This is a genomic window from Palleronia caenipelagi, assembly GCF_007004065.1.
Taxonomy (GTDB): Bacteria; Pseudomonadota; Alphaproteobacteria; order Rhodobacterales; family Rhodobacteraceae; genus Palleronia; species Palleronia caenipelagi.
Map to the genome: position 1 here is coordinate 1 of NZ_VFSV01000019.1, position 55,263 is coordinate 55,263.

The 55,263-nt window shown below is 62.7% G+C and carries 54 protein-coding genes, 1 tRNA gene and 2 pseudogenes (1 of these 57 only partly in view); 25 read left to right on the plus strand and 32 right to left on the minus strand.

From position 1 onward, the window contains the following. From FEV53_RS11500 to FEV53_RS21510, 3 genes and pseudogenes are all read left to right on the plus strand, one after another. The coding region (locus tag FEV53_RS11500) for an integrase core domain-containing protein (RefSeq protein WP_142834949.1) at positions 1-230 on the plus strand (230 nt) is incomplete at its 5' end. A gap of 111 nt (positions 231-341) precedes the next feature. Continuing rightward, positions 342-1,374 (plus strand): annotated as a pseudogene (locus FEV53_RS11510) (IS5 family transposase). Between the two features lie 56 nt (positions 1,375-1,430). Beyond that, positions 1,431-1,601: pseudogene (locus tag FEV53_RS21510) on the plus strand (integrase core domain-containing protein); the annotation flags it as partial. Between the two features lie 76 nt (positions 1,602-1,677). On the opposite strand, the gene FEV53_RS11520 reads toward FEV53_RS21510, so the two are convergent. From FEV53_RS11520 to FEV53_RS11540, 5 genes are all read right to left on the minus strand, one after another. After that, positions 1,678-2,676 (minus strand): oligopeptide/dipeptide ABC transporter ATP-binding protein, encoded by a 999-nt coding sequence (locus tag FEV53_RS11520; RefSeq protein WP_142834950.1) that lies wholly within the window; start codon positions 2,674-2,676, stop codon positions 1,678-1,680. Beyond that, complete coding sequence (locus FEV53_RS11525) at positions 2,673-3,641, minus strand: oligopeptide/dipeptide ABC transporter ATP-binding protein (RefSeq protein ID WP_142834951.1); 969 nt, start codon at positions 3,639-3,641, stop codon at positions 2,673-2,675. The genes FEV53_RS11520 and FEV53_RS11525 overlap by 4 nt, the downstream gene beginning before the upstream one ends. Before the next feature lies 1 nt (position 3,642). Then, a complete protein-coding gene (locus FEV53_RS11530) occupies positions 3,643-4,554 on the minus strand; it encodes an ABC transporter permease subunit (protein ID WP_142834952.1) in 912 nt (303 codons plus the stop codon). 1 nt (position 4,555) lies between these two features. Continuing rightward, complete coding sequence (oppB, locus tag FEV53_RS11535; RefSeq protein WP_142834953.1) at positions 4,556-5,473, minus strand: oligopeptide ABC transporter permease OppB; 918 nt, start codon at positions 5,471-5,473, stop codon at positions 4,556-4,558. A gap of 102 nt (positions 5,474-5,575) precedes the next feature. Further along, positions 5,576-7,189: a peptide ABC transporter substrate-binding protein gene (locus FEV53_RS11540; protein WP_142834954.1), complete on the minus strand. Its 1,614-nt coding sequence runs from the start codon at positions 7,187-7,189 to the stop codon at positions 5,576-5,578. A gap of 251 nt (positions 7,190-7,440) precedes the next feature. On the opposite strand from FEV53_RS11540, the gene tal reads away from it, so the two are divergent. Next, positions 7,441-8,373 (plus strand): transaldolase, encoded by a 933-nt coding sequence (tal, locus tag FEV53_RS11545; protein WP_142834955.1) that lies wholly within the window; start codon positions 7,441-7,443, stop codon positions 8,371-8,373. After that, positions 8,370-9,461 carry an S-methyl-5-thioribose-1-phosphate isomerase gene (mtnA, locus tag FEV53_RS11550; protein WP_142834956.1) on the plus strand — a complete coding sequence of 364 codons (1,092 nt, stop codon included), beginning with the start codon at positions 8,370-8,372 and terminating at the stop codon, positions 9,459-9,461. Before tal ends, mtnA begins: the two co-directional genes overlap by 4 nt. Before the next feature lie 283 nt (positions 9,462-9,744). On the opposite strand, the gene FEV53_RS11555 is transcribed toward mtnA, so the two are convergent. Further along, positions 9,745-9,948, minus strand: coding sequence for a hypothetical protein (locus tag FEV53_RS11555; RefSeq protein WP_221931610.1), 204 nt, complete (start codon positions 9,946-9,948; stop codon positions 9,745-9,747). A gap of 553 nt (positions 9,949-10,501) precedes the next feature. Next, on the minus strand, positions 10,502-12,523 hold the full coding sequence (gene tkt / locus FEV53_RS11560) for a transketolase (protein WP_142834958.1): 2,022 nt from the start codon (positions 12,521-12,523) through the stop codon (positions 10,502-10,504). A 164-nt stretch (positions 12,524-12,687) separates the two neighbouring features. On the opposite strand from tkt, the gene FEV53_RS11565 reads away from it, so the two are divergent. Both FEV53_RS11565 and FEV53_RS11570 read left to right on the plus strand, forming a co-directional pair. After that, positions 12,688-13,269, plus strand: coding sequence for a hypothetical protein (locus FEV53_RS11565; RefSeq protein WP_142834959.1), 582 nt, complete (start codon positions 12,688-12,690; stop codon positions 13,267-13,269). Continuing rightward, complete coding sequence (locus FEV53_RS11570) at positions 13,259-13,660, plus strand: cell division protein ZapA (protein ID WP_142834960.1); 402 nt, start codon at positions 13,259-13,261, stop codon at positions 13,658-13,660. The genes FEV53_RS11565 and FEV53_RS11570 overlap by 11 nt, the downstream gene beginning before the upstream one ends. A gap of 34 nt (positions 13,661-13,694) precedes the next feature. Here FEV53_RS11570 and grxD read toward each other — a convergent pair whose 3' ends face one another. The 7 genes from grxD to zwf form a co-directional block, all read right to left on the minus strand. Further along, on the minus strand, positions 13,695-14,054 hold the full coding sequence (gene grxD, locus FEV53_RS11575) for a Grx4 family monothiol glutaredoxin (protein WP_142834961.1): 360 nt from the start codon (positions 14,052-14,054) through the stop codon (positions 13,695-13,697). After that, the gene (locus FEV53_RS11580) at positions 14,051-14,290 is read right to left on the minus strand and encodes a hypothetical protein (protein WP_142834962.1); all 240 of its coding nucleotides are present in this window, start codon (positions 14,288-14,290) and stop codon (positions 14,051-14,053) included. Before FEV53_RS11580 ends, grxD begins: the two co-directional genes overlap by 4 nt. Positions 14,291-14,301: 11 nt before the next feature. After that, entirely contained in the window at positions 14,302-14,544 is a 243-nt protein-coding gene (locus FEV53_RS11585) for a BolA/IbaG family iron-sulfur metabolism protein (RefSeq protein WP_142834963.1), read from the minus strand. 93 nt (positions 14,545-14,637) lie between these two features. Continuing rightward, entirely contained in the window at positions 14,638-15,066 is a 429-nt protein-coding gene (locus FEV53_RS11590; protein WP_142834964.1) for a hypothetical protein, read from the minus strand. A gap of 98 nt (positions 15,067-15,164) precedes the next feature. After that, positions 15,165-16,772 carry a glucose-6-phosphate isomerase gene (pgi, locus tag FEV53_RS11595; protein ID WP_142834965.1) on the minus strand — a complete coding sequence of 536 codons (1,608 nt, stop codon included), beginning with the start codon at positions 16,770-16,772 and terminating at the stop codon, positions 15,165-15,167. 6 nt (positions 16,773-16,778) lie between these two features. After that, positions 16,779-17,444 (minus strand): 6-phosphogluconolactonase, encoded by a 666-nt coding sequence (gene pgl / locus FEV53_RS11600; RefSeq protein WP_142834966.1) that lies wholly within the window; start codon positions 17,442-17,444, stop codon positions 16,779-16,781. A gap of 12 nt (positions 17,445-17,456) precedes the next feature. Continuing rightward, on the minus strand, positions 17,457-18,911 hold the full coding sequence (zwf, locus tag FEV53_RS11605) for a glucose-6-phosphate dehydrogenase (protein WP_142834967.1): 1,455 nt from the start codon (positions 18,909-18,911) through the stop codon (positions 17,457-17,459). A gap of 341 nt (positions 18,912-19,252) precedes the next feature. On the opposite strand from zwf, the gene FEV53_RS11610 reads away from it, so the two are divergent. Continuing rightward, positions 19,253-20,422 carry a Hint domain-containing protein gene (locus FEV53_RS11610; RefSeq protein WP_142834968.1) on the plus strand — a complete coding sequence of 390 codons (1,170 nt, stop codon included), beginning with the start codon at positions 19,253-19,255 and terminating at the stop codon, positions 20,420-20,422. Between the two features lie 5 nt (positions 20,423-20,427). Here FEV53_RS11610 and FEV53_RS11615 read toward each other — a convergent pair whose 3' ends face one another. Beyond that, positions 20,428-21,012, minus strand: a complete 585-nt coding sequence (locus FEV53_RS11615) for an HNH endonuclease (RefSeq protein WP_142834969.1) — start codon at positions 21,010-21,012, stop codon at positions 20,428-20,430. A gap of 343 nt (positions 21,013-21,355) precedes the next feature. Between FEV53_RS11615 and rpmF the strand changes: the two genes are divergently transcribed. The 7 genes from rpmF to FEV53_RS11650 all read left to right on the plus strand — a co-directional run bounded on the left by rpmF (position 21,356) and on the right by FEV53_RS11650 (position 25,819). After that, positions 21,356-21,562: a 50S ribosomal protein L32 gene (gene rpmF / locus FEV53_RS11620; protein WP_142834970.1), complete on the plus strand. Its 207-nt coding sequence runs from the start codon at positions 21,356-21,358 to the stop codon at positions 21,560-21,562. Between the two features lie 11 nt (positions 21,563-21,573). Beyond that, on the plus strand, positions 21,574-22,677 hold the full coding sequence (gene plsX, locus FEV53_RS11625; RefSeq protein ID WP_142834971.1) for a phosphate acyltransferase PlsX: 1,104 nt from the start codon (positions 21,574-21,576) through the stop codon (positions 22,675-22,677). Beyond that, positions 22,674-23,648 carry a beta-ketoacyl-ACP synthase III gene (locus FEV53_RS11630; protein ID WP_142834972.1) on the plus strand — a complete coding sequence of 325 codons (975 nt, stop codon included), beginning with the start codon at positions 22,674-22,676 and terminating at the stop codon, positions 23,646-23,648. Before plsX ends, FEV53_RS11630 begins: the two co-directional genes overlap by 4 nt. A gap of 89 nt (positions 23,649-23,737) precedes the next feature. After that, positions 23,738-24,037: an integration host factor subunit alpha gene (ihfA, locus tag FEV53_RS11635; RefSeq protein WP_185962176.1), complete on the plus strand. Its 300-nt coding sequence runs from the start codon at positions 23,738-23,740 to the stop codon at positions 24,035-24,037. Continuing rightward, a complete protein-coding gene (locus tag FEV53_RS11640) occupies positions 24,038-24,556 on the plus strand; it encodes a MerR family transcriptional regulator (RefSeq protein ID WP_142834973.1) in 519 nt (172 codons plus the stop codon). Positions 24,557-24,634: 78 nt separating this feature from the next. Beyond that, positions 24,635-24,711 (plus strand) — tRNA-Pro (locus FEV53_RS11645). A gap of 34 nt (positions 24,712-24,745) precedes the next feature. After that, complete coding sequence (locus tag FEV53_RS11650; RefSeq protein WP_142834974.1) at positions 24,746-25,819, plus strand: 2'-deoxycytidine 5'-triphosphate deaminase; 1,074 nt, start codon at positions 24,746-24,748, stop codon at positions 25,817-25,819. Between the two features lie 4 nt (positions 25,820-25,823). On the opposite strand, the gene FEV53_RS11655 is transcribed toward FEV53_RS11650, so the two are convergent. The 8 genes from FEV53_RS11655 to FEV53_RS11690 form a co-directional block, all read right to left on the minus strand. After that, positions 25,824-26,924, minus strand: a complete 1,101-nt coding sequence (locus tag FEV53_RS11655) for an MraY family glycosyltransferase (protein ID WP_185962177.1) — start codon at positions 26,922-26,924, stop codon at positions 25,824-25,826. Between the two features lie 228 nt (positions 26,925-27,152). Continuing rightward, the gene (locus tag FEV53_RS11660) at positions 27,153-27,374 is read right to left on the minus strand and encodes a hypothetical protein (protein WP_246100794.1); all 222 of its coding nucleotides are present in this window, start codon (positions 27,372-27,374) and stop codon (positions 27,153-27,155) included. Then, entirely contained in the window at positions 27,371-28,039 is a 669-nt protein-coding gene (gene scpB, locus FEV53_RS11665) for an SMC-Scp complex subunit ScpB (RefSeq protein ID WP_142834976.1), read from the minus strand. The genes FEV53_RS11660 and scpB overlap by 4 nt, the downstream gene beginning before the upstream one ends. After that, positions 28,032-28,826, minus strand: coding sequence for a segregation and condensation protein A (locus FEV53_RS11670; protein ID WP_246100795.1), 795 nt, complete (start codon positions 28,824-28,826; stop codon positions 28,032-28,034). The genes scpB and FEV53_RS11670 overlap by 8 nt, the downstream gene beginning before the upstream one ends. Further along, complete coding sequence (locus FEV53_RS11675) at positions 28,804-29,787, minus strand: glycoside hydrolase family 3 N-terminal domain-containing protein (protein WP_142834977.1); 984 nt, start codon at positions 29,785-29,787, stop codon at positions 28,804-28,806. The genes FEV53_RS11670 and FEV53_RS11675 overlap by 23 nt, the downstream gene beginning before the upstream one ends. Beyond that, positions 29,784-30,761 (minus strand): SPOR domain-containing protein, encoded by a 978-nt coding sequence (locus tag FEV53_RS11680; RefSeq protein ID WP_142834978.1) that lies wholly within the window; start codon positions 30,759-30,761, stop codon positions 29,784-29,786. Before FEV53_RS11680 ends, FEV53_RS11675 begins: the two co-directional genes overlap by 4 nt. A gap of 81 nt (positions 30,762-30,842) precedes the next feature. Beyond that, the gene (gene argS / locus FEV53_RS11685) at positions 30,843-32,561 is read right to left on the minus strand and encodes an arginine--tRNA ligase (protein ID WP_142834979.1); all 1,719 of its coding nucleotides are present in this window, start codon (positions 32,559-32,561) and stop codon (positions 30,843-30,845) included. A 47-nt stretch (positions 32,562-32,608) separates the two neighbouring features. Beyond that, complete coding sequence (locus FEV53_RS11690; protein ID WP_142834980.1) at positions 32,609-34,465, minus strand: cation:proton antiporter; 1,857 nt, start codon at positions 34,463-34,465, stop codon at positions 32,609-32,611. A 152-nt stretch (positions 34,466-34,617) separates the two neighbouring features. Between FEV53_RS11690 and FEV53_RS11695 the strand changes: the two genes are divergently transcribed. After that, positions 34,618-35,301: a M48 family metallopeptidase gene (locus FEV53_RS11695; RefSeq protein WP_142834981.1), complete on the plus strand. Its 684-nt coding sequence runs from the start codon at positions 34,618-34,620 to the stop codon at positions 35,299-35,301. Here the strand turns inward: FEV53_RS11695 and FEV53_RS11700 are convergent. Then, complete coding sequence (locus FEV53_RS11700) at positions 35,292-35,840, minus strand: RSP_2648 family PIN domain-containing protein (RefSeq protein WP_142834982.1); 549 nt, start codon at positions 35,838-35,840, stop codon at positions 35,292-35,294. The two genes, FEV53_RS11695 and FEV53_RS11700, sit on opposite strands and share 10 nt — an antisense overlap. Further along, entirely contained in the window at positions 35,837-37,030 is a 1,194-nt protein-coding gene (locus FEV53_RS11705) for an RSP_2647 family RNA methyltransferase (protein WP_142834983.1), read from the minus strand. The genes FEV53_RS11700 and FEV53_RS11705 overlap by 4 nt, the downstream gene beginning before the upstream one ends. A gap of 106 nt (positions 37,031-37,136) precedes the next feature. Here FEV53_RS11705 and edd point away from each other — a divergent pair, with 106 nt between their 5' ends. Both edd and eda read left to right on the plus strand, forming a co-directional pair. Beyond that, complete coding sequence (gene edd / locus FEV53_RS11710; RefSeq protein ID WP_142834984.1) at positions 37,137-38,942, plus strand: phosphogluconate dehydratase; 1,806 nt, start codon at positions 37,137-37,139, stop codon at positions 38,940-38,942. Between the two features lie 24 nt (positions 38,943-38,966). After that, entirely contained in the window at positions 38,967-39,608 is a 642-nt protein-coding gene (eda, locus tag FEV53_RS11715; RefSeq protein WP_142834985.1) for a bifunctional 4-hydroxy-2-oxoglutarate aldolase/2-dehydro-3-deoxy-phosphogluconate aldolase, read from the plus strand. A gap of 95 nt (positions 39,609-39,703) precedes the next feature. Here eda and FEV53_RS11720 read toward each other — a convergent pair whose 3' ends face one another. From FEV53_RS11720 to FEV53_RS11730, 3 genes are all read right to left on the minus strand, one after another. Continuing rightward, positions 39,704-39,976: a hypothetical protein gene (locus FEV53_RS11720; RefSeq protein ID WP_142834986.1), complete on the minus strand. Its 273-nt coding sequence runs from the start codon at positions 39,974-39,976 to the stop codon at positions 39,704-39,706. Further along, complete coding sequence (locus FEV53_RS11725; RefSeq protein WP_142834987.1) at positions 39,966-42,734, minus strand: bifunctional [glutamate--ammonia ligase]-adenylyl-L-tyrosine phosphorylase/[glutamate--ammonia-ligase] adenylyltransferase; 2,769 nt, start codon at positions 42,732-42,734, stop codon at positions 39,966-39,968. The genes FEV53_RS11720 and FEV53_RS11725 overlap by 11 nt, the downstream gene beginning before the upstream one ends. 63 nt (positions 42,735-42,797) lie before the next feature. Then, positions 42,798-43,433, minus strand: coding sequence for a pyridoxamine 5'-phosphate oxidase family protein (locus tag FEV53_RS11730; protein WP_142834988.1), 636 nt, complete (start codon positions 43,431-43,433; stop codon positions 42,798-42,800). Between the two features lie 78 nt (positions 43,434-43,511). Here FEV53_RS11730 and pdxR point away from each other — a divergent pair, with 78 nt between their 5' ends. The 5 genes from pdxR (at position 43,512) to FEV53_RS11755 (ending at position 47,341) form a co-directional block, all read left to right on the plus strand. Continuing rightward, positions 43,512-44,939, plus strand: a complete 1,428-nt coding sequence (gene pdxR, locus FEV53_RS11735; RefSeq protein WP_142834989.1) for a MocR-like pyridoxine biosynthesis transcription factor PdxR — start codon at positions 43,512-43,514, stop codon at positions 44,937-44,939. A gap of 125 nt (positions 44,940-45,064) precedes the next feature. Beyond that, entirely contained in the window at positions 45,065-45,466 is a 402-nt protein-coding gene (locus tag FEV53_RS11740) for a DUF2852 domain-containing protein (protein WP_142834990.1), read from the plus strand. Positions 45,467-45,537: 71 nt separating this feature from the next. Beyond that, positions 45,538-45,990 (plus strand): RDD family protein, encoded by a 453-nt coding sequence (locus FEV53_RS11745; RefSeq protein ID WP_142834991.1) that lies wholly within the window; start codon positions 45,538-45,540, stop codon positions 45,988-45,990. Positions 45,991-46,084: 94 nt separating this feature from the next. Continuing rightward, a complete protein-coding gene (locus tag FEV53_RS11750) occupies positions 46,085-46,912 on the plus strand; it encodes an arginyltransferase (RefSeq protein ID WP_142834992.1) in 828 nt (275 codons plus the stop codon). Further along, a complete protein-coding gene (locus tag FEV53_RS11755; RefSeq protein WP_142834993.1) occupies positions 46,913-47,341 on the plus strand; it encodes a VOC family protein in 429 nt (142 codons plus the stop codon). Here the strand turns inward: FEV53_RS11755 and FEV53_RS11760 are convergent. The 4 genes from FEV53_RS11760 to FEV53_RS11775 all read right to left on the minus strand — a co-directional run bounded on the left by FEV53_RS11760 (position 47,303) and on the right by FEV53_RS11775 (position 52,967). Beyond that, the gene (locus FEV53_RS11760; protein ID WP_142834994.1) at positions 47,303-49,657 is read right to left on the minus strand and encodes a TRAP transporter large permease; all 2,355 of its coding nucleotides are present in this window, start codon (positions 49,655-49,657) and stop codon (positions 47,303-47,305) included. The genes FEV53_RS11755 and FEV53_RS11760 overlap by 39 nt on opposite strands. Before the next feature lie 15 nt (positions 49,658-49,672). After that, a complete protein-coding gene (locus FEV53_RS11765) occupies positions 49,673-50,557 on the minus strand; it encodes a TRAP transporter small permease subunit (RefSeq protein WP_142834995.1) in 885 nt (294 codons plus the stop codon). An 84-nt stretch (positions 50,558-50,641) separates the two neighbouring features. Further along, positions 50,642-51,721: a TRAP transporter substrate-binding protein gene (locus FEV53_RS11770; protein WP_142834996.1), complete on the minus strand. Its 1,080-nt coding sequence runs from the start codon at positions 51,719-51,721 to the stop codon at positions 50,642-50,644. 163 nt (positions 51,722-51,884) lie between these two features. Continuing rightward, complete coding sequence (locus FEV53_RS11775; protein WP_142834997.1) at positions 51,885-52,967, minus strand: TRAP transporter substrate-binding protein; 1,083 nt, start codon at positions 52,965-52,967, stop codon at positions 51,885-51,887. 395 nt (positions 52,968-53,362) lie between these two features. On the opposite strand from FEV53_RS11775, the gene FEV53_RS11780 reads away from it, so the two are divergent. Continuing rightward, on the plus strand, positions 53,363-55,117 hold the full coding sequence (locus tag FEV53_RS11780; protein WP_142834998.1) for an acetolactate synthase 3 large subunit: 1,755 nt from the start codon (positions 53,363-53,365) through the stop codon (positions 55,115-55,117). Next, positions 55,117-55,263: the start of a hypothetical protein gene (locus FEV53_RS11785; protein ID WP_142834999.1), read on the plus strand. 414 nt of this gene lie beyond the right edge of the window; the window shows 147 of its 561 coding nt (coding positions 1-147); its start codon is at positions 55,117-55,119; the stop codon falls past the right edge of the window. The genes FEV53_RS11780 and FEV53_RS11785 overlap by 1 nt, the downstream gene beginning before the upstream one ends.

Consider the following 55,263-nt stretch of genomic DNA (forward strand, 5'->3'; position numbering starts at 1 on the left):
TGGATGGCCGGGGCCGCTGGATCGACAACCGGATGATCGAGCGGCTCTGGCGATCCCTCAAATACGAATGCGTCTACTTGAACGCCTTCGAAACAGGTTCCGAAGCCCGGGACGGGATCGGTGACTGGATCAGCTACTACAACAAAAGACGCCCGCACTCATCACATGGGATCATGACGCCGGACGAGGCCTATGACAGGCAATCTCCGGACCTGAAGGTTGCCGCCTGAAATGAAACCAATGCTATAGCTTAGCACGGCGGCAAACTGGTCGAATTTCAAGGACCACCTCTAATCGAGTGAGGGATTCACTGCGTGAATCCAGCGTGATAGCTGGAAGGTATGAGCAGTTGGGCCCCTACGAAGGACAAGACCACGAACTGGTCGGCTTACAATGAAGCACTGTGCCAGCGCGGATCGCTGACGATCTGGTTCGATCCCGACATGATGTGGAAGCTGCCGCCCAGCGGGAAGCGTGKGCGGCAGCCGAGTTTCAGCGATGAAGCTATCCAGACGTGCCTGACAATGAAGGGTGAAGGGCGCTCGGAAAACAGTCCGGTGGACTGTTTTCAGCCCTGAACGGGCGGAGCACCGGGCAAGTTTGGCATGGTCGCCATTGGGAGCGCCATTGGTCCGAGCGACAATGGCGACGAGACAAACGACCGGGTTCGTTCAGAGCCTCCTGCGGCTGGTTGGGTTGGATTGGCGAGTGCCGGACTTCAGCACCCTGTGCCGCCGCCAAAAGACGCTGAATGTGGCRATCCCGTATCGCGGCGGCACGGGCCCGCTAAACCTGCTGATCGACAGCACCGGCATCAAGGCCGAAGGCGAAGGTGAGTGGAACGCCCGCAAGCACGGCGGAGCCAAACGGCGCATCTGGCGCAAGGTGCACATCGGTATCGACGAGGAAACATTGGAMGTCCGGGCCGTCGAAGTCACCGGCAGCAACATTGGCGATGCGCCCATCCTGCCAGATCTCCTGGRCCAAATCCCGTCTGACGAAGAGATCGGTTCCGTGACGGCAGATGGCGCCTACGACACACGCAAGTGCCACGAGGCAATCGCTGCCCGTTGTGCCGCTGCGATCATCCCGCCCCGCAAGAACGCCAAGCCCTGGAAACCAACGAGCCCCGGAGCCATCGCCCGCAATGAGGCACTGCGCGCGTCCAAATATTTGGGTCGTGCCATCTGGCGACGATGGTCTGGCTACCACCGCCGGAGCCGGGTCGAGAGCAAGATGAACTGCATCAAGCTGCCCGGCCAATCCCTTATGACCCGAGACTTCGACCGCCAGGTCGCCGAGCTGCAAGTTCGTATCGCCGTGCTGAACGCCTACACCGCGCTCGGCGCACCCATTACTGTGGCCGTAGGATAGGTCCGTCCGGGGAAAGGGGAACCGCGCTCAGATCCCGATTTGTGCAACAGCGCCCTCGCGAGGCAAAAGTCCTGACCGAGCAATGGCGTGTTCACTGCAACACGGTCAGGCCGCGCAGCGCTCTGGGGTATAGGCCACCTGCGCCGGGAAGCACCGTACCAATGGACCAGAGCCCCACGATGCACCAACAATCAACTTGGACCACTCGACGGGGGCTGGGCCAGTAGAAACTGTGCCTCCCTCCAAATCCAGCGTTAGGTGGGGGCGTTGGGGCAACGCATCGGCGAGTTGTAAGACCTCCCGCTACGCCAATTCCTCCGCCCGGATTGCGCCCGGATACAGGCAAGCCGTCCGGTGGTCTCCGTATCCTGCCTCCGGCACCGTCTGCCCGCACTGGGCCTGCGCCCGGGGGCAACGGGTGCGGAAGACGCAGCCGGAAGGCGGCGCCATGGGGGACGGGAGATCGCCGGTCAGCGGAATGATCTTCTTGGTCCGCTCCACCTCAGGATCAGCGATGGGCACGGCGGAGAGCAGCGCCTGCGTGTAAGGGTGCTGGGGTGCGGCGTAGAGCTCACGCTTTGGCGCGCGCTCCATCATCCGGCCCAGATAAAGCACCATCACGTTGTCCGAGATGTGTTTGACCACACTCAGATCGTGGGCGATGAAGATCATCGCCAGCCCCATCTCGCTTTGAAGTTCCATCAGAAGGTCCACCACCTGCGCCTGAATCGATACGTCGAGGGCGGAGACGGGCTCGTCGCAAATCAGCAGCTTCGGCTCCACAACCAGCGCGCGGGCGATGCCGATCCGTTGGCACTGACCGCCGGAAAACTCGTGCGGATACCGGTTAATCATCTGCGGCAGAAGACCCACCCGCTCCATCATCGCCGCAACGCGGGCCGCGCGATCTTTCGCAGAAAGATCGGGGCGGTGGGTTTTCAGCGGCTCAGCAATGATCTGTCCCAGCGTCATGCGCGGGTTCAGGGACGCAAGCGGATCCTGAAACACCATCTGGATCTCGGAGCGGTAGCGTTTCATCTCCGCCGCCGAAATCGCCAGCAAGTCTTTCTCACCCCGCCACATGACCTGCCCGGTGGCCGGCACCATACGGATCAAACCGCGCGCGAGGGTCGATTTGCCACAGCCCGATTCGCCCACGATTCCGAGGGTCTCCCCGGGCTCCAGATCGAAGCTCACGCCATTCACAGCATGGAGCAGTCGCGGTTTGGTCCAGGGCATATCCCCCGCTCGGGTGATGCCGAAGGTCACATGAAGGTCACGGACAGACAGAAGCGGGCTCATGCGGCGACCCTCCCCGGTTCCACATGGCAGGCGCGCGCCCGTCCGGGGGCAAAGGGCTCGAGAGGCGGCATGGTCGCGCAGGCCTCGCTGGCGTAGGCGCAGCGTGGCCGGAACGGACAGCCCTTGGGCGGGTTCGCCATGTTGGGCGGCGCGCCGGGGATGGCCTTCATGGTCACCTCCTCCTCGTCAAGTCGGGGCACGGCTGCCAGCAGACCGCGCGTGTAGGGATGGGCGGGCTCGGCAAAGAGTGGCACCGTGGGCCCCTCCTCCATCACCTGCCCGCCATACATGACCAGCACGCGCTCGCAGAATCCCGCGACCACGCCGAGGTCATGGGTGATCAGGATCGTAGCCATGCCGAACTCCTGTTGCAGATCCCGCAGCAGGTCCATGATTTGCGCCTGAACGGTCACATCGAGCGCCGTGGTGGGCTCGTCCGCGATCAGCAGATCGGGCTGGCACAGGAGCGACATGGCAATCATCACCCGCTGCCGCATCCCGCCCGAAAACTCGTGGGGATAGAGGCGGACACGTTCCTTTGCCGACGGAATCCGCACCGCGTCGAGCATCCGCACCGACTCGGCCACCGCCTCGCGCTTCGACAGGCCCTTATGCAGGGTCAGCACCTCGGCCATTTGGTCGGAGATCCGCATATACGGGTTGAGCGACGTCATCGGATCCTGAAAGATCATCGCGATCTTCTCGGCCCGGAGGCGGTTCAGGGCGTCCGTCGGAGCACCGAGGATCTCCTGTCCGTCGAATGTCACCGAGCCGCTGGTCCGCCCGTTTCGCGCGAGCAGGCCCAGAATCGCAAAGGCGGTCTGGCTCTTGCCGGAACCGCTCTCGCCCACGATGCCCAGCGTCTCGCCCCGCTTGACCGACAGGGACAGCCCGCTCACGGCGTGCACGGGACCATCGTCGGTGTCGAAGGTGACGGAAAGATTGTTGATATCGAGCAGTGCCATATCAGCGGTCCTTCGGATCAAGGGCATCGCGCAGGCCATCGCCCACGAAGAAAAAGCCGAACAGGGTCAGGATGAAGAACAGGAGCGGAAAGGCGAGCTGCCATGTGGTCCCGTAATTCAGCGTATCCGCCCCTTCGGAAATCAGCGCGCCGAGGGAGGTCAGTGGCTCCTGCACCCCGAGCCCGAGGAAAGAGATAAAGCTCTCCGTCAGGATCATCAGCGGCACCAAGAGCGTGGCATAGACCGCGATTACCCCCAAGAGGTTCGGAATGATGTGACGGGCGATGATCACCGGCGCCGGCACACCCGTGGCGCGGGCCGCCTCGACAAATTCCCGCCCCTTCAGAGACAGCGTCTGGCCGCGCACGATCCGCGACATATCCATCCAGGAAATCATGCCCACGCCCACGAACAGCATCCCGATGGAGCGGCCATACATCACGAGCAGCAAAATCAGGATGAACATGTAGGGCACCGCCATAAAGATATCGACGAAGCGCATCATCAGCGTGTCGACACGTCCGCCCACATAGCCCGCCGTCGCACCGTAAGTGGTGCCGACGATCACGGCGATCAGCGCACCGATGATGCCGACAGCGAGACTGATCTGCGTCCCCTGCACCGTCCGCGCATAGAGGTCGCGCCCCAGATCGTCGGTGCCGAAATAGTGGCCGTTCGACAAAGTCGGCCCGCCCAGCTCAGCCACCTGCCCCATCACCATGAAGTCCAGCTCTTCGTTGGACCATTGGGCGAGAACGTTGCCGAACAGGGCAAAAGCGGTGACGAAGACGAGAATGGCCAAACCCAGCATGGCGGCCTTGTTTCGAAAGAAGCGGCGCCGGGCATCGGCCCAGGGGGAGCGCCCTTTCTGCGGCACGGCCGCGGCGGCGGTGTCGTCGGAGATCAGGCTCATGTCAGTACCGGATTTTCGGGTCGATCCACGCATAGGCCAGATCGACGATAAGGTTGAACAGGATGGTCAGCGCCCCCAGGAGGATCGTCACCCCCATCATCACCGCGTAATCGCGGTTCAGGGCCGCATCCACGAAGGCTTTGCCGATGCCACCGGTGGAGAAATACACGTCCACGACCACGGAGCCGGTGATCATCGCCACGAAAGCCGGGCCGAGATAGGAGATGACCGGCAGCATAGCGGGCTTCAACGCATGACGCAGGATAATGCGGCGCTCGGGCAGCCCTTTGGCGCGGGCGGTGCGGATATGGTTCATCGTCAGCACTTCGAGCATGGACGAGCGCGTAATTCGCGCAATGGAGGCCATGAAAGAGGTCGAGAGCGCAATAACGGGCAGGATCCAGTATTCCGGCCCTTGCCACCCGCCGCCGGGCAGCCAGCCGAGCCAAAGGGTGAAGACCAGCACGAGGATCGGCGCCATCACGAAATTCGGCAGCACCTGTGCTCCGATAGCGATGCCCACGGCGAAATAGTCGATCCAGGTGTTCTGGCGGATCGCCGCGACCACGCCGAGGGTCACACCAACGGTCACGGCCACGAGGAAGGACAGGATCCCGTAGGTCAGGGTGATCGGAAAGCCCTGCGCGATGATTTCGTTCACCGTCCGGTCTTTGTAGACGAAGGACGGGCCAAAATCGAACTCGGTGACGATGGAGGTCACATAAGTGGTGATCTGACGCCAGAGCGGCTCATCGAGCCCGTATTTCGCGTTGAGATTGGCGAGCACTTCGGGCGGGATTTCACGCTCTTGGGTGAATGGTCCGCCGGGGGCTGCATGCATCAGCACGAAGGACAGGATGATCAGCAAAAGCAATGTGGGAATTGCGACCGCCAAACGTTTGATGACAAAAGAAATCAAGCTGCGCTCTTTCGGATCAGGGCAGCGAAGTCCGGAACCCGGATCTCGCCACGATTTTTCGCAGAAAAATCGGCCCGGAGATCCACCGGGCCGATCGGATGATCACTCGGCGACGCGGTACATGTCCTTGCCGTACCAGTTTTTACCGAGGTTCTCATAGGGCCAGCCCTTGATCGCCGGGTTCAGCATGAAGGCCAGCGAGTAGTGGTAGATCGGTGCAATCGGCATCTCGTCGGCGAGGATACGCGACGCGTCCTGATAATGAGGCAGAGGATCATCTGCGGTCTTGGCCGCTTGCACCGCCGCGTCATAGGCCTCGTTCAGGAACTTGCCGTTGTTGTGGCCGGAGTAGGACGCGAACAGATCGAGATAGGTTGACGGCTCGTTGTAGTCACCGCACCAGGCATAGCGGGCCAAATCGAAATCCTGGTTTCGCAGGCGCTCCAGATGCACCTTCCATTCGTAGTTATCGAGGATCAGGTTAATCCCCAGCGGCTTCAGCATCTGGCTGGCGGCGATGGCGATCTTCTTGTGGTTCTCATCCGTGTTGTACTGGAGCTTCAGCTCGATGGGGTTGTCGGGGCCGTATCCTGCCTCGTTCAACAGCTCCATGGCTTTCTGCATCCGGGAGGCCTGATCCCACTCGGCGTATTCGATCTCCGGGCGTTCCCAACCCGCCGTGGCCCAATGGGTCCAGTTATAGGAGGCCTTCTGACCGCCCTGCAGCACCCGGTCCACGATGATGTCGCGGTCGATACCGTAGGAGATTGCCTTGCGCACATTGGGGTCCTTCAGCGCCTCAGGCCCTTTGTCGCTGAGGTTCATCATGTAAATGTAGGAGCAGTTGCGCGGAACTGATTTCGCCTGCTCGGGAAACTCGGCCGCGAGGCGCGGATACTGGCCTGCGGGCATCTCCACATAGTCCAGCTCACCGGCCTGATAGCGCGTCAGGCCCTGATTGACGTTGTTCACCACCTGCGCGGTGATCTCGGTCAGAACGGTGTTCTCGGCATCCCAGTAGCTGTCGCTCTTGTTCATCACCAGACGCTCTCCCACGGCGCGGTCGGTCAGGACATAGGCCCCGTTGCCCACCATGTTCTCCGGCCGGGTCCACTGATCGCCATGGGCTTCGACCGCCCCCTGATGGACCGGAAAGGTCGACGCGTGGACCAGCATCTGCGGGAAATAGGGCAGCGGGGTCTCGATGGTGACTTCGAGGGTCGTGTCATCGACCGCACGCACGCCAAGGTCAGACGGCTCCATATCGCCCGCGATCACGGCCTTGGAATTCTTGACCTGCATCAGCTCCATGTACCACGCATATTCCGACGCGGTTGCAGGGTCCGCCAGACGGCGCCACGAATAGACGAAATCACCGGCCTTGACCGGATCACCGTTTGACCATTTGGCATTGTCGCGGAGCTTGAAGGTGTAGGTCAGTTTATCGTCAGAGAGGCTGTGCTCCAGCGCGACCCCGGGCACCAGATTGCCCTTGGCATCCTCGTTGTAGAGCCCCTCGAAAAGGTTCCGCAGCACGTCCGAGCCGTCGGTCGTCGTGTTAATCTGCGGATCGAGAGACGGGATCCCATCGAGCACCCAATAGGTGAAGGTCTGGTTTTCGGCCAGCTTGGTTCCCTCGGGCACATCGGCGGCCATAGACGGCATCGCGACGCTCAGCGCCAGAGCCGACGCGGCGAGGGTACGTAGAATGATCATGAAATATCTCCCTTATTGGTGGGTCGGATGCCGCGTTTCGCGGGACACACGCCTAAATTGAGAGATATTTGTTAGCGCATGGCAAGGCCTAACTGAAATGACCTCGCGGCGTTTTCCGAACTGATCCCCAACTCGGCGATTTGCGTAAGTTTTCAAACGATGTGTGCGCTATCATTTTTCGCATCCTTGTCTCTGGAAACCCGCTGCCCGACCGACTATGGTCCGCGCGAACCGAATTTCAGGAGTGACACATGGCCAGCAAACTGGACCAATTGCGTGAGATGACCGTCGTCGTGGCGGATACCGGCGACGTTGAAGCGGTGCGCAAGCTGCAACCGCAGGACTGCACCACCAACCCCTCCATCGTCCTGAAGGCCCTGACCTCCGACTATTTCAAGGATATCGTTGACGAAGCGATCGGTCAGGGCGGCGACGTGGCCGAGATTGCCCAGCGTCTGACCGTCGCCGTGGGCGCGGAACTGGCAGGCGTGGTGCCGGGCCGGGTCTCCACCGAGGTCGATGCGCGTCTGTCCTTCGACACCGAGGCCTCCGTGGCAAAGGCCCGCGCGCTGATCGCTGATTACGAGGCCCGCGGCATCTCCAAGGACCGCATCCTGATCAAGCTTGCCTCCACCTGGGAAGGCATCAAAGCCGCTGAAATCCTCCAGAAAGAGGGCATCGACTGTAATCTGACGCTGCTTTTCTGCATGGCTCAGGCCCGCGCCTGCGCCGATGCCGGCGCCTTTCTGATCTCGCCCTTCGTCGGTCGCATTACCGACTGGTACAAAGCGTCCCAAGGCGTTGCCTCCTACGAAGCGGATGAGGATCCCGGCGTCCAGTCCGTGCGCAGCATCTATGAGCACTACAAGACCAACGGCATCGACACGATCGTCATGGGCGCGTCTTTCCGCAACGTGGGCCAGATCGAGGCGCTGGCGGGCTGTGATCGCCTGACCATCGCCCCCGACCTGCTGGAGCAGCTGGCCGCCGATCAGGGCGATCTGCCGCAAAAACTCACCGCCCCCGCCGCCACCGGCAAAGCCCCGGCAATCACCGAGGCCGAGTTCCGCTGGGAGCTGAACGAAGACGCCATGGCCACCGAGAAGCTCTCCGACGGCATCCGCAAGTTCAACGCGGACGCGGAAAAGCTGGAGGCCATCATCGCCGAAAAGCTTGGCGCATGAAGATCGGGGGGAGGCATTACCGCTCGCTCTGGTGGTCCGGAGACAAGGACTGCCTGGAGATCATCGACCAGCGATGGCTCCCCCATGATTTCCGGGTGGCGGAACTGCGCAGTCTCGACGACTACGCGACCGCCATTACCGAAATGTGGGTCCGCGGCGCGCCGCTGATCGGCGCGACCGCGGCCTATGGCATCGCTGCCGTGATGCGCGGCGACGCCTCCGACGCAGCCCTGAGCGCGGCCTACGACCGGCTCCACGCCACCCGCCCCACAGCGATCAACCTGCGCTGGGCGCTTGACCGGATTCAGGCGGCGCTCGTCCCCCTGCCCGTCCCAAACCGCGCCGGGGCTGCGCTGCAACTTGCCCATGAAATCGCCGATGAGGATGTGGAGATCAATCGCCGCATCGGCGAACACGGCCTCACCCTCATCCGCGAAATCGCCGCCCGCAAGCCCGCAGGGGAGCCGGTCCGGTTGCTGACCCATTGCAACGCAGGCTGGATTGCCACCGTCGATTGGGGCACCGCCACGTCACCCATGTACCACGCCCATGATGCCGGCATCCCGCTCCATGTCTGGGTGGACGAGACCCGCCCCCGCAATCAGGGCGCCCTTACTGCCTGGGAGCTCGGCTCCCACGGCGTGCCTAACAGCTACATCACCGACAATGCGGGCGGTCACCTGATGCAGCACGGGCTGGTGGATATGGTTATCGTCGGAACAGACCGCACCACCCGCACGGGGGACGTGTGCAACAAGATCGGCACTTATCTCAAAGCCCTCGCCGCCCATGACAACGGGGTGCCCTTCTACGTCGCCCTGCCCTCACCGACAATCGACTGGCGCGTATCGGACGGGGTTTCGGAGATCCCCATCGAGATCCGCAATCCCCGCGAAGTGACCCATATTCAGGGCACCGGCGCCGATGGCATCGCTGAGATCCGCGTCACGCCTGAGGCCAGCGAGGCCCGCAACGACGCCTTCGACGTCACCCCGGCCCGCCTCGTCACCGGCCTCATCACCGAGCGCGGCATCTGCCCCGCCTCCGAAGCTGGGCTTTCCGGGCTTTTCCCCGATATGGCCGGCTGACACATAGCCTTGGGCCACCGGGGAGAGGCAATAGAGCGCGCACTTTGCCTCAAAGCGCACGGCTTCACGAAATGCAGGCAGTGGGGCGTACTACGCCGCACAGGCAAACATCAAAGCGCAAGATATTAGTAGCCGATCCGTCCAGCTCACCGCTGAAAACGCTAACGCAAGCTGGTTCTGGTTTGCAAACCCGCCAATCATCCAAGATCGCAACGGGGTCAGCTACTGCGCTATCGCCATGCCAGAATATCAGGCTGAGGAGGAACCGACGGCGGTAGAGTGATCAGCCTAGTGGTTTCTTGTCCAAGCGCATTTCAGCATCGACATCCCCGTTGAGCGCCTTCTGGACCGCTTGCTCCCACTCATCCCAATAGGCAGGGTCCATCGGATTTCCATCGCTCATAAGGCACAATCCACTGAGCATAGAACCGATCTCATCGGACTGCGTGCGCGAATAATAGTCCTCTAAGAAGGAGAACATCGCCAAATACGCCTCTCGCGATGACAGAGGTTTATTTTGCATCAACGTAGTCCCTCTCCGTCAACCCACACACCTGACGGATTATTCACGCCGCCGTTCTGAATAACACCATTTCTTGTCTCCACCCAAATCTGCGAACCGTTCGAGCGCGTGGAAACGCAAACGTCATTCCCAAATCTGTTGGTTCCCAGGCTATTGACTTAATCATTGCTCGTATCGACTAGCAACTGCCTGTTTTGAGGCGTATCAGGCAGGTGGCCCGGCCGATCTCCAAAAATTATCGCCAAGTTGTGAGTCCCCGCTTGGAAGTCCATTCTTGGCTTGCGGCGCTGCAATACTGTTATCGATATCGGTTCTGTTCGTCGCAAACGTGCCGACCGGCTTTTGAATACGCGCATTTCCGTCTGCATCGGAAACCCATCTGTTGCCATCGGGCAAAATTGGCCTTGCCGCACCCACGGAGTCGTCAAGAATAGGGTATCCGTCACACGGTGTCCTATTTGGTGCGAAAGAAAAGGCGCCCGGTTGGGGGCGCCCATCTGTCGGTTCCAGGAACTGCTCAGAGCAGTTCTTTGACCTTTGTCACGACGGCGTCGGCGGTGATGCCAAACTTTTCGTAGAGGGTGCCCGCAGGAGCGGAGGCGCCGAAGCCGTCCATGCCAATAAACGCAGACTTGGCTTCCTTGCCGCGTTCGCCCAGGAGCCAGCGGTCCCAACCCATGCGCGTGGCAGCTTCGATGCCGATGCGGACGGAATTTCCCGGCAGGACCCGGCGACGATAAGCTTCGTCCTGCTCGGCAAAGCGCTCGAAGCTCGGGACCGAGACCACGCGGGTGCCGATGCCCTCGGCCTCCAGCGTCGCGCGGGCTTCCATCGCAATGGAGACTTCGGAGCCGGTGGCCATCAGCACCACGTCGGTCTTTTTCTCCTCGCCAGCATCGGCCAGCACGTAGGCGCCCTTGTCGCTAAGGTTGCGCTGGGTGTGCTCGGTGCGCAGCACGGGCAGGTTCTGACGCGACAGGACCAACACGGTCGGGCGGTCGGTGGTTTTCAGCGCCAGCTGCCAGGCTTCGGCGGTTTCGACCGTGTCACAGGGGCGGAGCACCTGCAGGTTCGGCGTCGCCCGCAGCATGGCGAGGTGCTCGACCGGCTGGTGGGTCGGGCCGTCTTCGCCCAGACCGATGGAGTCGTGGGTCATCACATAGATCACCGGCGCGCCCATCAGCGCCGACAGACGGATCGCCGGGCGGGCATAGTCGGTGAAGACCATGAAGGTTCCGCCATAGGGACGAATGCCGCCATGGAGCGCCATGCCGTTCATCGCGGCGGCCATGCCGTGCTCACGAATGCCGTAGTAGACGTAACGGCCGCTGCGATCCTCGGCGGTAAAGGCCCCCATCCCCTCGGTAAGGGTATTGTTGGAGCCGGTCAGGTCAGCCGAGCCGCCCATGGTCTCCTCAACGATGGGGTTGATGACACCCAGTGCCAGCTCGGAGGATTTGCGGGTCGCGACAGCCTTGGCCTCGGCGCTGGCTTCTTCCTTGAACTGGCGAATCGCGCCGTCGAGCTTGTTCGGCAGTTCACCAGCCATGGCGGCCTCGAACTTGGCGCGCTTGCCTTTGCCGGTTTCTTCGAGGCGGGCCAGCCACGCTTCGCGCTCCTTTGCGCCGCGAGAGCCTACGCGCTTCCACCAGGTCTTGACCTTGGCGGGAAACTTGAAGGGACCTTCTTCCCAGCCATAAGCCACCCGGGTGGCGGCGATCAGGTCGGGATCGGTCAGTGCACCGTGGCCTTTGCTGGTGTCCTGCGCGGAGGAGCCGATGGCGATGTGGGTCTTGCAAGCGATCATCGAGGGCTTGCCGGACTCTTTGGCAGCGATGATGGCCGCGTCGATGGCTTCGGGGTCGTGGCCGTCGATTTCCTGCGTGTGCCAGCCTGCGGCGGCAAAGCGCTTGATCTGGTCGGTCGAATCGCTCTTGGAGATCGGGCCGTCGATGGAGATGCCATTATCGTCGAAGAAAACGACGAGCTTCGAGAGCTTCAGGTGGCCGGCAAGCGTGATCGCTTCCTGGCTCACACCTTCCATCAGACAGCCGTCGCCTGCGAAGACATAGGTGTGGTGGTCGACGAGCTTCTTGCCAAAGCGGTCGCGCAGGTGCTCCTCGGCGATGGCCATGCCGACGGCGGTGGCAATGCCCTGACCGAGCGGACCGGTGGTGGTCTCGATGCCCGCAGCGTGGCCATATTCCGGGTGACCGGCGGTCTTGGCGCCCCACTGGCGGAAGTTTTTCACTTCTTCCAGCGACATATCGGCAAAGCCCGTCAGGTGCAGCAGCCCGTAGAGCAGCATGGAGCCGTGGCCATTGGACAGCACAAAGCGGTCACGGTCAGGCCAGTCGGGGTTCGCCGCGTCGAATTTCATATGCTTCGACCACAGAACCGTGGCGATGTCCGCCATCCCCATGGGCATCCCCGAATGGCCGGAATTGGCGGCGGCGACGGCGTCGAGGGCCAGAACGCGCAGGGCGGTCGAGCGCTCCCAGTGCTCGGGGTGGCTTTCTCTCAGGGTCGCAATATCCATACTTCGTCTCTCCTCAGGTGGGTCCTGCACCGAATTTTACTCGCCTGCGTGATAGCAGCGGATCGGTCGAGTGCAAGCGCACTCGCAGGATAGGGGTGGAAACGCGACCGCTTTAGGTCTTAACAATGGCGTAAAGACCGCAGAAACCCATCAGGAGGCCCGGAATGGAGCAAATCGAGGAGCTGGACCGCCGTTTATCGGCGGCGCTCGACAGGATTGCCGCGGGGCTGAACCGCGCTTCTGCGCCAGAGGCGGACACGTCGGATCATCAGGCCGCGCTTGCGGCAGCCACCGCAGAGACCGCGCGTCTGACGGACGAGCTGCGCCGCAGCGAGGAGAGGGTGCGCTACGCTGAGTCCGAGGCCGAGATGGCGCGCGGACGCACCGCCGAGCTGACCGAGCTGCTTGACCGGGAAAGAGAGCGGTCCCACGCTCTTGAGGAGGACCTGCGCGCGGTGTCGGGGGAAGGCGACACCGCTGACGCCGAGACGACTGCAGAGATCGATCGCTTGCGCGGCGCGCTGAGTGCCCTCGAAGAGGACCGGACCCGGCTGAAGGCGCTGACAGACGCCCTGCGGCAGACCTGCGAAGAGATCGCCGCGCGGTCCGACGGCGACGCTGCACTGCGCGAAGAACTCAAGGCGCTCCGAGCGCTGCGTGACAGCGATCGTGCCGAACTTGACGCCATCCTTGCCCTGACCGCGACCCTGCCCGACGCCGAAGAGGAGCACACCGATGCCCAATGAAGTGGTTTCTATTGGTGGACGCAGCTACGAGGTCGCGTGCCAGCCCGGTGAGGAACAGGTCCTCCACGCCGCCGCCCAGCGACTGGATCAGGCCGCGACCAGCCTCTCGGCCCAGCCCGGCGCTGTGCCCGAGATGCGGATGCTTCTCATGTCGGGGCTGATCGTGGCCGACAGAATTGCGGACCTCGAGTCCAGTAACGCGGCTTTGTTCGACCGGATCGCCGAGCTGGAATCGCAGCTGGGCCGTTCGACACTGGCGGCTCAACAGGCCAACACGGTCGAAGTCCCCGTGATGCCTGAGGGGCTGGAGGACCGCTTGCGTGCCATGGTCGAGCGGGCCGAAGCTCTGGCCGATCAGGCAGACCCCGAAACGGAAACCGCCAGGGCCTGAGAGCACCCGGCGGCAACGCGACGACGCTGAAAAATCAGGCGTTGGCGGCGCGGATTTCCTCGGCCTTCGCCTTGTCATAGGCCACGCCCTTAGCATCGAAGAGCTGGTCAAGCTCGCCCGACAGGGTCATCTCGGTGACGATGTCACAGCCGCCAACAAACTCGCCCTTTACGTATAGCTGGGGGATCGTCGGCCAGTCGGAATACTCCTTGATCCCCTGCCGGACCTCTTCATCGGCCAGCACGTTCACGTCCTGATACTCGATCCCCATAAAATTCAGCACCCCCGCCACGCGGCTGGAGAAGCCGCATTGGGGCATGGTCTTGGTGCCCTTCATAAACAGCACAACATCGTTGCTGGTCACGGTGTCCTTGATTTGATCCTGAGCGCTCATCTGCGATCTGTCCTTTTCTCTTTCGGAACGAAGAGACGCGCATAGGCCTGCGGGTCCTTCGGGATGGTATATTCGGTTTCTTCCCCGCCCCCCATGCCGGACTGGTATTCCGCACGAAGGACGGTGACTCCATCGCCGGGGAGCTGGCCGCGCGTGGGTCCGGGGTCATGGCGCAGGGACTGGCGGGCCTTTAGCCCCAGCACCAGCGCGATCCCGGTCGCGAGAAGCGCGATCACGCCCCCGCTGCTCATTCCGGCGCGCGGGTGGTCAGGGCCAGAGCGTGCAATTCGCCCTGACTGCCATCCATCTTGCCCTTCAGCGCCGCATAGACCGCGCGCTGCTGCTGAACGCGGTTTTGCCCCCGGAAGCTCTCATCGATCACCTCCGCCGCATAATGATTCCCGTCGCCGGCAAGGTCGGTAATGGTGATCTTTGCGTCGGGAAATTCGGCGCGGATGAGCGCTTCGATATCGCGGGCTTCCATAGCCATGAGGCATCTCCGGAGTAGTGGTCACCGCAAAGGTAAGGTCCGGGAGGCGGAGGCGCAAGCGGGGATGATCCTGAGAAGCAACGCGCGGGCACGCTAGCGCACCTGTTGGTTTGAGTGACGGGTGTTTGGACGCAGAATACATACTGCCAAAAGCATGGCCAAAGGACCAATGATTGTGCGGCCAAAATCCAGAGCACTCTCCCACCACTGCCAAGCTCCGAGTGTCAGGATATCATGCCTCATATCCAGTACCTCCATCCCGGCTCCGAGAACACAGGCAAAGGCCAGGGTCAGCACATAGGGTTTGGTACGGGTCATACCCTTGGCGACAACGAAGGCAATCAGAGCCAACATCACGCCAATCACGACATGCAGAATGTCCCTGTCGATCGGGACATAGTGAGAGAAAACCTCTTTCGAGGAATAAAAGTTCAGCGCCAAGTGATCCATATTGCTCGGATAAAGATAATAGGCCCGATTTTGAAGCTGTGTCTGATCCGGCGGCAGATCGTTGCGCGTCATAGGGAGATTTGAGTGGCTCCGTGATCTGACCGAGGCCGCGTGTCACAACAAAAAAGCCCCGCCACAATTGCGGCGGGGCTTCTGACAAGATGTGTCGCTTACGCCCGAATAAACGCCACCAGACCGGCAGTCGAGGCATCCTTGCCCTCGGTGCCGGCCTCACCGGCGACGACGGGATCGAGCGCTTTAGCCAGCTCCTTGCCCAGCTCCACGCCCCACTGATCATAGGAGTTGATGCCCAGAAGCACGCCTTCGACGAATACCCGGTGCTCGTAGAGCGCGACGATCTGGCCGAGAACGGCGGGGGTGAGCTGATCATAGACCAGCGTGGTCGAGGGGCGGTTGCCGGGGAAGACGCGGTGGCTGGCCTGACGCTCCAGTTCCTCGCCCTCGAACTGACCCGCGACCTTGGCGCGCGCCTCGTCGAGATCGCGGCCGACCATGAGCGCTTCGGACTGGGCGAGGCAGTTGGCGACCAGCAGGCGGTGCTGGTGGGCGAGCTCCGGCTCATGCCCCCGGCGCCCCACCATGAATTCGCAGGGGATCACCCGCGTGCCCTGATGGATCAGCTGGTAGAACGCGTGCTGGCCGTTGGTGCCGGGCTCGCCCCAGACAACCGGGCCGCTGTCGCAGGGCAAGGGCTGGCCGTCCATGCCTACGCGCTTGCCATTGCTCTCCATCTCCAGCTGCTGGAGATAGGCGGGCAGACGGGCGAGGCGCTGTTCATAGGGCAGCACGGCGCGGGTGGCATAGCCGCAGCCCTGATTGTGCCAGACACCGACCAGCGCCAGCACCACCGCCATATTGTCGAGCGGCGCGGCCTCGCGGAAATGGGTGTCCATGGCTTCGGCGCCCTGCAAAAAGGCGCGGAAGTCGTCCGGCCCCACGGCGATCATCAGCGACAGGCCAATGGGACCCCACATGGAGTAGCGCCCACCGACCCAGTCCTCGAAGCCAAAAACGCGCGACTCGTCGATCCCGAAGGCCGCCGTTTTATCGGCCGCTGTCGAAAGGGCCGCGAATTGCGCCGCAGGATCGGAGACCTTTTCGGCCATCCAGTCGCGGGCGGTCTCGGCATTGGTCATCGTCTCGATGGTAGTGAAGGTCTTCGACGCGACGATCACCAGCGTGGTCTCGGGGTTCAGACCCGACAGGATGTCGTGGATATGGGCACCGTCCACGTTGGAGACGAAGTGGCAGCGGGGACCGTCCGCATAAGGGCTAAGCGCCTGCACCGCCATGGCCGGCCCGAGATCGGAGCCGCCAATGCCGATATTCACCACATCCGTGATCGCGCCGCCCTGCCCGGTGAAGCGCCCCTCGCGCACGTCCGCAGCGAAGGCGTCCATCCGGTCGAGCGTGGCCAGCACCTCAGGCATCACGTCCTGTCCGTCCACCATCACCGGCTTGCCCGATAGGTTGCGCAGGGCCGTGTGCAGCACCGCACGGCCTTCGGTGTCGTTGATGGCGGCACCGCCGAACATGGCGTCCCGACGCTCGGCCAGACCTGCTTCGTCCAGCATGGCGACCAGCATGTCGCGGGTCCCGGCGTCGAGGTTGGTTTTCGAGTAATCGAACAGCATCCCCAGCGCGGAGACCGAAAAGGCCCCTGCCCGCTCGGCATCCATGAGCGCGAGAATGGAACGGTCGGAAACGGAATTTGCGGCAGCCGCGAGACGCGACCAGCTATCAGCAGAAACGGGCATCGGGTTTTAGTCCTTTGACCAATGAACAGTGGCGTTTTTCAGAACAAGGGCGATCGGGGCCTCTTTGGGCGAGAGGTGACGCGCTTTCTCCAGCGCCTCCCGCTTTTCGGGGCCCTTAATCAGGATGTGAGTGGACAGTGCGCCCTTCAGGACGGGCGCAGTCAGGGTCACGCGGGGCTCAAGCCCCTCAGAGGCGTCCACCTCCATCACCGGCGGCGCATGGGGCGCCAGCGCGGCATCGAGCTGCGGCGCGCCCGGAAAGAGCGATGCGCAGTGCATATCCGCACCCATGCCGATCAACAGGATGGAGAGAGGCAGGTGCGGCGCGATACGCCGACCGAGCATCCCCATATCGACGCCGTCCTCCGGCACCAGCCGGACGAATTGCGCCGCAGCCGCCTTGTCCTGAAACAGGCGGGACCGCAGCAGGCGTTCATTGGAGCGCTCATGGGTGGCGGGAACCTTCCGCTCATCCGTCAGCATGACATGGACCCGCTCCCACGGCAGATCAGCGCCTGACAGGCTGTCAAAGGCAGGTCCTGGGGTCGAGCCCCCGGGCACCGCCATCGACACCTGATCGTGGGTCAGCAGCGCATTGGTGAGTTCGCCCGCCAACTGGTCGGCGAGGTCCATCATCATCATGTCGCTGTCGGGATATTCGATGAACTTCATCAGCCCCCCTCCCTACTCCTGAATCCCGCGCCAGCGGCGATCTTCACGGTGCATCATGATCTGCGCTTCCTCGGGACCGGTCGAGCCCGGCTCGTAGGAACAGGGGCGGTCGCCACGCTCTTTCCAGCCGTTGATGATCGGATCGGTCCAGGCCCAGGCGGCCTCAACCTCGTCACCGCGCATGAACAGGGTCTGGTTGCCCCGGATCACGTCCATTACCAGCCGCTCATAGGCGTCGGTGGCGAGGTCCTCGTGCTGACCCAGCGCGTCGGCAAAGGTCATGTCCAGCGGCACGTCGATCAGACGCATCCCGCCCGGCCCCGGCTCCTTGATCGTCGTGGTGAGGGTCATGCCCTCATTCGGCTGAAGCCGGATCGTCAGGATGTTACGGTGATGCCCAGAGCGGCTGCCAAAGATCGAATGGGGCGCGTCCTTGAACACGACTGCGATCTCGGACGACCGCGCCTTCATCCGCTTGCCCGTGCGCAGGTAGAACGGCGTCCCGGCCCAGCGCCAGTTCGACACATTCACTTTCATCGCGATGAAGCTTTCGGTGAGGCTCTCAGGATCTTCCACATCATCCAGATAAGAGGCCACATCCTCCGCGCCCGCATATTGGCCGCGCACGATATCTTCGGCGGGCACGGGGTCCAGAGCACGAATGACCTTCAGCTTCTCATCGCGCACCGCGTCAGGTTCGAACCGTGAGGGCGGTTCCATAGCAATGAGGCAGAGGAGCTGCATCAGGTGATTCTGCACCATGTCTCGCATGGCGCCGGATTTGTCGTAATAGCCACCCCGCCCGCCGACGCCGACGATCTCGGCCACGGTGATCTGGATATGGTCCACGTACTGGCTGTTCCACAGCGGTTCAAAGAGCACGTTGGCAAAGCGCAGCGCCATGAGGTTCTGGACGGTTTCCTTACCCAGATAATGGTCGATCCGGTAGATTTGCGTCTCGTCGAAATAGGCGGCCAGCGTGGCGTTCAGGGCCTGCGCCGAGGCCAGATCCCGCCCAAAGGGCTTTTCGACGACGATGCGGCTGGTCTTGTCCGCGATACCGTTGGACTGGAGCCGTTCGGCCAGCGCACCGAATAGCGACGGTGCCACGGAAAAATAGAAGGCGCTGATGTGATCGCTGCGGATCAGCTCTTTGAGCTCGGACCAGCCCTTTTCACCGGTGGCGTCGATGGCGACATAATGAATGAGGGAGACAAACTCCGCGACCACATCGGGATCGAGCGCATCGGTGCCGATAAACTCATCCAGCGCTGCCCGCACCATGTCGCGATAGCCATCGTGGTCCATCTCGGATCGGGCCGCGCCAATGATCCGGCTGCCTTCAGGGATCTGGCCGGCCCGAAAGCGACGGTACAGGCCTGGCAAAATCTTGCGGCGGGACAGATCGCCCGTGCCGCCAAAAATCGTGAGGTCGAAGGGATCGACCGGAATCACGCGTGAGACCATTGAGAGCTCCTTTCGCGGTACGCGCGTTCCCTCGCGCGAGTTCTGCCCGGGGTCAAGAGCGTAATGTGGGCGCTAACAAAAGAAAGCCGTGGCTGCGGCTTCGGTGCCTGCGGTGCAGGTGGCTTGAGGAGTGAAATCCGCTGCCCACCAAAAAGCAGCAGCGTAGCAAGGGCACGTTAAGGACAGGACGCTATCCCAAAGAGGAGCTTTTGCGGACGGATCAAACGTTTGTAGGGATGGAATACAACAATAGCGCCCGAAGTTGGGAGCGTTGCTCTGCCCAATCACCAACCGCCGCAACATGTGGATGGTAGGGCAAGCCGCGTGAGGAAATAAAAGCCATGGCAGACTTCGTCAGAACGATCCTCTATCTCGGAAATCGGGCGGACGCAGATACCAGCGATATCTCACCCAATCTCAGCGTGGAAAATCCCGGCGCATTTCTCGGGGTCTACGGCAGTTCCGAGTTGCAGGTGACAACGGTGACACTGCGTGATCTCGAAGGCCTCCTGGATGGCGATCCAGCCAATAGCGTCATCGAGGAAAACGTTACCTTTTTTAACGATGGAAGTATTTCAGACCCGGACTCAGAGGACCGGGTTATCTATGATATCGGTGCGGGTCAGGTCACCGTTCAGCTCGACAGCCTGCTGCTGGCGGATGTCACGCTGACTCTGGGTGACAATTCGACACTGAGTTTCACCAATGTCGTCATCACTCAGATGACAAACGGAGACGTCTTCCTGAACGAGTTGCCCGGCGGCGATGAAACCGCCTTTGACAATATCAATATTCAGTCCATCAACGTCACCGCCGTCAGAGACAATGCCTCCAATAACTTCGCCGGTTGGATCATCCCGCCTGATGTGGTGAATTTACAAATAGTCTGTTTTGCCCGCGGGACGATGATTCTTACCGATGCCGGAGAGGTGCCCGTAGAAAACCTCACAACCGGGGATCAGGTCCTCACGCTGGATCACGGATTCCGGCCCATCCGATGGATCTGCGACACGAGCGTCTGTCGGGTTGACCTCGCAGCCAATGATCGGCTTCGCCCCGTCATCATCCGCGCCGGTGCGCTGGGAAAGGGTCAACCGCGGACGGATTTGCGTGTGTCGCGACAGCACCGCATTCTGCTCCGCTCCGACGAAGCCCAAGATATGTTCGGATCTCAGGACGTGCTGTTGCCTGCCATCAAACTCGTCGGTCTGGACGGAATCTCAATCGACGAGGATTGCGAGGAAATTGAATACTGGCACATCCTGCTGGATAAGCACGAGATCATCTGGGCCAACGGAACACCCAGCGAAACCCTGTCCACGGGACCGGAGGCGATGAAGAGCTTCTCATTGGATGCGAGGCGCGAACTTGGTGAACTCTTTCCGGAGTTGTTCGCCGAGGGATGGACGCCGAGCCTTGCGAGACCCGTCCCGAAGGGTGGCGCGGCCATTCGCAGGGTCTTGCTGCCTCTCGAACAGGACTGCCAGTCCGTCAGCAACAGGCCGAACTGACCGGATTAATCCTCAAGTTCCGCATCCCAATAGAGGTAGTCGCGCCACGTTGCGTGGAGGTGGTTGGGTGGGAACTTCCGGCCCATGTTTTTCAACTCTTCGGCTCCGGGGCGCCGGGGCGGGCGTCGCAGGGACAGGCCCGACTGACGCAAAGACCGCGATCCCTTGGACAGATTGCAGGGAGAGCAGGCCGCCACGACGTTTTCCCAGCTTGTCCGCCCGCCCCTCGCGCGAGGTACCACGTGGTCAAAGGTCAGATCCCCTTTGGAGCCACAATACTGACACCGGAATTCGTCTCTTAAAAAAAGATTGAAGCGCGTGAAGGCCACGCGCTTCTGGGGTTTCACATAATCTTTGAGCACGACCACAGACGGTATCCGGATCTCCGTCGATGGGCTGTGCACGACCGCATCGTATTCTGCGACGATGCTGACCCTGTCGAGAAACACCGCCTTGATCGCATCCTGCCAGGGCCACAGAGAGAGAGGGTAATAAGAGAGTGGTCGATAATCCGCGTTCAAAACCAGCGCAGGATGATGCCTTACCCCACTTCGATCCCTGACAAAGGCCTTGCGAAACTCGATATCCATTATCCTAACCTGCCCGTCCATGCAGTTTGACAGGGGACCACGCCGGTCTCTGGCCCCGCGTCTCGTCTCACTATATAGCGGCGCGGCAGCCCCGCAAGACTATAAGTTGTGACACCTCTGTAAACACACTCAAGGCCTGTGCCTATCCATTTCAGAACGACTGCTCTACTGCCGTCATTTTTTTGCTACTGCCGATGCTTTTGTCAGCTAACCCACCATATTGGGGCGACACAGCTCTTGAAACCGTCCTGTGATGGGCGTAAGGCGCGTGCTCAACTGATTATTCGGGGCACCGCCCCATCCACCCAGGGGGATCTGCCCCCAGCGAGACGAAGGACCTGGCATGGCTGTCCCTCAGAATAAAGTCACCAAGTCGCGCCGCAATAAGCGCCGCGCCCACGATGCCCTCGTTCCGGGCAATCCCTCGGAATGCCCCAATTGTGGCGAGCTGAAGCGTCCGCACCACGTGTGCGGCGCTTGCGGTCACTACGCTGAGCGCGAAGTGATTGCGCAGGCTGACGAGATCGACCTCGACGACGACGCGGCCTGAGGCGCACGTCCATGGCAGAGGCCGTGACAAAAGATGATAACGGGGCCGGCCAAAGCGCCGGCCCTATTGTCTTGTCAGTGGATGCTATGGGTGGAGACCGCGGCCCCGAAGCCGTGGTGGCGGGTCTTGCCAAAGCTGCTGGAAAGAATCCGTCACTGCGGTTTGTTCTTCACGGCCAGGAGGACGTGCTCAGCAAGCTCGTCCGCAAACGCAAAATCAGCCATATCACCGAGATCCGGCATTGCCCGGATGTCGTGACAATGAATGACAAGCCCTCGCATGTGCTCCGCAATGGCCAGGGCAGCTCGATGTGGTCTTGCATCGAATCGGTCAAAGCAGGTGAGGCGAGCGCGGCCGTCAGTTGCGGCAACACCGGCGCTTTGATGCTGCTGTCGATGATCCGGCTCAAGCGGATCGAGGGGGTTCATCGTCCCGCCATCGCCTGCCTCTGGCCCTCCCTCAGCCCGTCCGGGTTCAACGTTGTGCTCGACGTGGGCGCCGACGTGAAAGCTGAACCCCGCGATTTACTCCATTACGCGCTCATGGGGTGCTCCTATGCCCGCAATGGGCAGGAAATCAGCCGCCCGCGGATCGGATTGCTGAATAACGGCACCGAAGAGCATAAGGGCCGGGCTGAAATGAAAGAGGCCCACGACCTGATCTCAGCAGCCGCGAAGCAAGCTGATTTCGAGTTTGTCGGCTTCGTCGAAGGCGTGGATATCTCAAGCGATCGGGTTGATGTCGTCGTAACCGATGGTTTCACCGGGAACGTTGCGCTGAAAACGGCCGAGGGCACGGCGAATATCATCAAGCATTTGCTGAAAGAGGCGTTCAAATTCTCTCCGCTCAGCCGGATCGCGGCACTCTTGGCCTATACCTCGATGAAGCGTCTGCAAAAGCGCATCGACCCCCGCAGGGTCAATGGCGGAGTTTTTCTGGGCCTGACCGGCACCGTCATTAAGAGCCATGGATCCGCCGATGCGACGGGGGTTGCCGCTGCCGTTCATCTGGCCGAAAAGCTTGCTCAGAAAGATTTTAACAACCGTCTTGCATCCCGGCTCGCCGATGCGACGGCTTTGTTGGAAGCTGATGCGAACGGGGATGCTGAAACATGACAATGACACGCGCGGTGGTCAGAGGTGTGGGGCACTACCTGCCCGAGCGTGTCATGGAAAACAGCGAGTTCGAGAGCTTTCTCGAGACCTCGGACGATTGGATACGGTCCCGTTCCGGCATTGAGCGGCGGCACATCGCCGCCGAAGGTGAAGCAACGTCGGATCTTGCAGCGAACGCCGCCCGGAATGCGCTCGCGATGGCTCGCCTTGACGCCTCAGACCTGGACGCGATCATCGTCGCCACATCGACCCCCGACCTTACCTTTCCATCAGCCGCGACCATGGTGCAGCATAAGATCGGTATGACCGGGGGGTTTGCATTTGATGTACAGGCGGTCTGCGCGGGATTCGTCTTTGCCATGGCCAATGCCAATGCCCTGATCATTTCGGGACAGGCAAAACGCGTGCTGGTGATTGGCGCAGAGACCTTTAGCCGAATCCTCGACTGGACGGACCGGACGACCTGCGTCCTGTTTGGCGACGGCGCCGGGGCGGTGATTCTCGAAGCTGTGGAGAGCACAGGCGACAAGACGGATCGCGGCATTCTGGCCACCGATCTGAACTCTGACGGCTCCCAGCGGGAGATCCTCTACGTGGATGGCGGCGTCACAACCGGGACCACGGGCCATCTCCGTATGGAAGGGCGTGAAGTGTTTCGACATGCGGTGGAAAAACTTGCCTCGACCGCCCACACCGCCCTCGGCAAAGCTGGCCTCGACGATTCGGATGTGGACTGGATCGTGCCCCATCAAGCCAATTTGCGCATCATCACCGCCACCGCCCGCAAAATGGGATTGCCGATGGAGAATGTGGTTCTGACGGTTCAGGACCATGGCAACACGTCCGCCGCGTCGATCCCGCTGGCACTGTCGGTGGGATATGAACGCGGACAGATCAAAGAAGGCGACCTGCTGGTGACCGAAGCGATCGGCGGTGGATTGGCTTGGGGCTCCGTCGTTCTCCGTTGGTAATTTTTCGCCTAAAAGGCGTCTTCGAGCGGCGAAATGTTTGACACGCAGATACCGTTCTCGCAGTGTTTGTTATGTTTTTGGGGGATCGAATGAGCAAGACGCTGACACGACTAGATTTAGCCGAGGCGGTCCACCGGGAAGTTGGCCTCAGCCGCAACGACTCTGCCGCTCTGGTTGAATCGGTACTGGGGTACATCTCCGATGCGCTGGTCGAAGGAGAGACGGTGAAACTCTCGTCCTTTGGAACCTTCTCCGTCCGCAGCAAATCGGCACGGGTTGGTCGAAATCCGAAAACCGGTGAAGAGGTTCCGATCGAACCGCGCCGGGTGCTGAGTTTTCGCCCATCCCATCTGATGCGCGACAGCGTTGCGCAAGGCAATCGGCGCTAGATGACAAAGTCCGCCGAGGCTTTCCGGACGATCAGTGAGGTCGCCGAGTGGCTCGGCACACCCACACATGTGCTGCGGTTCTGGGAAACCCGGTTCTCCCAGATCAAACCTGCCAAGCGCGCGGGGGGCCGGCGCTATTACCGTCCTGCTGATATGCAGCTCATCGGCGGGATCAAGAAACTCCTCCACGAGGACGGGCTCACCATCAAAGGTGTGCAAAAGATCCTCCGGGAGAAAGGTGTGGGCCACGTCATTGCACTTGCCCCGCCGCTCCCGGGTCAGGCCGCACAGGACGCAGAACATCAGGCCCCAGTCCACGGACACGATGACCTGCCGTCTCTGCCACAGGTCTCCTCGCCCGTCTCAATTCCCTCGCTCGACACTGTGGTGGTTCCGCCGAGCCGGATTGCACCGCTGCTGATGATTGATTCTGCCTCACGACGCACAGCACGGGACCGGATCGCCCTCATTGCAGACCGCGCGGCGGCGCTTGTGGAGCGGATGGATGGGCACCTCTGAATTCTCTTTCATCTCTGGCAAAAATTCGGCCTGCCCCCCCTTGCGACCCCCAGCCGTTTCGCTAAAAGAGCCCTCAGTCGGGCTATGGCGCAGCCTGGTAGCGCGTCCGTCTGGGGGACGGAAGGTCGCAGGTTCAAGTCCTGCTAGCCCGACCATTAGCTACCTTTATCGCCAAAATTGAAGGTCTCAATGACCGGTGTTCTTCCTTCACAATCCATAAACGACCTGCTCGCTCAGGGCGTGATCCGCTGTGATGCGCAGCCACTCGAGGGTCAGGTACAACCCGCCTCGATGGACCTGCGCTTGGGAACCCGCGCCTACCGGGTGCGTGCATCGTTTCTGCCCGGTCCCGAGCGCAGCGTGCAGGAGTGTCTCGCGGATCTCTCGATGCATGAGATGGATCTGACCCCCGGCGCGATTCTGGAAAAGGGTTGCGTCTATCTCGTCCCGTTGATGGAACATCTCGCCCTGCCTGATGGATTGCGGGCCGTGGCCAATGCCAAAAGCTCTACGGGCCGCCTCGATCTACTGACCCGTCTTGTGACCGATAGCGGCACTGAATTTGACCGTGTGCCGGACGCCTATGACGGGCCTCTCTACGCCGAAATCTGCCCACGCTCCTTTTCCGTGCTGGTCCGCCCCGGGATGCGCCTTAACCAGATTCGCTTTCGGAGAGGCAATGCTTTGCTCGATGATGCGGCTCTGGCAGAGCTGCACGCAGCTGAGGGGCTGGTCGACGGTCCCGCGATGATCGATGGCGGGCTTGCGTTTTCAGTGGATCTGAAGCCCACAGACAGCACCCTCGTCGGTTATCGGGCGAAACCCCATGCAGGCGTGATCGACCTCGACCGCATCGGCGCATATGCGATCAATGATTTCTGGCAGGAGCTGCATTCCGAGGCCGGACGTATCATTCTCGATCCCGGCGCCTTCTACATCCTCGTAAGCCGCGAAGCAGTCACGATCCCTCCTGATTACGCAGCCGAAATGGCGCCGTACCTTGCGCTGGTCGGTGAATTCCGCGTCCATTATGCAGGATTTTTCGATCCGGGTTTCGGTCATGCCGAGGCCGGGGGTGCCGGTGCCCGGGGTGTTTTGGAGGTCCGCTGCCACGAGGCGCCCTTCGTCCTCGAACACGGTCAGGTGGTGGGCCGATTGCTCTACGAACGGATGGAAGGCCGGCCCCAAGCGCTCTACGGCGCGGGATTGTCATCGAATTATCAGGGACAGGGCCTGAAGCTCGCCAAGCAGTTCCGAATGTAGAAGCTCACTCGGCCGCGACAGCGCTGCCACGGGCGATCGACAGCCGCCGACGGCGCAGGGCGGTCTTGCGGATCTTCTCAACGCCTTTCAGATAGCTCCACACAAAGACAATGCCCAGAACCACGATCAGGGCCATCGAGACGAGCGGCGCGTTCCAGAACAGCACCCCAAGCACGACCGGAAACACCACGAGCGGTAACAGGATCACCGTCGTCAGCGGATTCGACAGCTCGCGGCGCCGTTCTCCGAACCAGCCGAGCTCAAGCCCCCGCATGACGATCTGATGGACATGCATCCGATCTGCCCTCGTCGTGGACATGGCCTTGGTGCGCCGCCGATACATCGCCAGAAAAGTGTCCGCTACGGGCCAGAAGAACAGTAGCCCCACCGAGACACCCGCAACCTCGGGCGACCGCAGCGCGATCACGATGCCAACCCAGGACAGGATATGCCCGATGGTGTAAGCGCCCGCATCGCCGAGAAAGATCCTCCCAAGCGGGAAGTTGAACACCAGAAAGCCCAAAAGCGCAGGAACCAGTCCCAGCGCCACCTGCACCATCAGCGGGTCACCGGCCTGATACGCAATCCCCGCCAACCCGAGTGCGACGGCAACGGCCGTGGTGCCGGCAAAACCGTTCACCCCGTCGATCAGATTGAACGCGTGACAAACCCCGGAGGTCCAGATCGCCGTCCATACCAGCGCCAGCGGCAAGAACCCCAGAGCCCAGTCGAGGCCAGGCAGCCCGGTGTCAGTGATCCACCAACCGCAAAGCGCCATCACCGTGCATGACGAAACAAACGCCCAGATCAGCCGCAGCGTCGGGGACACTTCCCAGCCCAAATCCTCAGCCAGACCAGCGAGAAAGGTCGGCAGCAGGCTCACAGAAAACAGGGTAGTAGCGGGCCGCACCTCTTCAGGCGCGAAAACCACCAGCGCCAGAGCCATAGAGGCCACCACACCGATGCCGCCGATGCGGAGCGTTGGACGTGAATGGGCTGCCTGCACAGCTTTGTGATCGTCCCCGCGTCCAGAACGTGCGAGCACATGCCGCTTGCCCAGCAGGAGAAACCCGCAGATCATGAACGACACCATGAATAGAGTCATGTATGCGTGCAGCATCGCATTCCCGACAATCAGGGGTTTGGAAAACCAAACCATCAGTTAATTGCATTAACAGTTTTTCGTTTTTATTCAACTGCGCAGCCGAACTATAGCACAAGCTTGAGCAAAGTTGCGCCGGATTTTAATGATTTCAGCGCCCGGAATGTCAATCGAGATAGATCCAACAAAAATAGCACAGTGGCCTCCCGGCGCCGAGCCCAAGGCAGGCGGTCAGAACTTGCCCGCGCGCCGCCCCGCCCGCATCGCTTTGCGCGCCCGCTTCCCTTGCTGGTTCGCCACCTGAGCCTGCTGGCGCTCTTCGGGGGTCATGTCTTCAGGGCGTTTGCCGGACGCCATTCGAGACACCTGGTTGATTCCCGCGTTCACGCCCCGACGCATCAACTGCCGCATGATCATTCGGGTCGCCATGTTGATAATCTGATTCATGTTCATGGGTCTTCCTCCGCGTCGGTTCCTTTGAACATATCGGATTGATCGGCCTCTTTGTCACCCCCCTCGCCCGAGGAGGTGTCCAAAGGACGCGACTGCAGGAGGCCAGCAGCCCGCAGCTCTTTGAGTCCCGGCAGGTCGCGCGCATTCTCCAATCCGAAATGATCGAGGAATTCCTGCGTGACCACGAAGGTCACCGGTCGTCCAGGCGTCATCCGCCGCCGACCCACCCGGATCCACTCCAGTTCCAGAAGTTGATCGAGCGTTCCCCGACCGACCGCGACGCCCCTGATCTCCTCGATCTCCGCCCGGGTGCAGGGCTGGTGATAGGCGATGATGGCCAACGTTTCGATGGCCGCGCGGCTGAGCTTGCGGGTCTCGGTGCTCTCACGGCTCATAAGATAGCCAAGATCGGGCGCCGTGCGGATCGCCCATGCTTCACCCACGGGAACCACCCTGACACCGCGGCCCTCGTAGCGCTGTCTGAGGCGCACCACTGCCAGCGCGCCGTCGGCGCCATGGGGCATTCGCGCGTTCATCTCCGCCACCGACACCGGCGCCACTGAGGCAAACAGGATCGCCTCGACCATTCGCTCCTGCTCGGGCAGGGATGGAGCATCGAAGAGCGGCGGCTCTTTGTTCTGGTCATCCTCGGGGTGGTCAGTCATCGCGGCGCTTAATCTCGATGGGGGCGAAGGTCTCTCCCTGACGGATCAGGATCTTGCCCGCCTTTACCAGCTCCAGCGAGGCGGCGAAATGGCTGGCTGTGGCAGATCTCCGACGCGCCGGGTCGCTGTCCCACCCTTCGGGCATATAGCTTGCCAGATCAGTCCAGCTCCCGGCAAAGCCGATGAGGCCTCGCATGCGCTCCAGCGCTTCCTCCATGGTCATGACCCGGTCGCGGTCCATGACAAAGGGACGAAATTCATCGCGGGTGCGGATCCGCGCATAGGCCTGCATCAGATCCATCAGGCTGGCCGTATAGGTCACCTTGCGAACCCGTTCGAGCCGCTCCGGAACGCCCCGAACAAAGAAATCGCGACCTTTCTGGTCCCGCGCCATGAGCCGCGCGGCCACGTCGCGCATGGCTTCGAGCCGTTCCAGCTGAAACGCCAGTTGTGCGGCGAGTTCCTCGCCTGAGGGGCCATCTTCGGTGGGATCAGGTGGCAGCAGGAGACGGGATTTCAGGTAGGCCAGCCAAGCCGCCATCACGAGATAATCCGCCGCGAGCTCGATCCGAAACGCCCGCGCCTTTTCAACAAATTCCAGATATTGCCGCGCCAGCGCGAGGATCGAGATGTGCCGCAGGTCCACCTTCTGGCTTCGCGCGAGCGTCAGGAGCAGGTCGAGCGGACCTTCGAATCCCTCCACATCCACGATCAGGGTCTCTGCGGCGATGCGCTGCGCCACCTCCGCCGAGACAGTTGGCCCCTCAGCCATAGCGCGCGAGCTCATCCTCAAGCGCTCCGATCTCGACGGGTTCAACCCGATCGCGCAGCGCAAGAGCGGCCTCGGCGCGCTCTACTACTTCCGTCGGCAGAGGCGTTATCTCGCACATTGTCGCCTCCATTTCACGCATATCTCCGTGGCAATGCAGAACGAGATCGCATCCGGCAGAGAGGGCCACACGCGACCGCTCGGGCACAGTACCGCCCAACGCTTCCATGAAAATGTCATCGGTCATCAACAGGCCCTTGAAACCGATCTCTTCGCGGATCAACCGGATCATGGTCGGGTCCACCGTCGCCGGCGCATCACTCAGCGCATGATATGCGACATGGGCTGTCATCGCCATGGGAAGATCGGCCAACGCCCGGAAGGGTTCAAAATCATCCGTCAGCTCGACCCGGCTTGCGGCGACATGAGGGAGATTCTTGTGGCTGTCCGCACGCGCACGTCCATGGCCGGGAATGTGTTTGAGCACGGGCAGAACACCCCCCGCCAATAGCCCGTCCGCAGTCGCGCGCGCACCCATGATGACAGTCTCGACGGTCTCGCCCAGACAGCGGTTGCGCAAAAACGGATGCGTCTCGGGCCGGGCCAGATCGGCCGTTGGCGCGCAGTTCACGTCGATACCCACCGACCGCAACTCCTCAGCCTGGAGCCGCGCCCTAAGCCACATGACCCTTTCGGCATCGGCACCGGCAGCGCGCATGTGGTCCAGGGGCGGCAGCCACTCCCGCCAATGGGGAGCGGTCAGCCGTTGAACACGTCCGCCTTCCTGATCGACGAGAACCGGAGCATTCCGCCCCACGGCCGCCCGCAGCTCGGATGTGAGGGCGCGCAGTTGATCCGGTGTCTCAACATTGCGCGCGAAGACAATGAAACCAAACGGATTTGCGTTGGCAAAGAATGCGGCCTCATCCGCGCTGAGCCGGGGTCCGGCGCAGCCAAAGATGATGGCCGCAGGGCTCACTGCACCGCCACCGGAATGCAGTCATTGCCCTTCGAGGTCAAAGCCGAACAAAAGCGTCGGGAATCCGCCAGATCGTCAAACCCCGCGACGCGCAGGCGGTAATAGGTCTTTCCGCCCGACGTCGTGCGCTGCATGGCAAGCTGCTTGCCCGCGAAGAAATCCGGGTATTTCGACGAAATCCGCTGCCACTCGCTGCGGACAATCTCGGGGCTGGCATAGGCACCTAGCTGAACAAGTCGGGTGCCGGAGGAGAGGCTGGCAATGTCCACCTCACCGGAAGTCGCAGCAGCAACCGGTTCAGGGGTTGCGACGGCCACCGCCGCAGCTGGCGCTGATGCCGTCTGACGCAGTCGCGCTGGGCGCGGCGAAGGTCGCTGAACAGAGCCGGTGACAGCGCCCGTTTCTTCCGCAGGTGCGTCGTCGATGAACGTGAGGTCGGATGACAGGGCCTCAGCGACGGCCCGGTCAGTGGCGAGCGCATCCTCGGGAATATCTTCGACAATCTCGCTGAACAGAGTCGTGCCCTGCCCGGCCTCGGGAGCCTCTTCGGCCAGCGCGGGATCGTCGACTGACATGCTGGCGTTTTCGCCTGCCTTTTGCGCTTGCTCGACCACCTCGCCCCATGGCGCGTCCTCAGGGTCCAGAATGCCGTCCTCGGGGGCCAGACGAACCTCATTCGCAGCCTCGCTCGCAGAGCCAACCGCGGCAATCTCATTGACCTGCAAGCCCTGATGGGGCGCGGTCATCCCGCCCGGATCCTCTGGCGCGTTGCGGAACTGGCCGTCCAGCGCTTCGATCACCGGAATGCCGGTGACGTCTCGGACCAGCAATTTGTAGCCCCATATCCCCATACCAGCGATGAGCGCCATGGACATGGCAGCACCGGCGAGGTTCACCAGCTTCCGCGTGTGGCCATCTTCTCCGTCGGAAAAGGGCGCCTCGGGGCCGAAATCGTCATATGTGTAATTCGCCATAACCACCTCGAAAGACGCCGTTTTACCGCCGCCTTTCGCCTCTGCTCTGCCTCAACACCGCCCAGGTCCGACGCTGTTGGGTCAGCGCATCTCTTCGACCGGGGTTACGCCAAGAATACCAAGACCTGCAGAAATCACAACGGAAACCGCTTGCGGCAAGAGGATCTTCGCCGCCGTCGACCCAGCATCGCCCTCCTGCCAGAATCTCAGCTCGGGCCGATCGTTGCCCCGGTTCCACAAGGCGTGGAAGCTCTGGGCCAGGTCGTAGAGGTAAAACGCGATCCGGTGCGGCTCATGGGTTCGGGCGGCGATCTCCACGACGCGCGGCCATTCGGCGAGCGCGCGGACAACGTCGATCTCGGCCGCGTCGGTCAGCACGGGAGAGGCGGCGGTGATACCCGCAGCCTCCGCCTTGCGCAGCACCGAGCGGCACCGGGCATGGGCGTACTGGACATAATAGACCGGATTGTCCTTCGACTGCTCGATCGCCTTGGCGAAGTCGAAATCCAGCGGCGCATCGTTCTTCCGCGTCAGCATGACAAAGCGGGTCACGTCTGCGCCCACTTCCTCGACCACGTCACGCAGGGTGACGAAGGTGCCCGCCCGCTTCGACATCTTGAAGGGCTCGCCGTTCTTGTAGAGCTTCACCAGTTGGCAGAGTTTCACATCCAGCGGCACACGTTCATCCGACAGCGCGGCTACGGCGGCCTTCATCCGCTTGACGTAGCCCCCATGGTCGGCCCCGAGCACGTCGATGAGCTGGTCATACCCCCGCTCAATCTTGTCCCAGTGATACGCGATGTCGGGCGCGAAATACGTCCAGGCGCCATCCGATTTCTGCACGGGCCGGTCCACGTCATCGCCATAGGCGGTGGAGCGGAACAAGGTCTGCTCACGCGGCTCCCAGTCCTCTGGCAGCTTCCCCTTGGGCGGTTCCAGCGTGCCGCGATAGATCAGGTCCTTACCGTCCAGCTCGGCCAAAGCCCCCTCGATCCGCCCGGTCCCGTAGAGCGATTTTTCGGAGAAAAACCGGTCCATGGTCACACCAAGCGCGGCCAGATCGCCGCGGATCATCTCCATCATGGCCTCGGTCGCGAATTCCCGCACATCGGCGAGCCAAAACTGCTCGCCCTTGTCGAGATAGGTATCGCCAACCTTTTCCTTCAGGGCTTCGCCGACGCCGATCAGGTAGTCGCCCGGATAGGTCCCCTCGGGAAACTCGACCTCCTGCCCATGGGCTTGAAGATACCGCAGATAAACGGAGCGCGCGAGCACATCGACCTGCGCGCCCCCATCGTTGATGTAGTATTCCCGCGTCACCTCATATCCGGCATAGGACAAGAGGCTTGCCAGCGCGTCACCAAACACGGCGCCCCGCGTATGACCCACATGCATGGGTCCGGTGGGGTTGGCGGAGACAAACTCAACGTTCACCTTTCCGCCCTGCCCCATGTCGGAGCGCCCATATTCGGGTGTCGTTACAATGGTCTGGACGAGGTCTGCCCAGATCGACGGGTCCAGTCGCAGGTTCAGAAAGCCGGGCCCGGCGACGGTGGCGCTCTCGACCTCAGCCAGCAAGCCGAGCCGCTCAGCGAGCGCCTCGGCGATGTCACGCGGTTTCATCTTTGCCGGTTTGGCCAGCACCATGGCCGCGTTGGTTGCCATATCTCCGTGGGCCGCGTCGCGGGGGGGCTCGACCGCCACATTGGCAAAGTCGAGCCCGTCCGGCAGTACGCCATCGGAGATCATCTGGGACAGGGCGTCGAGCACCCGGGACCGCATCTGGGCAAAGAGGTTCATATCAGGGCCTGAATTCGTGGAACCCGCCCCTCCTAGCCCTCGCGGTCCTAGGCGTCAACGTTGCCCGGCTGGCCTCCGTTTTTTGCGCCGTTCCGGCCACCCTGACCTTCGGGCACCATGGCCAGCACCCGCGTGCCTTTGCCGCTGGGAACGCCGTCGTCATCCTCGACCGGGTGGATCTCTCCATCCTCATCGAGATAGCCCATCAGCACCGCATCAGGACGATCCTGGCGCCAGGCTTCCATGGTGTATTCCTCGCCAATATTGGTGATGCGGAAGGTCCAGCCCTTCCAGATCAGCTTGTTCAGCTTGGAATAGGTGGCATCCGGCATAACCTCCTGACCGCCGATGGTCGGAGGCAGGTTCTTGCGGCGCGTGTCGCTGACGTCGCGCGCCACCTGGAACACGTGCTCCCGACCGAATTCCGGCGCCATCTCACCCGCCACAAGCGTGTTGTAGGCATCGTTATCGGTCGCGGCGACCACGATTTTATAGGCATTCATGTCAAGGGTCAGCTCGGCTTCTTCCGACAGAATATCGCCATAGAAGGTCTCGATCCCCGCATCCCGCGCCTTGCGCAGGTGCGCGCGGTTGTCGTCGGCGATAAGCACCGGGATTTCCGCCTTCTTCAGCGTCTCGGCCAGGGACGTGGTCCAGTCGGAGCCGCCCACGAGGATAACACCGGGGCGCCGCGCAGCGGTCACGCCGAGATACCTGGCGACAGGTGCGAGGGTGAAGCCATGGATCACAACCGTCGCCGCCACGAGCACGAAGGCCAGCGGGTTCAGCAGGTTGCCATCCTCGACCCCTGCGTCCATCAGCGCCGAAGCAAAAAGTCCCGCGACCGATATCAGCACCACCCCACGAGGGCCGGTGGTGGCCACGAGGATCTTCTCGTTCTTCGGAATGTCCGTGCCCATCAGCGACAGAAGCACCGTCAGCGGACGCACCAGCAGGACCACGACAATAATAAAGAACGCCGCGCGCCAGCTCAGGTTGCCCAACGCAGAGACATCGAGACCGGCGGCCAGCAGAATGAACACGCCCGAAACGAGGAGAAGTGTCGCGTGCTCCTTGAACCGGCGCAGCTCGGCGAAGGACGGGAGGTCTGCATTGGCGATCACCATGCCCATGACGGTCACGGCCAGCAGGCCCGATTCGTGCAGGATCTTGTTGGAGATGGCAAAGCAGCCCAGCACCAGGACGAACAGCACCGGCACCTTCATGTATTCCGGCACCTTGCCGCGGCTGAACGCCCACGCGACCAGCGCCCCCGCCGCGATGCCGAGGACCAGCGCCGCGATAATACCGATCACCAGATGTGTCGCCGCCGCAGCCACGCCCTCAGACGTGTGGACGACGTACACGACCTGCATGGCCAGAACCGCCGCCAGCGCACCGAACGGGTCGTTCACGATCGCTTCCCATTGCAGCAAGGCAGATGGACGCTTCGACAGGCGGGCGGTGCGCAGAAGCGGCGCGATGACGGTGGGGCCGGTGACAATCATGAGACCGCCGAACACGGCCGAGGTTTCCCAGCTCAGGCCCGCCGCGTAATGGAGCGCGAGAGTTGACAGAAGCCAGCCCAACGGCGCGCCGACATAGACCAGCCGCTTGACTCCGGTCGCCGCATCCCGCAGCGAGTGGAAGTTCAGCGTCAGCCCGCCCTCGAACAGAATGATCGCCACCGCGATGGAGATCATCGGCTTGTAGAACGGTCCGATATCGCGTGCCGGGTCGAAGATCCCCAAAACGGGGCCAACGATCACGCCGGCGACGAGCATCAAAACGATGGCAGGCATCCTGAGCCGCCAAGCCAACCATTGCGCACCGACGCCGAGTACACCCACCAGCGCCACGGCAGAGATCGGGTCGAGGCCGCCCGATACAGATTCTGTCGCCATAAATATCTGTCCCCTATGTTACGTTGACCGGCACGACTCTCGCCCCCGCCAATGGGAGAAACATCCCCCGCGTCAAAAGTTCCCCTTTTTTGGAGACAAAAGAGCTCATTATAGCGCTTGCGCACAAATGCAGCACACCCCATTTCTCACATATGCTGAAGTTCTCGCCGATCCTCCTCGCCATCCTCTACGCGCTGGTGATGTATGTCTTTTCCAGTTGGCGGACGATCCGTGAACTGGACGCCCGCTCGGCAGAACTGGCCGATGCGGGGCTCAAGGAGATGACAGATCGCATGGCGGCCGCTCTCGATTTGCCGAGGGTCAAGGTCCATCTCTATGACATCCCGCAGGTCAATGGCCTCGCGGCACCGGACGGTCGGATCTTTATCACCCGGGGGTTTTACGAGCGCTACCGCAGCGGCGAGGTCAGTGCCGAAGAGATGGCCTCGGTCATCGCCCATGAGTTGGGCCATGTGGCGCTGGGACATTCGCGGCGGCGGATGATCGACTTTTCCGGCCAGAATGCCCTGCGTACGGCCATGGCGATGGTGCTCGGACGGTTTCTGCCGGGCGTGGGCGTGCTGATCGCCAACAGTCTGGCGGCCCTGCTGGCCGCGCGTCTGTCGCGGGGGGATGAATATGAGGCCGATGCTTATGCCTCGGCCCTGCTGATCAAATCCGGGATCGGCACGGCGGCGCAAAAGTCCTTGTTTCACAAACTGGAGCATCTGACCGGGGGTCCGGGCGGCACGCCGGCATGGCTTCTGTCGCACCCTAAAACCGCCGAGCGGATCGCCGCCATCGAGGCCAATGAGCGAAAATGGCTTCAGTCCTGAGGCCTAAGCGACTTTCCCAGTTTCGGCAGCCGCGCGCGTTTGAGCAGGCCGCGCAGCGGGATTTCTTCGCCTGACAGTCGCTCCGCGGTGGCATGGACCCGGGCTACGACCTCCGCAATCGCGGGCCGATGCCCCGGCATCAGCCGTCCCAAAAGCTGATCGGGGTCGAGCCGCTCGATCCCTTCCTCAGTGAGTGTGCGGCGGGGAAAGTCCTTTGCATTGAAGGTGCAAAGTACGTCGGCGCCCCCGACAATTGCCCCGGCCAGAACATGCACGTCGTTAGCGTCTGGCAACCAGAGCCGCGCCAGATCCCGCTCGCGCGGCTGCACTTCGGCACCGGGCCACTGGCTGCGCAGCAAAGCGATCTCGCCCCGCGCCACCGCCTCGCCTTCAGGTCCCAACCGGGCCGCTGCCCCGGCCCATTCTTCCAGCACGCGGGGGCTGAATTGCGGCTGAAACGCCCCTGCCCCGGCCACACCCATCAGGATTTCGCGCAGGACCGTCGGGTAAAGCACGCAGGCGTCGAGAAAGACCTTCACAGGCGGAACACGACCATCTTCAGATAGCCGGTCTCGGCGAGTTGCGGCAACACCGGATGGTCGGGTCCGGCCGCGCCGGTATGCACGATCGGTCCACGACGGCCGGCCCTGCCAATCCCGCGCGCGGATGCGTTGCGAAAGGCGGTCAGGTCGGCCGCATGGGAGCAGGAGCAGAGCGCCAGATAGCCGCCGGGCGCGACCAGCGGCGCCGAGAGCCGCGCGATCCGCTCATAGGCGCGCAGCCCCGCGTCCCGCGCATTTTTCGACGGGGCAAAGGCGGGCGGATCGCAGATCACCACGTCGAACTGCGCGCCCTCGGATCCCAACGCTTCCAGCGTCGCAAAAGCGTCGCCCTGCCGTGTTGTGAACCGGTCGCCAAAGCCGCTCGCCTCCGCGCCCGCCTGCGCCAGATCGAGCGCCGCGCGAGAGCCATCCACGCCCATCGCCTCCGCCGCACCCCCCGCCAGAGCCGCGAGGGCAAAACCGCCCACATGGGAGAACACGTCGAGCACGCGGGATCCCGGCGCAAGCCGCGCCATCCAGCCATGATTTTCCCGTTGATCGAAATAGAGCCCGGTTTTCTGCCCACCGGTCAGATCCGCCATGTAGGTCGCGCCGTTCATCTGAACCGGCACCGGACCCTCAACCCCGCCCCGCAGAACGGCATCCGCGTCGTCAAGCCCTTCGAGCCCGCGCGCCCGCCCGCTGGCATTCTTTACCACCGTCTGAACCCCGGTCTCCGCGACCAGCGCCTCGACCAGCGGCTCCAGCAGAAGGTCAGCCCAGGCAGCGTTGGGCTGGATCACGGCAGCCTCGCCAAAGCGGTCGATCACCACCCCCGGCAAACCATCCGCCTCCGCATGAACCAGCCGGTAGAAGGGCTGATCGTAGAGCCGCTCCCTGTGCGCCAGCGCCGCACCGATCCGCGCCCGAAACCAGTCCACACCGATCTCCGCCTCAGCGTTCCGATCCAGCATCCGGGCGATAATCTTCGACTCCGGGTTCACGGCGACGAGCCCCATGGGCCGCCGCTCTGCGTCCTCGAGCACCGCCAGGCTGCCCGGCGCGAGAGCCCGGGTGCGGCGGTCGGTCACGACTTCGTTGGCGTAAACCCAGGGGAAGCCGTGGCGGATCGCCTGCGGTTTCGCTTTGGGCATCAGACGAATGGTGGGGCGCTGAGTCTCGGTCATGGACCGCCGATAGGCCGAAACCGCGCCTGAGAAAAGCGAAACCCCCTCTGGTATCGCTAACAGTAACATGCTAGGTGGCCCGCGAACGAAGTTAACGAGAGTCGTCATGCCCCTGCAGGACAGTATCGCCCGCGTCACCGACCGTATTGCCGAACGCTCCAAATCCACCCGCCAGACCTATCTCGACCGGATGCAACAGGCCGCCGAGGAAGGTCCCCGCCGCGCGCATCTCACCTGTGGCAATCAGGCCCACGCCTATGCCGCCATGGGCGACCAGCAGAACGATCTGGCCACCGGCCGGATGCCGAATATCGGGATCGTGACCGCCTATAACGACATGCTGTCGGCCCATCAGCCCTATGAACGCTTTCCGTCACTGATCAAGGACGCCGCGCGCGCCGCCGGGGCCACCGCGCAGGTCGCCGGGGGTGTGCCCGCTATGTGCGACGGCGTCACCCAAGGGCAGGTCGGCATGGAGCTGTCGCTCTTCTCCCGAGACGTGATCGCTCTGGCCACCGGGATCGCGCTCAGCCACAACACCTTTGACGCCGCCGTTTATCTCGGTGTGTGCGACAAGATCGTTCCCGGCCTCGTCATGGCGGCTGCCACCTTTGGCTACATCCCGGCGATCTTCCTGCCTGCGGGTCCCATGACCAGCGGCCTGCCCAATGACGAGAAAGCCAAGGTGCGCCAGCAGTTTGCCACCGGCGAAGTGGGCCGGGACAAGCTGATGGAGGCCGAGATGGCCTCCTATCACGGCCCGGGCACCTGCACCTTCTATGGCACCGCAAACTCGAACCAGATGCTGATGGAGTTCATGGGCCTGCACCTGCCGGGCAGCTCTTTTGTGAACCCGAACACGCCGCTCCGCGATGCCCTGACCGTCGCGGGCGCCACCCGCGCCACCGAGATCACCGCGCTGGGCAACGACTACCGCCCCGCCGCGCAGGTGCTCGACGAAAAGGCCTTTGTGAACGGCATCGTGGGGCTGATGGCCACGGGCGGCTCAACCAACCTGATCCTGCACCTGCCCGCCATGGCCCGCGCCGCCGGAATCCTGCTGGAACTCGAGGATTTCGCCGAGATTTCCGCCGCCACGCCGATGATGGCCAAGGTCTACCCGAACGGCCTCGCCGACGTAAACCACTTCCACGCTGCGGGCGGTCTGACCTACATGATCGGTGAGCTCCTTGATGCAGGCCTTCTGCATGCCGACAGCACCACCGTTATGGGCGACGGTCTCAAAGATTATGTTAAGGAACCCAAGCTCAAGGGCGATGGCGTGATCTGGGAAACCGCCCCCCGCGAGACCCAGAACGACAAGATCCTCCGCCCTGCCACCGATCCGTTCCAGAAGACCGGCGGTCTGGCCAATCTGACCGGCAATCTCGGTCAGGCGGTGATGAAGGTCTCTGCGGTCAAAGAAGACTATCACGTCATCGAAGCCCCCTGCCGCATTTTTGAGGATCAGGAAAGCGTCAAAGCCGCCTTCAAGGCGGGTGAGTTTACCTCGGATACGGTCGTCGTGGTCCGCTTTCAGGGACCGTCCGCCAACGGCATGCCTGAGCTGCACTCCCTGACCCCAACGCTGGCCGTGCTACAGGATCGTGGCCTGCGCGTGGCCCTCGTTACCGATGGCCGCATGTCCGGTGCCAGCGGCAAAGTCCCCGCCGCCATCCACCTCGCCCCCGAAGCCGCCCATGGCGGCCCGATCGCCAAACTTCAGGACGGTGACGTGATCCGCGTGGATGCTAAAGCTGGCACGGTCGATGCGGTCGGTGTCGATCTTGCCACCCGCGAGGCCGTGACCCGCGATCTCAGCGGCAACGGCCACGGCATCGGGCGCGAACTTTTCGCCGCTTTCCGCCAGAATGTGGGCACCGCCGATACCGGCGCCGCCGTCGTCGTCTGACCCCAGAATACCGGAGCAACATCCATGACGCCCCAAGAAGCCAGTCAGAAATCCGAGGCCATCTGTCGCCTCGCCCCCGTCGTGCCCGTCCTCGTCGTCCATGACGCCGCCCACGCCCAGCCTCTGGCACAAGCATTGGTGGACGGAGGCCTGCCCGCCCTCGAAGTCACCCTGCGCACGCCCGCTGCTCTCGACGTCATCGCCGAGATGGCAAAGGTCGAAGGTGGCACCGTGGGCGCCGGCACCCTCCTCACTCCCGAGGATGTGCAGCGCGCCGTCGATGCGGGGGCCAAATTCGGCGTTTCCCCCGGCGCCACCGATCGCCTGCTCGATGCCTGCGAAGAGGCCGGACTGCCGCTCCTGCCCGGTGCTGCTACCTCCACCGAGGCCATGCGGCTTCTGGAACGCGGCTACACGGTGCAGAAATTCTTTCCCGCCGAAGCCAATGGCGGCGCGAAGGCGCTGAAGGCCATCGGCGCCCCTCTGCCTCAGATCCGCTTCTGCCCCACGGGTGGCGTGAGCCTCGCCAACGCGCCGGATTATCTCGGCCTGTCCAATACCCTCTGCGTCGGCGGCTCCTGGGTCGCCCCCTCGGACAAGGTCCAGACCGGCGACTGGGACGGCATCACCGCACTGGCCCGCGAGGCCGCCGCGCTTCCGCGCTGACACCGGCCTTCGGGGGGACCCACCCCCTCTTTGTGTTCACAAACAGCCAAAATCGACCGGCCCGCCCCACAGCGCGCCGGTCTTTTTGTTCCGTCTCAGCCATCCCCGCGCCGGGCCCGGCCTCCTCCGCGCCTTCTCGGCGCTTCGGCACGACCCATACCCTCACGCAAGACCTTCAGCATGGGATGATCCATGTGCTCATCCGAGTAGCGGGCAAGCAGAAGCTCAATCGCCTCATTGGCGGAGACATCAGCGCCCAGTGACAGCGCCCAGTCGAGAAAGACAGACCGGCATTCCGCCTCGCTGATTCCATCGATCCGGAACGCTTCAAAAATCAACCCTTTGGGATCCGCGGTATCACCCTTCATCTTGCAACATCTCCAAAATCACCTGCGCCGCATCCGCGCGGATCTCCGTCAACCGCGCCTGCAGAGCCTCCAGAGTCTCCGACTGGCCTTCGCGCAAGAGCACCGCCGCACCTGCCGCGCCAATCCGCTCCGGGTCCAGCGCGCCCTCCGACAGTAACCGCATGGCCACCTGAATGGCGCGCAGATCCCGGTGGCTGGCCGCCAGCCCCGCAGCCTGCTGTTTGCCGATCAAACCGGCCTCAGCCGCAGCCTCGATCTGCGGCACCGGTGCCTGGGCCTCTGCCCCCGCCATGAGGCCAAGCATCGCCGCCACCAGCTCGATGGCCGCAAGCCCGCCGGGGCCATCCTTGACGTTCCAGCCGCTGCCGGGCTTGGCGCCGGCCAGCCTGTCCAGCATCTCGCGCGTGTCTTGTCGCAGCTTCGCGTGGTCCTGATCGGAGGCGATCACCTCCCGGCAAATCCCTAGAACGCGATCACAAAGCGGCTCCGGCCCGGCAATGGGCCGCGCGCGGGTCAGGGCCTGATGCTCCCAGGTCCAGGCCTCTTCGCGCTGGTAGCTCGCAAAGCCTGTCAGCGCCGTCGCCACAGGCCCTTGCTTGCCCGAGGGGCGGAGCCGCATATCCACTTCGTAGAGTCGCCCCGCCCCTGTGGGCGCGCTCAGAGCGGTGACGAGGGCTTTGGTCAGGCGGGCATAATAGGTCCGCGCGGGCAAGGGCCGCTTGCCCACGGACTCCTCCAGACCGTCCGCATCATAGATGACGATCACGTCCAGATCCGAATGGGTGGTCAGCGATCCGGCCCCCAGCGCCCCCATCCCCAGCACCATCGCCCCCTCGCCCGGAGGCGGGCCATGGCGGGTGGAGAATTCCGCGATCACGGCGGGCCAGACCGCGCGCACCACCGCTTCGGCGAGGTCCGCATATTGCGCACCCGCCTGCCGCCCATCGGTCAGGCCACGCAGCAGATGCACACCCACCCGGAAATGCCAGTCGCGCTGCCATTTCCGCGCCGCATCGAGCTGCCGCTCGTAGTCGCCTGCCTTGGCCAGGACATCCGAGAGCTCCGCCTCCAGCGCGGCACATCCCGGCCAGTCATCAAAGAACGCGCCCCCGATCACCGCATCCAGCACGGCGGCGTTGCGGCTAAGATACGTGGCGAGGTCCTCGCTCGTGGCCGAGATATCGGCGATGAGCGACAACAGCCCCGGATTTGCCTCGAAGAGCGAGAAGAGCTGCACCCCCGCAGGCAGGCCTCGGATGAAGCCGTCGAAATGCAACATCGCCTTGTCCGGCTCGGGCGAGGCCAGAAGCGCGGCGAGCAGCTCGGGCAGGATCCGTTTGAAGATCTCCCGCGCGCGGGTCGAGCGCAGTGCGGGCACCGCGCGCCAGCCATCGACGATCTCCTGCTGACTCTGGCTCAGCTCCGGTCCCTCAGGACGCGGGGCCTTGGGCTTAAAGAACGGTTCCGTCAGCGCCGACACACGGTCGAGCCGCTCGGCAATCTCGGCCATCAGATCTGCCTCGTCCCGGTCGCAGAAATCTGCCAGCCGGGCAAATCCTGCCGGGTCGTCTGGCAGCGCGTGGGTCTGGCGGTCGGCGATCATCTGCAAGCGGTGCTCGATGGTCCGGTGCGCCCGGTAGTCGTCGGTCAGCTGCCGGGCCACATCCGCCTCGACCCAGCCCGCATCCGCGAGCCGCGCGAGCCCCTCAACGGTGCCCCGCACCCGCAAGCTCTCATCCCGCCCCCCGGCGATGATCTGCCGGGTCTGGGTAAAAAACTCGATCTCGCGGATGCCGCCGCGCCCGAGTTTCATATCGTGGCCAGGCAGATCAGCTTTGCCCGTCAACCCTTTGTGCTCACGTATTTTCTGCCGGATATCATGGGCGTCCTCGATAGCGGCGAAATCCAGATGCCGCCGCCAGACGAAGGGGCGCAGGGTCTCCAGATACCGCGCTCCCGCCTCCGCATCCCCGGCGCAGACCCGCGCCTTGATATGGGCGGCGCGTTCCCAGGACCGTCCGAGGCTCTCGTAATAGCGCTCGGCGGCCTCCATGCCCAGACAGACCGGCGTCACCGAGGGGTTGGGCCGCAGGCGCAGATCGGTACGGAACACGTAGCCACCCTCGCGCGTCTCGGACAAAAGCGCCATGGCCCGACGGGTCGCTTTGACGAAGGACGACCGCGCCTCCATCACGTCAGATGCCTCAAAATACCCTTCGTCAAAGAGGCAGATCAGGTCGATATCGGAGGAGTAGTTCAGCTCGAATGCGCCCATCTTGCCCATGGCCAGCGCGAACATGCCGCCCGCCACGGGATCACCCTCGCGGCCCGGCAGCCGACCCCGCCGGATCTCGGCGCCGACCTCGCGCACCAGCGCGACGTGAGTGGCCTTATCAGCCAGCCGGGTGAGTGCGCCAGTCACGTCCTCCAGCGGCCAGACCCCGCCGCAGTCGCAAAGGGCCGAGAGCAGCGCGACCCGGCATTTCGCCTGCCGGAGCGATCCTGCGAGCTGGTCATCTTCGGCATCGAGACGCCCCAGCTCGGCCTCCAACGCGACCTCAGGCGGCTGATCCGCGATTTCCGCAAGCCAATCCGCCTCCCGCGCCATCAGGTCGCGCAGATAGGGACTGCACCCGGAGACGCCGGTACACAGGTCGCGCAAGCGCGCAGGCAGGTCCGCGAGCAGCGCCTGCGTCTCGGCGGCGCGCTCGGGTTCATGGGGGCGGGGACAGGCGGTGATGCGGTCAGACAGGCTCATGATCTGACCATCGCCGAGTGCGCGCCAAGGTCAAGCGCCCTTTGCGCTCCTGCCCCGGCCCGCTCAGGCGAATTTGCGTCGCGCCGCCGCGAAAGAGGCGGGCTCTGCGACACCATCGGGCGTGTGGGCGTCCTGCACACCCTGCCCGAGCGCGGTGGTCACTGGCAGAACCCCACCCCACATCCCAAGCCCGTGATCGGCCTCGTCATCCACCGGTGGACCCGTCCGGATCTTGGCGCTGGCATGCTCTATAGCGACCGCACAGACACCCGTCGCTTTGCGCTCCTGCGCCGTCATGGGCCGGACCTCGGCGCTCCGTCCGGGCAGGAGATTATCGGTGATGGCGTCCAGCGCGGTATCCAGCTCAGGACCGTCCACCCGGCGCGCCGTGCCGTGGATCATCGCCGAGCGGTAATTCACCGAATGATGCATTCCCGAACGCGCCGCCACGATCCCGTCGAGGCGGGTCACCGTGATGCAGACCGGCACCGCGTCGAGCCGTGCGATCCGGGTCTTCGACGCGCCATGCAAGAGGATCTCATCGCCGATCCGCGCATAGGCCATGGGCATGACCATTGGGCGGTCGTCGATGATGAATCCCACATGGGCGACCAGACCGTGGTCGAGGATGGCGTGGATGGTCTCGATGTCGTAACGCGCTCTCATCCGATTGCGGGCGCGGGCGTAGCGGGGCGGCATGGCAGCTCCTAGTAAAATAGTTGACAGCCCCTCTTTACGCGCTCAACTGGTCTCAAAAGAGATCCAGTTACCTGCAATATGACCAAACCACTTTTACTCTCCCTCCTCTGCGCGCCCGACCCCGAGCGGCCGGATCCGCTCGCCGTGCAACTCTATCACGACCTGCTCGCCGCGATCCGCGATGGGCGGCTGGACGGGGGTGCCCGCCTGCCCTCCAGCCGCCGCGCGGCGGAGGAACTGGCTGTCTCGCGCAGTACGGTGAACACCGCCTATGATCTTTTGCGCGCGGAGGGCGTCGTGGCCATCCGTCAGGGCGCGGCGCCCGAGGTTCTGCCTGCGCAACAGCCGACTGCGCGTCCCGCGGTGACAGCCACGCGCACCGTCTCAGAGCGGGGTGCCAGACTGGCCGAGACACCGCGGCGGAGCGGCGGGTCGATGATGGCGCCGGGCCAGCCATCGGAGGCGGCCTTTCCCGCGGATGACTGGGCGCGGCAATTGCGCCGGGTCGCGCGGAGGGTACAGGGTCCGGCCTTTGCCTATGGCGAGACGGACGGGTTGCCCGCCCTGCGTTCCATTCTGGCCGAGCGGCTGGGCACAGACCGGGGTCTCAAGGTCGATCCCGACCAGATCCTCATCACTCCGGGCACTCAGGCGTCCCTCGCGCTGGTCTCCCACGTCATGGCAGATCCGGGTGATCTCGCAGCGCTGGAGGATCCCTGCCATCTGGGCGCCCGGATCGCCTTTGGCGGCGCGGGCCTGACGCCACATCCTGTCCCTGTCGACCGCCACGGGATCGACCCGCAAGAGGTCCCCGCCGCCGCACGGCTGCTGTATCTGACGCCTTCCAACCAATATCCCATGGGGGTGCGTCTGACGCGACCCCACCGGCTCGCATTGCTGGACTGGGCGGCGCGGAGCGGTGGAACCATCCTCGAAGACGATTATGACAGCGAATTTCACTGGCGGGGCAAAGAGATCGCCGCGCTGGCCTCCGAGGCGCGCGGCGACGAGGTGATCTATCTGGGCTCAGCCTCGAAAGCGCTGGCTCCGGGGCTGCGGCTGGGTTGGCTCGTTGGCCCTGCCTCGCTGATGGACCCGCTGCGCCGCGCCCAGCGTAATCTGGGGATGCTGGCCAATATCCACGCCCAAGGGGCGCTGGCCGAGATGATGCGCACCGGAGGTTACCGGGCGCAACTGGCTCGAATCGCCCGCATCTACGAGCCGAGGGGCCGCGCGCTCGCTGCGGCCCTCGCGGTCTTACCCGGCGTGGAGGCAGAGCCACCCGATGGGGGTGTTCAGGTCGCGGCCCGATTTGACGACACATGGTCCGAAGAAACAGCCATTACCGCGCTGCGGGAGGCGGGTTTTGGGCCGAACCCTCTGTCGAACCACTGTCAAGTGGTCCCTCTAAAGGGGCTCGTGGTCGGGTTTGCCGACGCAACGCCGGAGCGCATTGCCCAATTTATCCACATTCTCAAAGCTGTTAGAAACCTTCCAAACTATTGAAATCATGAACAAGTCAACGGTTATGTAAAATCTTTTTACATTACCTCTTGATGCGGCGACGTGACGTTCCCATTTTGGATGATGTGAAAGGAATTCACATTAACCGCCCATCAAGGAGCACAGATATGACTGATTTTGCCACGAATGCCCCGGTTGCGGCCGGAAACGTTCTCCGCCGAGCCGAAGACTGGCTGGATCAGCGCGGTCGCGGCGCCTGGATCGCGGCCATGGTGCTGGGCTTTATCTTCGTCTGGCCCGTCGGTTTGGCACTGCTGGCCTTCATGGTCTGGCAAAACAAATTTGCTGGCCGCAGCTGCCACGCCCAGACCCGGATTCGTACGCCCCGCAGCACCACCGGCAACGCGGCTTTTGACGCCTATCGCGCTGAAACCCTGCGCCGTCTCGAAGAGGAACAGGCCGCGTTCGAGGAGTTCATGCAGCGCCTGCGTGAGGCCCGCGACAAGGCCGAGTTCGACCAGTTCATGGAAGAGCGCCAGCCCCGCAAGGATATCGCCGTCGAGGTTTGACCCTGGCTTTTCCCTCCCTGCCCGCTCCGATACTCTCGGGGCGGGAGCTTCCCCTTCTGAGGCACAAGACGATGATGACCATGACACCCGGCCTGCCCGATCCCTTCGCTCATGCGGATCTCTACCGCGACACCACGACCAAGCGCGCCTTCGCCTGGGTCATTGACGTGATCTGCATCACCGCCCTGTCGCTCTTGCTGACACCGCTGACCCTGTTCACCTCGATCTTCTATTTCCCGCTCTTCTACATCTGCGTGGGCATGGCCTACCGGACCGCGTCTATCGCCCGACTGTCGGCCACACCGGGGATGCGGTTGATGTCGGTCGAACTGCGCAACAGCGACGGCGAACCGCTCGATTTTGGCGAAGCAGCGCTGCATACGGTCGGATACACCGCATCGGTGCTGGTCTTTCCGGCGCAGCTGATCTCCGGCGCCCTGATGATTGGCACGGCACGGGGACAGGGGCTCACGGACCTCGTTATGGGCAGTGCCGCCATCAACCGGACTTCAACCTGGCGCTGACCGTCCACCAAAATTCCCTCGCTGTTTAGACAAGCGAGGGTAGACAGATTGTCCTCGTCAGCTAGTCTGTCTGTGATACGAGAGACGTCTGAACATGCGCCACACCCTGCCCATAGCGCCGCAATTCTATGTGACTGCGCCGCAACCTTGCCCCTATCTCGCCAATCGGATCGAACGCAAACTGTTCACCGGTTTGCAGGGGGATCAGGCGAATCTGCTCAACAGCGCCCTGTCGAAGCAGGGATTCCGGCGCAGCCAGAACGTCCTCTATCGACCGTCCTGCGCTGATTGTTCCGCCTGCATGTCGGCGCGGATCCGGGTGGCGGATTTCCAGCCCTCCCGCACGCAACGTCGCACCCTGAACCGGAATATCGATCTGAAGCGGAACGCCAATCCGCCTTGGGCGACGGAAGACCAGTATGAGCTGTTCCGCCGCTATCTGGACAGCCGCCATTCCGAAGGCGGCATGACCGACATGGACATATTTGAGTTCGCGGCGATGATCGAGGAGACTCCGGTCAAAAGCCACGTTATCGAGTATAGCCGCCGGGACGGCGGAGAGAATGACCTGACTGCGGTCTGTCTGACGGATGTGCTGGATGACGGGGTGTCGCTGGTCTATTCCTTCTTCGACCCTGACCAGTCCCGCCGCTCCCTCGGCACATATGTCATTCTGGATCATATCGAGATCGCGCGGCAGATGGGCCGGCCCTATGTGTACCTCGGCTACTGGGTGCCCAGCTCCGCCAAGATGGCCTATAAAGCGAAGTTCTCGCCGCTGGAGATCTTTAAAGGCGGGCGTTGGCAGGACATCGGCGACCCGAACAGCCATGACAGCGCCATGCACCCGCTGTCGACCGAACCTGTTGCGGAACAGGTGGCCAAACTTACCCTCCCCGACATCATGGCGCCTTTCGACTAGATGCAAAGGCTTGGCTCGATCGCGTTGATCGTCCCCGGTTACGACGAGGCCATCGCATTCTTTGTCAACACGCTTGGGTTTCAACTGCTCGAAGACATCGACCAGGGCCGAAAGCGCTGGGTCCGCGTTCGCCCCCCTTCCGGCGGCGCGGCGCTGGTGTTGGAACGCGCGGAAAGCCCGGACCAGATGGACCTGATCGGCCGGCAGTTCGCCGGGCGGGTTGGCTTGTTTCTGGAAACGGATCAGTTCCTGCGAGACTATGAGGCGATGCGTTCTGCCGGCATTACCTTTGAAGAAGAACCGCGTACGGAACCCTATGGCAGGGTCGCCGTCTGGCGGGACCCGTGGAGCAACCGGTGGGACCTGTTGGAACCCACCGGTTCAGCCGCGTCAGTTCGGGAACAGATCCGGCACAATGGTGACGATTGAGGGGAAGGCCCAGAGGATCGCCAGCCCCACCACCTGAATGAGCACGAAGGGCAGCACCCCGCGATAGATATGCCCCGTGGTGACGGAGGCCGGAGCGACGCCGCGCAAATAGAACAGCGCAAAGCCGAAAGGCGGCGTCAGGAAGGACGTCTGCAGGTTCACCGCGATCATGATCGTCACCCATTTCGGGTCCATCGTGCCACCATAGATCACCGGGCCGACGATGGGCACGACGATGTAAATAATCTCCAGAAAATCCAGCACGAAGCCGAGGAAGAACAGCACCACCATCACGATCAGGAAAACCACCAGCTCGTTGTCAAAGCTGCGCAGGAAGGACTGGATGTAGTGTTCTCCGCCGAAAGAAATCACCACAAGGTTCAGGAGCTGCGAACCGATGAGGATGGTGAAGACCATGCTGGTGACCTTCGCCGTTTCGCGGATCACAGGGGTCAGCACGCCACCCAGCCAGAGCACCACGCAGGAGTAGAGCAGACCGAATATGGCAAAGAGATAGCAGGCCTGCGCCACCAGATAGGCCAGCCACTGCTCGGTCTTGACGCCTTCGACGGTGACGCGCAGATCGAAATTCACCCCGATGAGGATCATCACGACAATGGCCAGCGCGGTCGCGATGATCACACGTCCGGACTTGCCCTCATCCTTGAGGCGGCGGAAAGCCGCGAGCATGATCGCGCCGCCCGCCCCCAATGCCGCGGCCGGCGTCGGGTTCGTGATGCCTCCGAGGATCGAACCCAGCACTGCCACGATCAGGACCAGCGGCGGGAAGACCACGCGGATCAGGTCATTGCGCGCCAGCCGCGCCGACGCCGCTGTCAGGCCCCAGAGCATCAGCACCGTCGGAATCGCGAGGATCAGCGTGACCCCTCCGGGTGAGGTGTTGGGCGTGATGAACAGGATGTCGGACAGCAGGGCCAGCACGATGCCAAGCCCGCCGATGGCCAGCGGGCGGAAGCTGTCAAACGGAGCGACACCGCGAGCGACCGACAGCACCAGCGCCACCATCAGGACGAAGATCCCGATGCCGGTGCCGATGGGGGCTGCGTCATCGATGGCCTTCGCCTGCTTGGCGGCGAGTTCGTCCTCGGTCAGCTCGACGGAGTCGCTGAGGCCGCCGGCTGCGGTGATCGCCTCCTGCTCGGCCACGGCCTGATCCCAAGCCGATTGGCCGTGCAGCTCGATCATCGCCGCCTGACACTGCTCACCCACATTGGTGCGCAGAGACGCTGCTTCGCCGCGCTCCGAGTAGGACGAGACTGTCACGTTCTGGGATCCCATCAGACCGACAGAGCCAGCGAGGAACATGGCCGCGATCAGCGCGGTGGGCACGCCAAGATACCATGTGAAGGCTTCGCTGCGGGTGACATATTCGCCCGTGCCACCCTCGACAGTGACCGGCGGGGCTTTCTCAGGATTAAAGAGCGCGTAACCAAAGGCGTAGAGGCCGTAGAGCAACGCAAGGAAGATCCCCGGCAACAGCGCCGCCTGGAACAGCGTCCCCACCGAGACCACGGCTGCCTTCCCCAGATAGGTCAGCGCATCGGGGCACCCCACGGAAATGGCTCGGGTTTCCTGCGCGGTCGAATAGAGATCCCCCGCCAGCGTGCCCAACAGCACGATGACGATGGAGGGCGGAATGATCTGGCCCAATGTGCCTGAGGCCGCGATGACCCCGGTAGCCAGTTCCGGCGAGTAATTGTTGCGCAGCATGGTTGGCAGAGACAGGAGGCCCATGGTCACAACAGTCGCGCCGACGATTCCCGTGGAGGCCGCGAGGAAAGCGCCGACGACCACGACCGACACGGCAAGCCCCCCCGGCAGCGGACCAAAGACCCGCGCCATGGTGGTCAACAGATCATTGGCGATGCGGGAGCGCTCCAGCGTGATGCCCATCAGCACGAACATGAGAACGGCCAGCAGCGTCTCGATGGACTGACCCGCCAGCACGCGCTCGTTGATGCGGTTCACGATGAAGGACAGGTTCCGGTCCACCGCCATCTGCCAGCCACCCTGAAAGAGCGGCTCGGCCACGAGCGGCAATTCCGGGTAGCGGAATTTCGAAATGTTGATTGCCTGCTCGCCACTGGCCACCAGCGCGCGGTAGGCGTCCGAGCCCGGGTCCACCGCCTGATGGATCAGGAGCCCGGCGCTGTCGAGTGCCGCGATAATACCGAACGACACCAGAGCCGCGCCACCAATGGCAAAGGCCACCGGAAAGCCCGAGAGGATCCCGCCAAACAGGCAGAGAAATACAATGATGAGACCGATTTCGACCCCGTCGAGACCAAAGAGCATGCCTGTCGTTCCCTCTTAATGTCCGCCTTCGACGGCGCCCTCATCGAGCGCATCGCGGTCTTTATATCTGTTCTCGGACTCTTCGCCTTCGCTGCGCTCCAGAAGCGCGCGGTAGAACACCGCGATGGCTTGCAGGAACACCATCCCCGCAAACGCCACCAGCAGCACCTTGAACAGGAAATACGCGTTGAAGCCATTGGGCGAAAAGCCAATCGTCTCTACGTTCCAGCGCAGGATCGAGGCCTTGCGCAGCATCAGCTCCAGCTTGTCCGAGGCAGAGACCTTGGGCGTCACCAGATGGCGCCACATGAAGTACCAGGCGTACATCCAGATCACCGTCGCCATCGGGATCATAAAAAACAGGGCGCCCAGCATGTCGATCAGCCGTTTGGTGCGAAAGGAGGCGGGCGCGTAGAGCAGATCGACGCGCACATGGCCGGACTGCACGAATGTGTAGGCACAGCACAGGGCAACGATGGCGGCGTTGTAGAGCTTCAGCTCTTCGGACCACCATGAGATGTCGAAGCTGACCACGGAGCCGATCCCAAGCCCGATCTCGGAGGCCGCAAAGATCCGCTGGGAAAATACGATGATGATCTGTTGCAGCACCATCAGCAATCCGGCCCACGCGATGATCCGCCCGACCAGATTGGCAAAGCCTTCGAGCCCGATGACCGCGCCCCACAGAAGCTGTCTCTGCCACAGGCCGACCGCTGTAAAAACGATCAGGAAGACCATAACAACAAAGAAAAATTCAACCGAGCCGCCATAGTAGATAAAGCGGACTAGGCTTTCCTTGTTCGACCAGTCCAGCCATGTGTTGAAATGGGTGATCGCGTAGCCGAAATTCCAGACCGCGAGGGCGATATTCTGTATCACCCAGACAATAAAGTCGAACACATGGCCTCCCTGCCCGTCATTGGTGACGGGTCTTTTTATGCTGTTCCCCAACCGGGTTGATTGGGGAACAGATCTGGCGCGAGGTCAACCCAGAACACGGTTCCGCTGTGAGAGATAGGCGCGCTCGGAACGGGAAATCCAGTCCGCCGTGGTTTTCATGGAGTCCGTCATGGAGGTGCGGATCTCGGCAAAGAGTGGATCATCCATGTACCCGTCGAGCGTTTCCATGGACGCTTTGGCGAACGCGTCCCAGACATCGTCGGAGAATTCCATCAATTGCGTGCCGCCCGCCTGCAAGCGGGCCAGCGCGGCGGCATTGTTGGCGTCAAACAGAGCCAGCCCCCACCCGTTCGCCGCCTGACACACCGTCTCGACCAATTGTTTCTGAGACGTGGTGAGGCTGTCATAGACCTCCCGGTTGAACGCCACCGACGCACCCGGTCCCGGCTCGTGAAAGCTCGCCACGTAGTAATACGGCGCGGCCTCCTGGAAACCGGCCTTCTCATCCGCCCAGGGACCAATCCACTCGGTCCCGTCGATGGCGCCGGACGAGAGTGCCTGATAGACTTCGGAGCCGGGGATCACCTGCACGGAGGCGCCGAGCTTGCCCAGCGCCTGACCGCCGAGCCCTGACATGCGGAAACGCAGCCCCTGAAAATCCTCCGGGCCCTCGATGGGCTTGCGGAACCATCCCCCGGTCTGCGCGCCGGTATTGGCCGCGAGGAAGGATTTCAGCCCAAAGATCTCCCCCAGCTTATCATGCAGCGCCTGCCCCTCGCCCTGATAGTACCAGGTGGTAAGCTCCTGCGCGGTCATGCCAAAGGGCACGGTGGTAAAGAACGCATAGGCCGGGTGCTGACCAACGAAGTAATAGTCGGCGGCGTGATACATATCTGCCTGTCCCGAGGTGACGGCATCGAACACCTCGAATGGCCCGACCAGCTCGCCCGCAGCTTTCAGATCCATCGTCAGCTGACCGTCGGTCAGCGCCGTGATGCGGTCAGCGACGAACTGCGCCCCGTCATGGACGCCGGCAAATCCGCGCGGCCAGGTGGTCACCATGGTCAGGGTACGTTTGCCCTGCGCATAGGCCGGAGCCGCCAGGGTCGAGGCCGCAAGCGATCCGCCCAACGCGGTCCTGGTCATGAATGTACGGCGATCCATCATCTCTCTCCTCTGCACCAACATGCGTGCTTTCGATAAACAATGGGGAGAGCGTATCGGCGGATGTGCGGTGCGAGAAACCTTCGTCGCGTGAGACGTTACGGAATTTCGGCTTTGACGTGAGGGCACCCCGGCGAATGCGCCGGGGATGCCACATGTTTTTTTAACCGAGGACGCGGTCGCGCTGCGCCCGGTACGTCCCCTCGGAGCGCTGGATCCAGCCCGAAGACTTCTTCATCGACTCCATGGCAGAGTTGCGAATATCCGCATAGAGCGGGTCATCCATATAGCCGTCGAGGGTCTCCGCAGAGGCCTGACCGAAGGCTTCCCAGACGCTGTCGGGGAATTCCTTGATCTGCACGCCACCCGCCTGCAGGCGCTGAAGGGCGGCACCGTTATTGCTCAGGAACTGAGCGAGGTTCCACTGGTGGCCTTCAAGGCAGGCCGACTTGATGATCGCCTGCTGGGCCGGTGTCAGGCTGTCAAACACCTCCCGGTTCGTCGCCACCGACAGACCCGCGCCCGGCTCATGGAAGCCAGCGGTGTAATAGGTCTTGGTGATTTCCTGGAAGCCGGCCTTTTCATCCGCCCAGGGTCCGATCCACTCGGTCCCGTCGATCGCACCGGAGGACAGAGCCTGATACACTTCGGCGCCGGGGATGTTTTGCACCGACGCGCCAAGCTTGCCCAGAGCCTCACCGCCCAGACCCGGCATCCGGAAGCGCAGGCCGTTGAAATCATCGGGGCCATTGATCTCGTTGCGGAACCAGCCACCCGCCTGCGCGCCCGTGTTGCCGCCGAGGAAGGATTTCAGTCCAAAAATCTCGCCCAGCTGGTCATGGAGGTCCATGCCGCCGTCGAAATAGTACCAGTTCACCAGCTCCTGCGCGGTCATGCCAAAGGGCACCGCGGTAAAGAACGCGTAGCCCGGGTGCTGACCGACGAAATAATAGTCAGCGCCGTGATACATGTCCGCCTGACCGGAGGTCACCGCATCGAACACCTCGAACGCACCGACCAGCTCGCCCGCAGCCTTCAGATCCACGGTCAGCATACCGTCCGACATGGCGGTGATCTGATCTGCGACGTACTGGGCCGAGTCGTGCACACCGGCCAGACCCCGGCCCCACGTGGTCACCATGGTCAGGGTGCGCTTGCCCTGCGCATAAGCAGGCGCCGCCAGCGTAGAGGCCGCAGCGGCAGACCCGCCCAGAGCAGAGGTGCGAAGAAAGGAACGACGATCCATATAATTTCTCTCCTGTTGTGCCACGCATCTGATGTACGCGATCGCTGTAGGTAGCCCGACCGTAACGCGCCCCCTTCGGAGATCAATCCCCTAATCCGCCGCGTCAGCCCGGTCCGGCAGAGAGCCCCTGGCCCCGGCGTCATGACTGTCGGGGGAGCGTTTGCGCAACAAATGATCCGAGACGCCGATTGTCGCACATTATTCCGTCCGGAGCGGTTGACGCTGCCGCGCGGCATCAGTAAACACGACCCACGAAACCGGAGGCGGCCATGTCCAGCATTCTCGTAGTAGCAGGTAACAGGCGCCGGGGCTAAACAGCCCCGAACGGATCGTGACGCGCCCCCGACTTGAACCTCGGGGGTTTTTTATTGGGCAAATCAGACGGAGTAGAAAAGATGACACAGCCCAGGACCGGTGCCCAGATGATCGTTCAGGCTCTGAAGGATCAGGGCGTGGACGTCGTATTCGGCTATCCCGGCGGCGCTGTGCTTCCGATTTACGACGAGATTTTTCTCCAGAACGAGATCCGCCACATCCTCGTCCGCCACGAGCAGGCCGCCGTTCACGCTGCCGAGGGCTATGCCCGCTCCACCGGCAAGGTCGGCGTGGCGCTGGTGACCTCGGGGCCCGGCGCGACCAATGCTGTCACCGGCCTGACCGACGCGCTGATGGATTCGATCCCGATCGTCGTTCTGTCGGGGCAGGTCCCGACCTTCATGATCGGCAATGACGCCTTTCAGGAGGCAGACACGGTTGGCATCACCCGACCCTGCACCAAGCATAACTGGCTGGTGAAAGACACGGCGAGCCTGTCCTCGACGATCCACGAGGCCTTCCACGTGGCGCGCTCGGGCCGGCCGGGCCCCGTTCTGGTGGACATTCCCAAGGACGTTCAGTTTGCCTCTGGCAGCTACACGCCCAAGCAAAAGGCCCGCACCAGCCATTACCAGCCGAAGCTCAAGGGCGACACGGCGATGATTGAGCAGCTTGCCGATGCCATCGCCACTGCCAAGCGCCCGATCTTCTACACCGGTGGTGGCGTGATCAACTCCGGTCCGGCCGCGAGCCAGCTCCTGCGCGAACTGGTCGAACAGACCGGCTTCCCGATCACCTCGACCCTGATGGGTCTGGGCGCCTACCCAGCCTCGGGCAAGAACTGGCTGGGGATGCTGGGCATGCACGGTCTCTACGAGGCCAACCTCGCCATGCATGGCTGCGACCTGATGATCAATGTGGGCGCGCGCTTCGATGACCGGATCACGGGGCGGGTTCAGGACTTCTCGCCGAAATCGAAGAAGGCGCATATCGACATCGATCCCTCTTCGATCAATAAGGTCATCCACGTGGACATGCCGATCATCGGCGACGTCGCCCATGTGCTGGAGGACCTGCTACGGATCTGGAAGTCCAAGGGCCGCAAGACCAACGCCGAGGCGGTGGCCAAGTGGTGGGATCAGATCAACGAGTGGAAGAAGGTCGATTGCCTGCAATACAGCAACTCCGAGACCACCATCAAACCGCAATACGCTCTGGAGCGGCTGGAGGCCCTGACAAAGGGACGCGACCGCTACATCACCACCGAAGTGGGCCAGCACCAGATGTGGGCCGCCCAGTATCTGGGTTTTGACGAACCCCATCGCTGGATGACCTCCGGCGGCCTCGGCACCATGGGCTACGGCCAACCCGCCGCCATGGGGGTCCAGATCGCCCATAAAGACAGTCTGGTGATCAACATCGCCGGCGAGGCCTCGTGGCTGATGAACATGCAGGAGATGGGCACCATGGTGCAGTATCACCTGCCGGTGAAGCAGTTCATCCTCAATAACGAGCGTCTGGGCATGGTCCGCCAGTGGCAGGAACTCCTGCATGGCGAGCGCTATTCCCAGAGCTGGTCCGAGGCCCTGCCCGATTTCGTCAAACTGGCCGAAGCCTTCGGCGCCAAGGGCATCCAATGCAGCGATCCCAAGGATCTCGATGACGCGATCATGGAGATGCTGGACTATGACGGGCCGGTAATCTTCGACTGTCTGGTGGAAAAGCACGAGAACTGCCTGCCGATGATCCCGTCGGGCGAGCCCCATAACAAGATGCTCCTGCCCAACAGCTCCACCAAAGACGCCATCGCGGCGCCGGGTGCGGTGCTGGTGTGATGTGCCGGAGCCTCGCCGATCTGTCGGGCAATGTGTCTCGGCGTTTGCGCATCGCAGCTGTTCTGGTCCTCGGAGTCGGAACGGGTGCGGCCTGCAACGTCGAGCAGACACAACCCGAGTATCAGACCCGGCGCGAAACAGCGGGC

Excerpts from the sequence above, each read along its gene's own strand:
- FEV53_RS11520 (WP_142834950.1), bottom strand. The coding sequence starts at position 2,676 with ATGAGCCCGCTTCTGTCTGTCCGTGACCTTCATGTGACCTTCGGCATC.
- FEV53_RS11525 (WP_142834951.1), bottom strand. The coding sequence starts at position 3,641 with ATGGCACTGCTCGATATCAACAATCTTTCCGTCACCTTCGACACCGAC.
- FEV53_RS11530 (WP_142834952.1), bottom strand. The coding sequence starts at position 4,554 with ATGAGCCTGATCTCCGACGACACCGCCGCCGCGGCCGTGCCGCAGAAA.
- FEV53_RS11540 (WP_142834954.1), bottom strand. The coding sequence starts at position 7,189 with ATGATCATTCTACGTACCCTCGCCGCGTCGGCTCTGGCGCTGAGCGTC.
- tal (WP_142834955.1), top strand. The coding sequence starts at position 7,441 with ATGGCCAGCAAACTGGACCAATTGCGTGAGATGACCGTCGTCGTGGCG.
- mtnA (WP_142834956.1), top strand. The coding sequence starts at position 8,370 with ATGAAGATCGGGGGGAGGCATTACCGCTCGCTCTGGTGGTCCGGAGAC.
- tkt (WP_142834958.1), bottom strand. The coding sequence starts at position 12,523 with ATGGATATTGCGACCCTGAGAGAAAGCCACCCCGAGCACTGGGAGCGC.
- FEV53_RS11565 (WP_142834959.1), top strand. The coding sequence starts at position 12,688 with ATGGAGCAAATCGAGGAGCTGGACCGCCGTTTATCGGCGGCGCTCGAC.
- FEV53_RS11570 (WP_142834960.1), top strand. The coding sequence starts at position 13,259 with ATGCCCAATGAAGTGGTTTCTATTGGTGGACGCAGCTACGAGGTCGCG.
- grxD (WP_142834961.1), bottom strand. The coding sequence starts at position 14,054 with ATGAGCGCTCAGGATCAAATCAAGGACACCGTGACCAGCAACGATGTT.
- FEV53_RS11585 (WP_142834963.1), bottom strand. The coding sequence starts at position 14,544 with ATGGCTATGGAAGCCCGCGATATCGAAGCGCTCATCCGCGCCGAATTT.
- FEV53_RS11590 (WP_142834964.1), bottom strand. The coding sequence starts at position 15,066 with ATGACGCGCAACGATCTGCCGCCGGATCAGACACAGCTTCAAAATCGG.
- pgi (WP_142834965.1), bottom strand. The coding sequence starts at position 16,772 with ATGCCCGTTTCTGCTGATAGCTGGTCGCGTCTCGCGGCTGCCGCAAAT.
- pgl (WP_142834966.1), bottom strand. The coding sequence starts at position 17,444 with ATGAAGTTCATCGAATATCCCGACAGCGACATGATGATGATGGACCTC.
- zwf (WP_142834967.1), bottom strand. The coding sequence starts at position 18,911 with ATGGTCTCACGCGTGATTCCGGTCGATCCCTTCGACCTCACGATTTTT.
- FEV53_RS11610 (WP_142834968.1), top strand. The coding sequence starts at position 19,253 with ATGGCAGACTTCGTCAGAACGATCCTCTATCTCGGAAATCGGGCGGAC.
- FEV53_RS11615 (WP_142834969.1), bottom strand. The coding sequence starts at position 21,012 with ATGGATATCGAGTTTCGCAAGGCCTTTGTCAGGGATCGAAGTGGGGTA.
- rpmF (WP_142834970.1), top strand. The coding sequence starts at position 21,356 with ATGGCTGTCCCTCAGAATAAAGTCACCAAGTCGCGCCGCAATAAGCGC.
- plsX (WP_142834971.1), top strand. The coding sequence starts at position 21,574 with ATGGCAGAGGCCGTGACAAAAGATGATAACGGGGCCGGCCAAAGCGCC.
- FEV53_RS11630 (WP_142834972.1), top strand. The coding sequence starts at position 22,674 with ATGACAATGACACGCGCGGTGGTCAGAGGTGTGGGGCACTACCTGCCC.
- ihfA (WP_185962176.1), top strand. The coding sequence starts at position 23,738 with ATGAGCAAGACGCTGACACGACTAGATTTAGCCGAGGCGGTCCACCGG.
- FEV53_RS11640 (WP_142834973.1), top strand. The coding sequence starts at position 24,038 with ATGACAAAGTCCGCCGAGGCTTTCCGGACGATCAGTGAGGTCGCCGAG.
- FEV53_RS11650 (WP_142834974.1), top strand. The coding sequence starts at position 24,746 with ATGACCGGTGTTCTTCCTTCACAATCCATAAACGACCTGCTCGCTCAG.
- FEV53_RS11655 (WP_185962177.1), bottom strand. The coding sequence starts at position 26,924 with ATGACTCTATTCATGGTGTCGTTCATGATCTGCGGGTTTCTCCTGCTG.
- FEV53_RS11660 (WP_246100794.1), bottom strand. The coding sequence starts at position 27,374 with ATGAACATGAATCAGATTATCAACATGGCGACCCGAATGATCATGCGG.
- scpB (WP_142834976.1), bottom strand. The coding sequence starts at position 28,039 with ATGACTGACCACCCCGAGGATGACCAGAACAAAGAGCCGCCGCTCTTC.
- FEV53_RS11670 (WP_246100795.1), bottom strand. The coding sequence starts at position 28,826 with ATGAGCTCGCGCGCTATGGCTGAGGGGCCAACTGTCTCGGCGGAGGTG.
- FEV53_RS11680 (WP_142834978.1), bottom strand. The coding sequence starts at position 30,761 with ATGGCGAATTACACATATGACGATTTCGGCCCCGAGGCGCCCTTTTCC.
- argS (WP_142834979.1), bottom strand. The coding sequence starts at position 32,561 with ATGAACCTCTTTGCCCAGATGCGGTCCCGGGTGCTCGACGCCCTGTCC.
- FEV53_RS11690 (WP_142834980.1), bottom strand. The coding sequence starts at position 34,465 with ATGGCGACAGAATCTGTATCGGGCGGCCTCGACCCGATCTCTGCCGTG.
- FEV53_RS11695 (WP_142834981.1), top strand. The coding sequence starts at position 34,618 with ATGCTGAAGTTCTCGCCGATCCTCCTCGCCATCCTCTACGCGCTGGTG.
- FEV53_RS11705 (WP_142834983.1), bottom strand. The coding sequence starts at position 37,030 with ATGACCGAGACTCAGCGCCCCACCATTCGTCTGATGCCCAAAGCGAAA.
- edd (WP_142834984.1), top strand. The coding sequence starts at position 37,137 with ATGCCCCTGCAGGACAGTATCGCCCGCGTCACCGACCGTATTGCCGAA.
- eda (WP_142834985.1), top strand. The coding sequence starts at position 38,967 with ATGACGCCCCAAGAAGCCAGTCAGAAATCCGAGGCCATCTGTCGCCTC.
- FEV53_RS11720 (WP_142834986.1), bottom strand. The coding sequence starts at position 39,976 with ATGAAGGGTGATACCGCGGATCCCAAAGGGTTGATTTTTGAAGCGTTC.
- FEV53_RS11725 (WP_142834987.1), bottom strand. The coding sequence starts at position 42,734 with ATGAGCCTGTCTGACCGCATCACCGCCTGTCCCCGCCCCCATGAACCC.
- FEV53_RS11730 (WP_142834988.1), bottom strand. The coding sequence starts at position 43,433 with ATGCCGCCCCGCTACGCCCGCGCCCGCAATCGGATGAGAGCGCGTTAC.
- pdxR (WP_142834989.1), top strand. The coding sequence starts at position 43,512 with ATGACCAAACCACTTTTACTCTCCCTCCTCTGCGCGCCCGACCCCGAG.
- FEV53_RS11740 (WP_142834990.1), top strand. The coding sequence starts at position 45,065 with ATGACTGATTTTGCCACGAATGCCCCGGTTGCGGCCGGAAACGTTCTC.
- FEV53_RS11745 (WP_142834991.1), top strand. The coding sequence starts at position 45,538 with ATGATGACCATGACACCCGGCCTGCCCGATCCCTTCGCTCATGCGGAT.
- FEV53_RS11750 (WP_142834992.1), top strand. The coding sequence starts at position 46,085 with ATGCGCCACACCCTGCCCATAGCGCCGCAATTCTATGTGACTGCGCCG.
- FEV53_RS11755 (WP_142834993.1), top strand. The coding sequence starts at position 46,913 with ATGCAAAGGCTTGGCTCGATCGCGTTGATCGTCCCCGGTTACGACGAG.
- FEV53_RS11760 (WP_142834994.1), bottom strand. The coding sequence starts at position 49,657 with ATGCTCTTTGGTCTCGACGGGGTCGAAATCGGTCTCATCATTGTATTT.
- FEV53_RS11770 (WP_142834996.1), bottom strand. The coding sequence starts at position 51,721 with ATGGATCGCCGTACATTCATGACCAGGACCGCGTTGGGCGGATCGCTT.
- FEV53_RS11775 (WP_142834997.1), bottom strand. The coding sequence starts at position 52,967 with ATGGATCGTCGTTCCTTTCTTCGCACCTCTGCTCTGGGCGGGTCTGCC.
- FEV53_RS11780 (WP_142834998.1), top strand. The coding sequence starts at position 53,363 with ATGACACAGCCCAGGACCGGTGCCCAGATGATCGTTCAGGCTCTGAAG.